Annotated in this window: 37 protein-coding genes and 1 pseudogene; 27 read left to right on the forward strand and 11 right to left on the reverse strand. The window is 71.0% G+C overall.

Features of this window, described 5'->3' with window-relative positions:
* From HF519_RS11650 to HF519_RS11675, 6 genes are all read left to right on the forward strand, one after another.
* The coding region (locus tag HF519_RS11650; protein WP_246243237.1) for an MBL fold metallo-hydrolase at positions 1 to 393 on the forward strand (393 nt) is incomplete at its 5' end.
* Positions 394 to 400: 7 nt separating this feature from the next.
* The gene (pqqC, locus tag HF519_RS11655) at positions 401 to 1,087 is read left to right on the forward strand and encodes a pyrroloquinoline-quinone synthase PqqC (protein WP_169412930.1); all 687 of its coding nucleotides are present in this window, start codon (positions 401 to 403) and stop codon (positions 1,085 to 1,087) included.
* Positions 1,088 to 1,161: 74 nt separating this feature from the next.
* On the forward strand, positions 1,162 to 1,443 hold the full coding sequence (pqqD, locus tag HF519_RS11660) for a pyrroloquinoline quinone biosynthesis peptide chaperone PqqD (protein WP_169412931.1): 282 nt from the start codon (positions 1,162 to 1,164) through the stop codon (positions 1,441 to 1,443).
* The gene (gene pqqE, locus HF519_RS11665) at positions 1,436 to 2,527 is read left to right on the forward strand and encodes a pyrroloquinoline quinone biosynthesis protein PqqE (protein ID WP_169412932.1); all 1,092 of its coding nucleotides are present in this window, start codon (positions 1,436 to 1,438) and stop codon (positions 2,525 to 2,527) included. The genes pqqD and pqqE overlap by 8 nt, the downstream gene beginning before the upstream one ends.
* Before the next feature lie 160 nt (positions 2,528 to 2,687).
* Complete coding sequence (locus HF519_RS11670) at positions 2,688 to 2,999, forward strand: hypothetical protein (protein ID WP_169412933.1); 312 nt, start codon at positions 2,688 to 2,690, stop codon at positions 2,997 to 2,999.
* A 193-nt stretch (positions 3,000 to 3,192) separates the two neighbouring features.
* Positions 3,193 to 4,251, forward strand: coding sequence for a sodium:calcium antiporter (locus tag HF519_RS11675; protein WP_169412934.1), 1,059 nt, complete (start codon positions 3,193 to 3,195; stop codon positions 4,249 to 4,251).
* A 238-nt stretch (positions 4,252 to 4,489) separates the two neighbouring features.
* On the opposite strand, the gene HF519_RS11680 is transcribed toward HF519_RS11675, so the two are convergent.
* The 4 genes from HF519_RS11680 to HF519_RS11695 form a co-directional block, all read right to left on the reverse strand.
* Complete coding sequence (locus HF519_RS11680; RefSeq protein WP_169412935.1) at positions 4,490 to 5,053, reverse strand: YybH family protein; 564 nt, start codon at positions 5,051 to 5,053, stop codon at positions 4,490 to 4,492.
* Between the two features lie 118 nt (positions 5,054 to 5,171).
* Entirely contained in the window at positions 5,172 to 6,164 is a 993-nt protein-coding gene (locus tag HF519_RS11685) for an LLM class flavin-dependent oxidoreductase (protein WP_169412936.1), read from the reverse strand.
* Positions 6,165 to 6,438: 274 nt separating this feature from the next.
* On the reverse strand, positions 6,439 to 7,080 hold the full coding sequence (locus tag HF519_RS11690; RefSeq protein ID WP_211169903.1) for a response regulator transcription factor: 642 nt from the start codon (positions 7,078 to 7,080) through the stop codon (positions 6,439 to 6,441).
* Between the two features lie 28 nt (positions 7,081 to 7,108).
* Positions 7,109 to 9,091, reverse strand: coding sequence for a PAS domain-containing hybrid sensor histidine kinase/response regulator (locus tag HF519_RS11695; protein ID WP_169412938.1), 1,983 nt, complete (start codon positions 9,089 to 9,091; stop codon positions 7,109 to 7,111).
* Between the two features lie 221 nt (positions 9,092 to 9,312).
* Here HF519_RS11695 and HF519_RS11700 point away from each other — a divergent pair, with 221 nt between their 5' ends.
* Both HF519_RS11700 and HF519_RS11705 read left to right on the forward strand, forming a co-directional pair.
* Complete coding sequence (locus HF519_RS11700) at positions 9,313 to 10,296, forward strand: DUF1028 domain-containing protein (RefSeq protein WP_169412939.1); 984 nt, start codon at positions 9,313 to 9,315, stop codon at positions 10,294 to 10,296.
* A 118-nt stretch (positions 10,297 to 10,414) separates the two neighbouring features.
* Positions 10,415 to 11,233 carry an alpha/beta fold hydrolase gene (locus HF519_RS11705; protein ID WP_169412940.1) on the forward strand — a complete coding sequence of 273 codons (819 nt, stop codon included), beginning with the start codon at positions 10,415 to 10,417 and terminating at the stop codon, positions 11,231 to 11,233.
* 402 nt (positions 11,234 to 11,635) lie between these two features.
* On the opposite strand, the gene HF519_RS11710 is transcribed toward HF519_RS11705, so the two are convergent.
* On the reverse strand, positions 11,636 to 12,028 hold the full coding sequence (locus tag HF519_RS11710; protein ID WP_169412941.1) for a hypothetical protein: 393 nt from the start codon (positions 12,026 to 12,028) through the stop codon (positions 11,636 to 11,638).
* A gap of 88 nt (positions 12,029 to 12,116) precedes the next feature.
* Positions 12,117 to 13,682, reverse strand: a complete 1,566-nt coding sequence (locus HF519_RS32830; protein WP_169412942.1) for a PucR family transcriptional regulator — start codon at positions 13,680 to 13,682, stop codon at positions 12,117 to 12,119.
* A 226-nt stretch (positions 13,683 to 13,908) separates the two neighbouring features.
* Here HF519_RS32830 and HF519_RS11720 point away from each other — a divergent pair, with 226 nt between their 5' ends.
* The 13 genes and pseudogenes from HF519_RS11720 (at position 13,909) to HF519_RS11775 (ending at position 27,760) form a co-directional block, all read left to right on the forward strand.
* Positions 13,909 to 14,901: an LLM class flavin-dependent oxidoreductase gene (locus tag HF519_RS11720; RefSeq protein ID WP_169412943.1), complete on the forward strand. Its 993-nt coding sequence runs from the start codon at positions 13,909 to 13,911 to the stop codon at positions 14,899 to 14,901.
* Positions 14,901 to 15,989 (forward strand): S-methyl thiohydantoin desulfurase family protein, encoded by a 1,089-nt coding sequence (locus tag HF519_RS11725; protein WP_169412964.1) that lies wholly within the window; start codon positions 14,901 to 14,903, stop codon positions 15,987 to 15,989. Before HF519_RS11720 ends, HF519_RS11725 begins: the two co-directional genes overlap by 1 nt.
* Positions 15,982 to 17,544: a hydantoinase/oxoprolinase N-terminal domain-containing protein gene (locus tag HF519_RS11730; RefSeq protein WP_169412944.1), complete on the forward strand. Its 1,563-nt coding sequence runs from the start codon at positions 15,982 to 15,984 to the stop codon at positions 17,542 to 17,544. The genes HF519_RS11725 and HF519_RS11730 overlap by 8 nt, the downstream gene beginning before the upstream one ends.
* 168 nt (positions 17,545 to 17,712) lie before the next feature.
* Positions 17,713 to 18,585 carry an FAD binding domain-containing protein gene (locus HF519_RS11735; protein ID WP_169412945.1) on the forward strand — a complete coding sequence of 291 codons (873 nt, stop codon included), beginning with the start codon at positions 17,713 to 17,715 and terminating at the stop codon, positions 18,583 to 18,585.
* Positions 18,586 to 18,590: 5 nt separating this feature from the next.
* Positions 18,591 to 19,058, forward strand: coding sequence for a (2Fe-2S)-binding protein (locus HF519_RS11740; RefSeq protein ID WP_169412946.1), 468 nt, complete (start codon positions 18,591 to 18,593; stop codon positions 19,056 to 19,058).
* Positions 19,055 to 21,337, forward strand: a complete 2,283-nt coding sequence (locus HF519_RS11745; protein WP_169412947.1) for a xanthine dehydrogenase family protein molybdopterin-binding subunit — start codon at positions 19,055 to 19,057, stop codon at positions 21,335 to 21,337. Before HF519_RS11740 ends, HF519_RS11745 begins: the two co-directional genes overlap by 4 nt.
* Positions 21,338 to 21,496: 159 nt before the next feature.
* A complete protein-coding gene (locus tag HF519_RS11750; protein WP_169412948.1) occupies positions 21,497 to 23,890 on the forward strand; it encodes a xanthine dehydrogenase family protein molybdopterin-binding subunit in 2,394 nt (797 codons plus the stop codon).
* Positions 23,887 to 24,762, forward strand: a complete 876-nt coding sequence (locus tag HF519_RS11755; protein WP_169412949.1) for an FAD binding domain-containing protein — start codon at positions 23,887 to 23,889, stop codon at positions 24,760 to 24,762. Before HF519_RS11750 ends, HF519_RS11755 begins: the two co-directional genes overlap by 4 nt.
* Positions 24,759 to 25,235, forward strand: coding sequence for a (2Fe-2S)-binding protein (locus tag HF519_RS11760; RefSeq protein WP_169412950.1), 477 nt, complete (start codon positions 24,759 to 24,761; stop codon positions 25,233 to 25,235). The genes HF519_RS11755 and HF519_RS11760 overlap by 4 nt, the downstream gene beginning before the upstream one ends.
* Before the next feature lie 480 nt (positions 25,236 to 25,715).
* Positions 25,716 to 26,141, forward strand: coding sequence for a hypothetical protein (locus HF519_RS11765; RefSeq protein ID WP_169412951.1), 426 nt, complete (start codon positions 25,716 to 25,718; stop codon positions 26,139 to 26,141).
* Between the two features lie 56 nt (positions 26,142 to 26,197).
* Complete coding sequence (locus HF519_RS31260; protein ID WP_246243243.1) at positions 26,198 to 26,344, forward strand: MEDS domain-containing protein; 147 nt, start codon at positions 26,198 to 26,200, stop codon at positions 26,342 to 26,344.
* A 27-nt stretch (positions 26,345 to 26,371) separates the two neighbouring features.
* A pseudogene (locus HF519_RS11770) lies at positions 26,372 to 27,028 on the forward strand (MEDS domain-containing protein); the annotation flags it as partial.
* A 6-nt stretch (positions 27,029 to 27,034) separates the two neighbouring features.
* Complete coding sequence (locus HF519_RS11775; RefSeq protein WP_169412952.1) at positions 27,035 to 27,760, forward strand: sensor histidine kinase; 726 nt, start codon at positions 27,035 to 27,037, stop codon at positions 27,758 to 27,760.
* Between the two features lie 58 nt (positions 27,761 to 27,818).
* On the opposite strand, the gene HF519_RS11780 is transcribed toward HF519_RS11775, so the two are convergent.
* From HF519_RS11780 to HF519_RS11790, 3 genes are all read right to left on the reverse strand, one after another.
* Entirely contained in the window at positions 27,819 to 28,178 is a 360-nt protein-coding gene (locus HF519_RS11780; RefSeq protein ID WP_169412953.1) for a VOC family protein, read from the reverse strand.
* A gap of 220 nt (positions 28,179 to 28,398) precedes the next feature.
* The gene (locus HF519_RS11785; RefSeq protein ID WP_169412954.1) at positions 28,399 to 30,369 is read right to left on the reverse strand and encodes a M13 family metallopeptidase; all 1,971 of its coding nucleotides are present in this window, start codon (positions 30,367 to 30,369) and stop codon (positions 28,399 to 28,401) included.
* A gap of 115 nt (positions 30,370 to 30,484) precedes the next feature.
* Positions 30,485 to 33,529, reverse strand: a complete 3,045-nt coding sequence (locus tag HF519_RS11790; protein ID WP_312860056.1) for a DEAD/DEAH box helicase — start codon at positions 33,527 to 33,529, stop codon at positions 30,485 to 30,487.
* Positions 33,530 to 33,831: 302 nt separating this feature from the next.
* On the opposite strand from HF519_RS11790, the gene HF519_RS11795 reads away from it, so the two are divergent.
* The 4 genes from HF519_RS11795 to HF519_RS11810 all read left to right on the forward strand — a co-directional run bounded on the left by HF519_RS11795 (position 33,832) and on the right by HF519_RS11810 (position 44,767).
* Complete coding sequence (locus HF519_RS11795) at positions 33,832 to 38,295, forward strand: PDDEXK-like endonuclease domain-containing protein (protein ID WP_169412956.1); 4,464 nt, start codon at positions 33,832 to 33,834, stop codon at positions 38,293 to 38,295.
* Between the two features lie 246 nt (positions 38,296 to 38,541).
* Positions 38,542 to 40,272, forward strand: a complete 1,731-nt coding sequence (locus HF519_RS11800; protein ID WP_169412957.1) for an ATP-binding protein — start codon at positions 38,542 to 38,544, stop codon at positions 40,270 to 40,272.
* The gene (locus tag HF519_RS11805) at positions 40,272 to 41,465 is read left to right on the forward strand and encodes an exonuclease SbcCD subunit D (RefSeq protein ID WP_169412958.1); all 1,194 of its coding nucleotides are present in this window, start codon (positions 40,272 to 40,274) and stop codon (positions 41,463 to 41,465) included. Before HF519_RS11800 ends, HF519_RS11805 begins: the two co-directional genes overlap by 1 nt.
* Positions 41,465 to 44,767 (forward strand): AAA family ATPase, encoded by a 3,303-nt coding sequence (locus HF519_RS11810; protein ID WP_169412959.1) that lies wholly within the window; start codon positions 41,465 to 41,467, stop codon positions 44,765 to 44,767. The genes HF519_RS11805 and HF519_RS11810 overlap by 1 nt, the downstream gene beginning before the upstream one ends.
* A 39-nt stretch (positions 44,768 to 44,806) precedes the next feature.
* Here HF519_RS11810 and HF519_RS11815 read toward each other — a convergent pair whose 3' ends face one another.
* Entirely contained in the window at positions 44,807 to 45,580 is a 774-nt protein-coding gene (locus tag HF519_RS11815) for a VOC family protein (protein ID WP_169412960.1), read from the reverse strand.
* Positions 45,581 to 45,830: 250 nt separating this feature from the next.
* Here HF519_RS11815 and HF519_RS11820 point away from each other — a divergent pair, with 250 nt between their 5' ends.
* Together HF519_RS11820 and HF519_RS11825 are read left to right on the forward strand one after the other, a co-directional pair.
* Positions 45,831 to 46,790, forward strand: a complete 960-nt coding sequence (locus HF519_RS11820; RefSeq protein ID WP_169412961.1) for a hypothetical protein — start codon at positions 45,831 to 45,833, stop codon at positions 46,788 to 46,790.
* A 355-nt stretch (positions 46,791 to 47,145) separates the two neighbouring features.
* Positions 47,146 to 47,328 (forward strand): hypothetical protein, encoded by a 183-nt coding sequence (locus HF519_RS11825; RefSeq protein ID WP_169412962.1) that lies wholly within the window; start codon positions 47,146 to 47,148, stop codon positions 47,326 to 47,328.
* 31 nt (positions 47,329 to 47,359) lie between these two features.
* Here HF519_RS11825 and HF519_RS11830 read toward each other — a convergent pair whose 3' ends face one another.
* Positions 47,360 to 48,052, reverse strand: a complete 693-nt coding sequence (locus HF519_RS11830) for an alpha/beta fold hydrolase (RefSeq protein WP_169412963.1) — start codon at positions 48,050 to 48,052, stop codon at positions 47,360 to 47,362.
* Positions 48,053 to 48,207 lie beyond the last annotated feature (155 nt).

The following is a 48,207-nucleotide window of genomic DNA, read 5'->3' on the forward strand; positions in this document are numbered from 1 at the left end:
GGGACGGAGCGGGGACGGGTGGTGGGCTATCGCCTGACCGACGGTCACAGCGGCCGGTCGGCGGTGTACCTGCCGGGCGTGCAGGAGCTCACCCCGGCCGTGCGCGAGCAGCTGGACGATTGCGCCTGCCTGCTCGTCGACGGGACCTGCTGGCACGACGACGAGTTGATCCGGCTCGGCCTGGCCGGCAAAACGGCCCGCGAGATGGGGCACCTACCGATCGACGGTCCGAACGGTAGCCGCGAACAATTGTCATCACTTCCCATCGAGCGCAAGATCTACATTCATATCAACAACACCAACCCGATCCTCCTGGAGGACGCGCCGGAGCGGCTCCTCGTCGAGAAGCATGGAATGGAAGTGGCCATGGACGGACTAGAGGTACAGGTCTAGAGCCGCGATGACGTCAACGACGACCGACAGTTTCGTCGAAGCGCTGCGTTCTCAGTCGCAGCGCTACCACGACCAGCACCCTTTTCACCTCAGAATGAACGACGGTCGGCTGAGCCGTCGCCAGATTCAAGGGTGGGTGGCCAACCGCTTCTACTACCAGGAGAACATTCCCCGCAAGGATGCCGCGATCCTCGCCAACTGTCCCGATCTCGAGGTGCGACGACGGTGGATCCGCCGCATCGTCGACCACGACGGCACGGTGAGCGGGGAGGGCGGCATCGAAGCCTGGCTGCGCTTGGGCGAGGCGGTGGGACTGACCCGCGAGGAGGTGTGCGACGGGCGTCATGTCGTCCCCGGGGTGCGGTTCGCCGTCGACGCCTACGTCACGTTCGCCCGCACCCGGCCGTGGGTGGAGGCGGTGGCGTCGTCGTTGACCGAACTCTTCGCGCCGGATCTGATGTCCGAGCGCCTCGCCGCGTTCGAGCAGTGCTACCCCTGGATCGACCGGGACGGCCTCACGTACTTCCGGGCTCGCCTGCAGCAGGCTCCCCGCGACTCCGAACACGCGCTGGAGGTGGTGACCGAGCACTGCCGGTCGGACGAGCAACAGGAGCGCGCCGTGGCGGCGCTGTCGTTCAAGTGCGATGTGCTCTGGAGCATGATGGACGCCATCGACCGGGCGTATCCGGAGTGATCGCGATGCGGTCGACGGGATCGGTGGGTCGTCGGCGAGAGGCCGCGGAGAAGCGTGAGGCAACCGAGGCAGCCATGAGTACGTCGGTGCCGTCGTCGAGCCGTCCCCGGCTCGCCCGCCACGTCCGATTGGCGTTCGATCGGGCGCGAGAGCAGCACGTGCTGCTGCGACCGGAGTCCGTGTTGGTCCTGAACGGGACGGGCGCGGACATCCTCCGGTTGTGCGACGGGCAGCGGACGGTGGCCGAGATCGAGCAGGAACTGCGCGGGCGGTACAACCGAGTGGTCGACGACGAGGTGCAGCATTTCCTCGCCCGCCTCGCCGCGAAGCGGTGCGTGGTGATCAGCGATGGATAGTCCCTTCGGGTTGTTGGCCGAACTGACCTACAGCTGCCCTCTGTCCTGTCCGTACTGCTCCAACCCGCTGAACCTCGCCGGCTACCGCGACGAACTGACCACGGCGGAGTGGCAACGGGTGCTGACCGACGCCCAGGAGCTGGGCGTCCTGCAATGTCACTTGTCGGGCGGTGAGCCACTCCTGCGCCGCGACCTGGTGCAGATCGTGAACAGCGCCAATGAGCTGGGCCTGTACACGAACCTCGTCACGAGTGCACTCGGCCTCTCACGGCGTCGCGCGGAGCAGCTCAGAGCGGCCGGCCTCGATCATGTGCAGATCAGCATCCAGGCCGACGAGCCCGTCGACTCGGACCGGATCGCCGGCACGCCGTCCTTCGAGCGCAAGATCGAGGCAGCTCGGGTGGTGAAGGAGCTGGGCTGGCCGCTCACGGTGAATGTCGTCCTCCATCGGCAGAACATCGACAAGGTCGCCGAAATCCTCGGCCTGGCCGAGGAACTGGAGGCCGACCGTCTCGAGTTGGCCAATACCCAGTACTACGGCTGGGCGTGGCGCAACCGCGACGCGCTCCTGCCCAGCACGGCACAGCTCGAGCGGGCGGAGACGGTCGTGCGCGCGGCGCGGTTGCGCCTGGAGGGCCGGATGGACGTCATCTACGTCCTCCCCGACTACTACAGCCGCTATCCCAAGCCCTGCATGGGTGGGTGGGGGAAGCGGCAGCTCACCGTGGCGCCCAACGGCGATGTACTGCCCTGCCCGGCTGCGCAGGCGTTGCCGCTGCCGCGGGCGAGCGTGCGCGAGAACTCGTTGGCGTGGATCTGGGCGGACTCGCCGTTGTTCCGGCGTTTCCGCGGGACGGACTGGATGCCGGATCCGTGCCGAAGCTGTGACCGCCGCGAGATCGACTTCGGCGGGTGCCGCTGCCAGGCGTTCCAGCTCACCGGCGACGCCGCCCGCACCGATCCGGTCTGCCATCTGTCGCCTGACCACGGGATCGTGACCGAGGCGGTGCAGGCCGCCAACGAGGGGGAGAGGCCAGATGACGGAGCACTCGTACCCCGTCCGCATCGAGGCCGCGCAGTGTGAGGACCGGCCGGCACCGTGCGGTCCGGAGAACGGACCCGGGAGACAACCACCACCAGGACGATCTCGGCGCTCAGCGTCTGATTCCGTTGGGTGGGGGCCCTCGACCCGGCTGAGCCGTGCCCAGACGCGACCTTGTCATCCCCGCGTCGACCAAGCTGAGTTGGCGTATCGCATCGGTCGCGATGCAGCCGTACTTCACCTCGAACTCATCTACGCCGACGTCCCGGATCCTGTCGTCCATGACCTGTTGCCCTGGATCGAGGACGTGCTGAGCCAGGTACGGAGATCTGCCTTGACCCTCGAAGAACTCCGGGAGCTGACCGAGTGCTGGAGGCAGCGCCGCGAGGTCTACTTTCCCGACATGGACTGGGCTGATGTGCACATCGTGGAGCCGTTCGACCGTCCTCGCCCGTCATTGTGGTGGCGCATTCGCCACGGCAGCGAGCCCGTGCCACCCGACGGCGGTGGTTGACGTTCTCGCTGTCATCTTCACCGGCATCGGGTTCGACGACATCGTTCTTTGCGAGGATCAGGGAATGCGGACGCGGTGCGGCCGTGCCCCCTGTTTCGAGCGGGGCGCCCACGACTAGATCTTGCCCGGGAGGAACGGGTGGCCGTTTCGCGGCCTCGTTCTGTTGGAAGGGGACAAGGAGGAGCTCTGCGAAATGGCCTCGATTCTGATCTTCGTGGCGGGAGCGGCACTGCTCATCTACAGTGCCGAGAAACTGATCGTCTACCTGGTCGGCGCGGCCCGGGGGCTGGCGGTATCGCTTCTCCTGCTGGCTGTGGTGTTCACCGGGATCGAGTTCGACGACCTCGTGTTCGGGATGGCCCTCAACCTCGAGGGGCTCGGCGACGTCGCGATCGGCACGGTGATGGGCACCGTCATTGCGATGACCGGGCTCGTGCTCGCGCTGGCTGCAATCATCAGCCCGGCCACGGTGCACGTCCCCCGTGACTATCTGGCCATCTTCGCGCTGTCGCCGTTGGTTCTGGTGGGGGCCGTGCTGTTGTCGCCACTCACCCGCCTGTACGGCACGGTACTGCTCGGCCTGTTCGTGCTGTTCGTCGCCTACATCGCCGTGCGGGAGGCGCGCGGGGGCGCCCCGTTCTTCCGCAACGCCGAGATCTACGAGACGGTCGGAGACGCCGTCGACAAGGAGAAGGCCCGGATCCGGAAAGCCCGTGGAACGGTCACCGACGAGATCTCGTTCACCGAGAAGATGGCCGTGACCTCGGCCCGCCCGCGTTCCGGATGGGTAATCCTGGGGCTAGCGGTCCTCGCGCTCGCCGGACTCATCATCGGGGCCGCGGTCATGAGCGAGGGAACCGGCCGCATCATCGAGGAGTTCGGGATCGAAGGGACCCTTTTCGGGGCGACGCTTGCCACCCTGGTCCTGTCGATCGAAGACATCGTGCTGACTTCGGAGCCGTTTCGGAAAGGCGCGCCGCAGATTGGTGTCGGAAACGTCATCGGCAGCGTCGTGTTCTCCGTGACCGGAAAGCTCGGGATCATCCTGCTGGCCGGCGGCGCCATCCTCGTCGACGATAAGGTGCTCACCTGGCACGTGCCGGCCCTGTTCGTGCTCACCGCCTTCTCTGCATTCGCGCTCTATACCGGCCGACTGAAGCGGTGGCACGGGATCGTGTTGCTCGTCGCCTACGTTGCCTACTTCGTCGTCAGCTTCACCGCCTTCGGGGGTGTCGAGGTCGATGCGGACTGACATGCCGGGGACAGCCGGGCTCGATGAGATCCGGCTGCTCGAGCGGGTGCGGGCGAGGGTGAGGACCCCACCGCGCGCGGCGGTCCCGGCGACGGTGGGCCTGCTGGCGAGCCTGGCCGTCGGAGAGACGACGCCGGTCGCGTCAGCACGTGCCGCGGCCGACCTGCTCGGTCCACGAGGGCGGGTTCGCGGGAGCGAGCCCGCCCTCGTGGGAGACAAGCACCGAACAGGGCCGGCTTCAGCCCCGGGCACCCTCGCTGGTGACCCGCAGCGGCGTGATCCCCGGTCCTCCGCCGAGCCCGCGCTCGTTCCGCGTGCCGCCGAGCCCAGGTCGCGGCTCGTCCGCGGCCGGCATGGGCGAGCAGTGGAAGTGCCACATCTTCCAGACCGGGTTCCCGTTGCCGTCGTCGCGCTGGTAGATCTCCGTGGCTCGCAGTCCGAACGGGTCGTACTCGAGTTCGCTCTTGGACTCCCAGGTGGCTGACCCGGTGCCCGACTCGCCGACGATGCGCATCGGGAAGATTCCCTCGCACGCGATCCATGCCATGTCACCGGAGATGGTCAACCGCATGATCTCGATGTCGGGGTAGGCGACGATGTCGAGCTCGTTCTGGTAGTGCTTCCAGAGCTCAACCTTCTCCTCGATCCCGAAGTACGGGTGGCCGTTGAGGTTGAACATGAGGTAGGAATCGCCGGCCGGGTACACCGTCTCCATCAGCGGGATGACCAGCTGGTGGTTCGCCTCCCACCAGTCCTTGTGGAGCTTGAGGATGGCCTCGCGGTCCTCGCTGAGACTTGGCATCGATCGTCCCTTCCCTGTGTGCCGAGGCCGGGGTCGGCGCCCGGCGTTCCGGTCGTGGCTGTTTCCATCGCTTCGCGGGGCGCGCTCACTGAGCGCGCCACCGCGGACGGCGTTGTGGTCACCGCGGCCCGACGCGCGGGATCACCTGCGAACCGGCGAACCGGACGAGTTCCTCACCGCGCTCGAACGGGGCCGGGAAGAGGATCACCGAGTCCGATCCGGCCGCGAGCAGGGCCTCGATCTTGGCGGCGCACCCGGGTCCGTCTCCGGCGACCGCGAGGTCCTCGACCCACTGATCCGGCATCTCTGCCGCCACCCGCTCGACACCGTCGCGAGCGAGCTCGGCGAGCTCGTCGGCGATGCCGTACACGCTGATCAGTTCGGTCCCTTGCATGATCGTCAGGTAGAAGGCCAGAGATGAGCGCAGCGCGGTGCGCGCGGCGGCGGCGTCCTCGTTCCCGCTGAACAGCGCAAAGGTGACGATGCGTCGCCGCTCCGTCACACCGGCCGCGGCTGCCCCCTCGTCGAGCAGCGCCCGCGCCCAGGCGATGTAGTCCGTGCCGCCGGTCACCGACGCGACCAGGCCGTCGGCGATCTGTCCCGTCTGCCTGATCGACTTCGGTCCTACGGCACCGATGTAGATCGGCGGCACGGCCTTCGGCAGGTGGGCGAGCCGGATGTTGTCCATCCGGTGAGCTCCGTCCATGGTCACGGTCTCACCGCCCATCAGTCGGCGGATGGACTCCACGGTCTCTCGGACCGTGCGCAGCGGTGCCTTCGGCATGATCCCCATCTGGTCCAGCCAGGCCGGAAGGCCGAGCCCGATGCCGGGCCAGAACCTGTCCGGGTAGGTCTGGGCGAGCGTGGCGAAATCGAGGGCCTGGATCGAGGCGTGCCGGGTGACCGCGGACTGGATTCCGAGCCCCACCGGGATCGTCGAGGTTGCGGCCAGCGCAGCGCCCGCGCAGACCACGCCGCTCGTGTACCAGAGGTCCTCGGTCAGCCACAGCTCACCGAACCCGTTCCGTTCCGCCAGAGCGGCCAGCGGGGCGATGTCGGACGGGGGGATGTGACTTCCGATGAGGAGTCCCACCGGGCTGGTCGGGCTCATGTCACTCCGTAGTCGATCGATGGGTGGCGGGGGGGGCGACGGGTTGGTCAGGGCGCTGCGGCGCCGGGGTGGCGCGGGTGACGTCCCACCCTCATCGCGCGGCTGCCTCGCCCGGCCCTCCGGCGAACCGCGATGCCCATCTGCCGGGGCCCGGGGAGCGCGTCAACCACGGCACCGAGCTTCGCTGCGGACGTCCGGGTTGCCCATCCGTCTCGCCACCGGGCGAGGGATGAACCTCGCTCAACCGATCGTCGCGCCCGGATGGGGCGAGCGGTTACTTCAGCAGCCCGCGCCGCATCGCGCTGGCGACGGCGGCCGTGCGGTCGGAGACCTCGAGCCGCTCGTAGATCCGCTGCAGGTGACTCTTGATCGTCGCGACGCTGAGGCTGAGCTCGGCAGCCATCTCGGAGGCCGATCTCCCCTCGGCGGCCAGGCGGAGGACCTCGACCTCGCGCGGGCTCAGCAGCGGACGCTCGGCCAGCCCGCGGCGGGCCTGGATCTCCCGCGTCAGGCCGGTCTGGAACGCGGTCGGGATGACGCTCTCGCCCCGGGCCACGGCCCGGACGGCCGCGAAGATTTCGTGCGACGTCGACGCCTTCAGAAGGAATGCGCGAGCACCGCGACTGAACGCGTCATAGACCGTCGCGCTGTCGCCGAAGGCCGAGAGCACCACGACGCGCGTCGGAAGCCCTTCGGCTTCGACCGCCTCGAGCACCGCCATGCCGTCGAGGTCGGGCAACCGCAGGTCGAGGACCGCCACCTGCGGGCGGAGCTTGCGGATCGCTTCGAGTGCCTCGTGTCCTCCGGACACACTCGCCACGAGCTCGAATCCGGAGTGGTTGTGCAGCTCGCGGCCGAGGCCGTCACGGTAGACCGGATGATCGTCGGCCACCAGCACGGTCAGCCGCCCATCCACGCGAGGAGCATCGGGTCGTCCGAGGGACTCAGTCATCCGCCGGTTCCCGTCCTGTTCCCGGATGGGCCGGGTGCACGAGCGCGTGTACCCGGCGAAGGAGGTCGACCACATCGACCGGCTTGGTGATGTAGTCGGCGACCCCCAGCGCGGTCAGCCGCTCGATCTGGGCACCGGTAGCGTCGGCCGAGAGCACTGCGATAGGAACATCGCTGGTCCGTGGGTCCTCGCGCAGCGAGTCGAGCACGGTCTCGCCTGCCATGTCGGGCAGGTGCAGGTCGAGCAGGATCAGGGCGGGCCGCTCCCGCGCCGCGTCGCCCAGACCGGCCGCGCCGGTCCTGGCGACGCGGAACTCGATGTTGTCGCAGAGGGCGAACGCGCGGCGCGCGAGTTCCACGTTCGCGTCGTCGTTCTCGATGTAGAGGATTCGCGTCGGTGCGAAGGACGGCACGGTGAACACCGGCGCCTCGCGGGTGCCGAACACCGTGGTGTGCGCATCGGGCGGTGGATCCGCGGCGGGTAGGTCGATGTAGAAGGTGCTGCCGGACCCGCCGGCGCCGCTCATGACGCCGATCGATCCGCCCATCGCCTCCACGAGGCCCTTCGACAGGGCCAGGCCGAGCCCGGTGCCCTCGGTGTCTGATCGCGCAGCCGCCAGGCGTTCGAACGGGAGGAAGAGCTGGTCGAGGTCCGCCGGCTCGAGCCCGGGGCCGGTGTCGGCGACCAGGCACCGCAACCGGCCGGGTTCAGCCTGCTCGAACGACACGCGGACCGACCCGTTCTCCCGGTTGTACTTGATCCCGTTGCTCACCACGTTGAGCAGGACCTGCTTGAGCCGCTGGTAGTCGGCGACGACGAACTCGTACAGCCCGCCGTGCAGGTCGACCGACAGCTCGACGCCGCACCGGGCCGCGAGCGGCCGGAGCAGCTCTATCGCCTCCATCACCGGATCGACGGCGTGCACCGGCTCCAGTGAGAGGAGCAGGTGACCGGCCTGGATCCGGGACTGCTCGAGCACGTCGTTGATCAGTGCGAGCAGGTGGTTGCCGGCGCGGATGATCCGGTCCACCGAGGAATGGGCGTCGTCGCTGAGGGGCTGGAGCTGGAGCAGCTGGCCGAATCCGAGTATCGAGTTCAGCGGGGTGCGCAGCTCGTGACTCATCCGCGACAGCAGCTCGCTCTTCGCCCGGCTCGCTCGCTCGGCCTCGTCGCGGGCCTCGCGGGCGGCGGCCTCGGCCCGTTTGAGGTCGGAGATCTCGGTCGAGATCCCGGCGACGGCGAAGAGGCGCCCGGACTCGTCGAACAGCGGGAACTTCACCGACCGGTACGCGCCGTGCGGACCGGCGGCCGGTTCCTCGAACTCCTGTGCACGGCGGGTGTCGCGCACCAGCTTGTCGTTCACGCTGAACACGCGCGCGATCTCGTCGGGGAAGACGTAGAAGTCGGTCTCGCCGACCACCTCGTCGGTCCGGACGCCGAAGTGGGACCCGAAGTACTTGTTGATGTAGACGAACCGCCCCTGGTCGTCCTTGACGTAGATGAGGGCCGGGGAGTTCTCCACGATGTCCTGCAGGTACCGCATCCTGTTCCGCAGCGCTCCGCGGGCCAGGGCTGCGTGGTCCGCGTGGTCGTCGAGGGCGATCACGACCTGGTGCGGCGCACCGACCTCCCCGGGGACGACGGAAGCCCGGAGGCCGACCCACACGTGCCGGCCGTCCGGTCTGATACAGCGCGCCGCCGGCACCGAGAGCGGCTCCCAGCCCGCCGCCACCTGGGCCAGCACACCGGACCGTCCGGGGGGGAGCTCGACAACCTGGTCGAACGGCCTGCCGATGAGCTGCTCGGCCGTCGTGTCGAGCAGGTCGCAGAACGCACGGTTGGCATCCACGATGCGGCCGCGTCGCACGGTGTCCATCTCCACGACCGCGAGCGGGGACGGCGCGGACCAGAAGGCCGCGGACCGCCGTGGCCCCATCGGGTCGGCACGCGCCTGCGGCTTCACCCGCTCCGTCAAGGTTCACCTCGCCTGCTCTCCGCTTGTCGGGAGCATACGGCCGGCGGCGTGGGCGGCCGTGGCGTGCGGTGTCGGCGGACACAGCGACGGCCGGCCGGCCGGCTCAGCCGAAGGGTGGGTCCGGGTTCATCCTCCGAAGCTCCACCCGGACGATGGCCGGGCGTCCGCGCGAGCGCGAACCTGTGCACGGCCTGCGCTGCGGACAAGGAGACCTGCCTGAGGTGACGTACTCCATCATCGCGCGACATCCGGTGACCGGCGAGTTCGGAGTCGCCTGCCAGTCGCACTTCTTCGGGGTCGGATCCGCCGTGAACTGGGCCGAGGCCGGCGCCGGGGCGATCGTGACCCAGTCGTTCGTGAACCGCGACTACGGGGCGCTCGGGATCGAGCGGTTCCGCGCGGGCGAGAGCGCCCCCGCCGTCCTGGCCGACCTCCTCGCCGAGGACCCGCATCCCGAGCTGCGCCAGGTCGCGATGGTCGACCACAACGGTCGGTTCGCAGTGCACACCGGGGCGCGATGCGTGCCCGTCCGGGGGAGCCGGCAGGGCGGGTCGTTCAGCGTGCAGGGCAACATGCTCGCCGGAGAGGACGTCCTCGACGCCATGGCCGCTGCGGCGGAGACCGGGCTGGAGGCGGGGCAGCGGCTCGCGACCGTGCTCGTCCAGGCGCTCCGGGCAGCGGAACGGGCCGGCGGCGACGCCAGGGGCAGCCAGGCCGCAGGGATCATGGTCGTAGGTCCGCACCGCACCGCATCACCACGACAGGAGGTGCTCGTCGACCTCCGCGTCGAGGACTCCACCGATCCCGTCGGGGAGCTCGAAAGGCTCGTCGAGCGCCACAGCCTGTTCGAGGACATCGTCTCCGTGCTCTTCGCCGAGGGCCTGATGCTCGGGCCCTTCCGGGAGCCCGGGCCCGGGGCCACCGATGCCGCTCTCGATCGGCTGGCCCGCGCGGCGGCCGAGCTGGGTGAGGAGAACCCGGAGGCTGCGCTGTGGCGTGCCGTGCTCCTGCTGCGCGCAGGGCGGAACGGCGAGGCCACGGACGCGCTCGCGCGGCTCTACGCAACGCGACCGGACCTGCGTGCCTTCCTCGCGCGGCTCCGGGAGGCGGGTTTCCTCGATGCGGCGGCCGCTCGAGGAACCGCCGAGCAGGAGGTCGGGCTCAGCGCACCGGATATCGACCAGTCCCCACGGGAGTTGCCGTGAAACCACCGTTCGCCTCTCGCCGGGAACCCGTTCCGGTGTACCGGGTACGACGCGCTCGTCCGGTCTGCGCGCGGCGCGGCGGGGCGGCCCGGCGCAGGTCCCTGCCCGGAGCCCGTCGATGAGCCCCGCAACGCGCGGATCCGTCGGCGGACCGGTCGGGCCGGTCTCCTACCTGAGCTGGCCCGGCCCCGACTCCGCCACGCCGATCCTGTTCCTGCACCCGGTCAACACCGCCGCGGCCGTCTGGAGCGGCGTCGCCCGCGAACTCGCGGGCCGATGGCCGGCCGTCGCCGTCGACTACCGCGCGCACGGGGAGTCCGCCGCGGGTGGGCCCTACCTGCCGGCGGACTACGCGGCGGATGCACTCGCGGTGCTCGATGCCCTGGGCATCCGGCGAGCGCACGTCGTGTGCGGTTCGATCGGTGGGGCGGTGGCGGTCGAGCTCGCGGCGGCCGGCGACCGGGTCGCCAGCATCACCGCGCTGGGGGCGTCGCTGCGGCTGGCCTGGCCTGAAGCCACCCTCACCGCGGTCGAGGACGACCTGCGCCGGAAGGGGGTCCGGGAGTGGTTCACCGAGCACGGCGCGGATGTCCTCGGACCCGCGAGCCGGCCGCAGGCCGCGGCCGAGCTCGCCGAGCTGGCCAGCCGGGGCCGGGACGTCGACGTCGTCGTCGACGTTCTGCGTGGGACTTTCGGGCTCGCCGACTCCCGGCCCGCCGCCGAAGCGGTGAGCGCGTCGCCCCCGCCGGCGCAGGTGGTGCTCGGCGCGCACGACCCGACCTGCCCGATGGAGATGGCCCGCGAGCTGGCGGGATTCCTGCGGTGCGAGATCCGCGTCCTCCCGGACATCGGTCACCTGCCGATGCTCGAGGACCCGAAGGGCGCAGCAGCTGTGGTGAGTGAGTTCCTCGCCGGGCTTGCGGAGGCGGGCCGGTAGCCTCGGTCCGGTGTCCTTCGGTCCCGTGGAGGGACGATCGGCCGCTGCGCGCGACGCCGCCCGGGGGAGGGGTTCCAGCAGTGGTTCCCGGTCTCACCCGCCCAGGGGCGCCGGCGGGCGGCGAGATGCGCAGCCCACGGCCGGCTTCCCCGACCTCGGGGCCCATCGCCGCGGCGGTGTGCTCGAGCGTCGCGCGGTAGGCCAGGGTGCCCACCGCGGTGACCCACCCGAATGGAGCGGGTTGCCGCTGCGGACCAGGCCCGCCCATTGCAGAAGGTGGCGACAACGCGAGCGGGCCTACGGGGGTCACTTCAGCCGCCGACGCCTACGTGACCAGGCCCGTCAACGTCGTCGCTCGATCGAGGCGACCAAGGGAGATCGCCCGCGTCTTCGTGGGCGTGGTCATTCTGTTCGGGGCCTGAGCCCGAGCATCGCGTCGATCTCGGCGCGATGGTGGGCCAGCGGCGTCGTCGGGAAGCCGAACTCATCCTTGTGCAGGGTCGCCGATCCGCACCAGCCGCAGCGACCCGCCGCGTCCAGCACGGCCCGGCCCTCGAGCTCGCTGCGCCGGTCCCCGGACGGGCCGGCCACGGTCTTCGATCCACCCGGCCGCACCGCGGGTTTCGGGTTGCGGCCGGACATCTGCCGGTACAGCCACCAGCCGCCGAGGGGAATCGCGACGATCACCGCGGCGGCGAGTACCCACTGCACGAGCCCGACCACGAAGCCCACGGCGATTCCGGCCAGCACGAGCACCCCGATGATCTGCGCCACCCGCAGTACAGCCTTCGACATGGTCGGCGTCCTTTCACGTCACCGGATCCGGTGGCTGTGACCGACGTTACCCCGGTGGCGCGGATGACGGGTCACGCCGATGGCGGTCTCATCTCGCGGCGCCCCGAGCTGTCGGACGCCGCCTGCGGTTGCGTTCGGGTCCGTTCGGATTTCCTGCCCGCTGGGGGCCCCCGGGCCCGTGCGGCATGGACGAGGCGTAGCAGGCCAGGTAGACGGCGAGGAACTGGTTGGGATCGTCGAGGTCGACGTCGAGCACCTCGAGAACCCGCCTGATCCGGTTCGCGACCGTGTTGCGATGCAGGTAGAGCTGCTGCGAGGTCCGGCTGATCGACCGGTTGTTCTCGAGGTAGACCCGCAGCGTCGTCATGTACTCCTCCTGCTTGACGTTCCCTACAGTGGTTAGCGGGGCGAGCAGGTCGTCGATGTTGTGCCGGACGGAGCTGGACGAATACCACTCGACGAGCAGCCGGCTCAGCCCCGGCGCGTCGAACAGGACGGGCTCATTGACCGCGCCGCGCAGCCGGGCGCTCTGCAACGCCGAGTCGGCCTCCGCCCGCGAGGCGCGCAGCCCCTGCAGGCCCTCGTGCGAGCCGCCGACGCCGCAGAGGACCTCGACGCCGGGGAACGACTCGACGGCGCTGTCGAGCACGGCCTGCACGGCAGCCCGCAGCCGCCGCATCTCGGCGGGTCCGTCGGGGTGGTTGAGGCTGCGCAGCAGCAGGACCCCGCCGGCTCGCGGCGCCATCGTCCAGCGGCCCTCGTGGCGGGCCGCGGACTGCGCGGCCACGCGGCCCAGGGTCTGCGTGTGGTGGTAGGCGGTGATCGGGTCGTCCTGCGTGAGCGCCAGGAGGTTGGAGAACTCGAGGTTCACCACCTGGTTCCACCCCTCGACGCGGACGCCGATATCGGCCGCCCTGCGCACCAGGGGCCCGCTCTCCTCGGTGGTGGAGTCGAGCAGCTGGTTCAGCAGTTCCCCCGCCGACAGCAGCGACAGCTGCTCGACGCGTTTGGTCTCGATCGAGCGCTTCGTCATCGCCGCAGAGATCCGCCACATCGCGAGCTGCGCGAGCGCGTCCTCCGGGGCGACGGTCGGCTCCCGCTGCAGCCACGGGCCGTCCGGATCGGTCAGGACGGCGGGGATGCCCGCGAGCAGCGGATCCCGGCTGCCCAGCGCCAGGCCGAAGATCCGCGCGGCGCCGCTGCGCCGCAGGATGTCCTCGTCGGTGACGTCCTCGGACTCGAGCCCGTCGACGTCGTGACACACGCCCATCGCCCGTTCCAGCAGCGTCGGGAGCTGCTCGTCGAACATCCTGATGATGGTGGTGAGCAACTGGGTGACGTCGGCCCGGCGGGTGAGGCGAACCAACGCCAGGTCCTCGCGCCGCGCGAGCGCGAGAGCGCTGAGCGAGGGCCGTGGCGCCTCGGACTGCAGGACCAGGCCTGCCACGTCGTCCAGGCGCCGTAGCGCCACGTCCAGCTTGTAGCCCTCCGCATCCCGGGAGGCGGCTCGACCCAGCACGACCAGGGCCTGCGGGGGGCAGTCTCCGAGCTCCTTGAGGTCTTCGGCCAGGCAGACCACCCGGACTTCCCGGTCGGGCGAGCCGGCCAGCAGCTCGACGAGCCCGGGCGCGCGACGCTCCAGCTCAGCGAGCACGGAGGCTACGGTCAAGCGAATCATGGCCCAACTCTCACACTGTGCAGCTCAAACAATCAATGACGTGATGCTGTGCACAGCGCCCATGGTTGGAACGCGCCGTCGCCGCTAGGTTCTCGCACAACACACCGGCAACCACGTCGGATAACGGGTTGGTGGCACCGGCTCGGGCCTCAGGTGTGTCGCCAGGATGGCGACGGCGGATCTTGGAAGGAACGGCTCTGTAGTGAACGAAGCCCGGCTCGGCATTCTCCTCCTCAGCACCACCGCTCCGGAGCAACTCTCCGAACTGGCCGGACGCTGCGAGGGGTTCGGCTTCGACGAGGTCTGGCTCGCCGAGGACTACTTCTTCTACGGTGGTCTCAGCAGCGCTGCGCTGGTGCTCGCGGCCACCGAGCGGATCCGGGTCGGCCTCGGCATCCTCTCCTGCGTCGCGCGGCATCCGGCGGTCACGGCGATGGAGATCTCCTCGCTGGAACGGTCCTTCCCCGGCCGGTTGATGTCGGGCGTGGGCCACGGCGTTCCCGCGTGGGTCCGGCAGATGGGGCTGACGCCGAAATCGCCGATGCGGGCGCTGGAGGAGGCCGTCACGGGGATCCGGAACGTTCTCACGAACACCGAGCCCTACACGGCCGAGGGCGAGTACTTCACCTTCCAGGACATCACGCTGTTCCACCCGCCCTCGACCGACGTCCCGCTCTACCTCGGGGTGATCGGAAAGAAGGGCTGCGAGCTGGCCGGTCGGATCGCCGACGGGAACATCCTGTCCGTGCTGGCGCCCACCGAGTACGTCACATGGGCGCGGGAGCTCGGGCAGCAGGGCATGAAGCAGGCGGGCCGTGACGGCTCGTTCAGCGTGCCCACCTATGTGCTCACCGCCGTCGACGAGGACCGCGACGTCGCGAGGGCCGCCGTCCGGGAGTCTCTGGCCTTCTACCTCGACGCGCTCGGCCCCACGCCGCTCACCGGTGCCATCGGCATCAACGACGCCGTGGCCGAACTGTCCGCGGGCGGGTACGAGGCCCTCGTCGAGGGCATGCCGGAGGACTGGATCGACCGCCTCGCCATCTCCGGCACCCCCGAGGAGGTGGCGAGGCGGATCGAGCAGTACTGGGCGGCAGGGGCGGACAGCGTCATCCTCTCTCCGCAGCCCGCCGACGAGGTCGGAAGACAACTCGAGCTGATCGCCGCCGAGGTGCTCCCGCGGCTGACGCGGTGATGACCTCGCGCGGCGGCGCCATGTGCATCGACCTGGACAACCTGCCCGCGCTCTCGCTGGGCGCCACGGTGTTCGCGGGGGGAGGCGGCGGAGACCCACGGATCGGCGAACTCATGGCGCTGAAGGCGATCCGTGAGCTCGGCCCCGTCGAGGTCAAGCCCCTCGACGCCTTCGACGACGACGACCTGATCATGCCGTGCGGCATGATCGGGGCCCCGACCGTCATGGTGGAGAAGATCCCCAACGGCGGCGAGGGCCGCGTCATCCGCGAGGCCTACGAGCGCCATTTCGGCCGGCCGGTCGCCGCCGTGATGCCGTTCGAGATGGGCGGCATCAACGGGGTCCTGCCCGTGACGTGGGCTGCCTACGCAGGCCTTCCGCTGGTGGACGCCGACTTCATGGGACGGGCCTTCCCGGAGCTGCAGATGCTCACGCCCCACCTCTACGGGATGGCGGGGTCCCCCTCGGTGATCACCGACGAGCGGATGCAGACCGTCGTGTTCGACACCATGGACAACATCTGGCTCGAGAAGCTGGTGCGCAACTGTGTCGCGTCGCTCGGCGGGTCGGCCTGCGGCGGGCTCTACCCCATGACCGCCGGCGCGGCCCAGCGACCCGCGATCATCGGGACGCTGAGCAGGGCCGTCCGAATGGGAGAGGCCATCCGGCGCGGCGGTGAGGATCCGATCGCCGCGATCTCCGAGGTCGCACCCGTCACGCGCCTGGGGCAGGGCAAGGTCGTCGACATCGAAAGGCGCACCAGCGGTGGCTTCGTCCGCGGCTCCGCCCTGATCGAGGGCCTGGGCGCCGACAAGGGACGGCTGTTCCGGCTGGAGTTCCAGAACGAGAACCTCGTGGTGCTCGAGGACGGGGAGGCGCTCGCCACCGTCCCGGACATCATCACGCTGCTCGACACCCACACCGGGCACGGACTCGTCACAGAGGGGATCAGGTACGGGCAGCGGATCGAGATCGTCGCGTTTCCCGCACCGGAGGTGTGGACCAGCAAGGAAGGTCTGGCGGCAGTCGGGCCCCGGGCGTTCGGCTACGACTTCGACTTCGTCTCGGTGGTGGATCGGCATGCGTGAGTCCAGTCGGCTGCGGGTCGGCATCGACGTCGGTGGCACCAATACCGATGCCGTCATCATCGATGACCAGGACAAGCTGCTGGCGAAGGTCAAGCACCCCACGACCTCCGACGTGACCACCGGGATCCTGAGCGCGCTCCGGCTCGTCCTCGAACAGCTCCACGGTGCTGCCGCGAACGTCAGCCACGTCATGCTGGGGACGACCCACGCCACCAACGCGATCCTCGAGCGACGCAACCTCAACCGCGTCGCCGCCCTGCGGCTCGGCGGCCCGGCGACACACGCCATCCCGCCGCTGACGGGCTGGCCGGAGGACCTCAAGGCCGCGGTCTCCTGCGGGGAGACCGTCGTCGACGGCGGTGTCGAGATGACCGGCGAGCCGATCGTGCCGCTCGACGAGGACGCAGTGCGCCGCTTCCTCGACAGCGTGTCCGAGCAGGCGGAGGGCGTGGCGATCTCCGGGGTCTTCTCGCCGGTGCTCTCCGACCAGGAGTACCGGGTCGCGGAGCTGGTCCGGGAGGTGCTCGGCGACATCCCCGTCTCGCTCAGCCACGAGATCGGCTCGCTGGGACTGCTCGAACGGGAGAACGCCTGCGTCCTCAACGCGGCACTGGTCGCGGTCGCGGAGCGGGTGACGACCGGGCTGAGCAACGCGATGACGACCAACGGGATCACCGCCGAGGCCTACATCGCGCAGAACGACGGCACCCTGATGAGCCTGGACTACGTCCGTCGCTACCCGATCCTCACCATCGGCAGCGGACCGACCAACAGCATGCGCGGGGCCAGCTACCTGACCGGCGCCATGGACGCGCTGGTCGTCGACGTCGGTGGCACCTCGACCGACATCGGGATCCTCACCTCGGGGTTCCCGCGGGAGTCGTCCACCGCGGTGGAGATCGGCGGGGTCCGGACGAACTTCCGGATGCCCGACCTGGTGTCGCTGGCGATCGGTGGCGGGACGATCGTCGGAGCGGCCGGGGACGCCGTGTCGCTGGGCCCCGGCAGCGTCGGTTACCGGCTGTCCACCGAGGCGCTGGTGTTCGGCGGTGCGGTTCCGACGGTCACCGACGCGATCGTGGCCTCCGGCCGCGCCCGCATCGGCGACGCCGCCCTGACGGCCGGGAGCCGGGAGATGCTGCTCCGAGCCATCGCCGCCTGCGATGCCCGTATCGAGGACGGCGTCGACCGGGTCAAGACCTCCGGTCGCGAGCTTCCCCTGATCGCGGTCGGAGGCGGCAGCGGACTGATCCCTGAGGTGCTGGCCGGCGTGGCGGGCGTCCACCGTCCGGAGAACTACGACGTGGCCAACGCGATCGGTGCGGCCATCGCATCGGTGTCCGGTGAGCTCGACCGGGTGTTCGCCTACGGGAAGGACGGCCGGGACGAGGCCATCGCCGAAGCGGTGCAGCTGGCTCGGGACGAGGCGATCCGGGCCGGCGCCGACCCCGCTCACGTGGAGGTGGTCGAGATCGAGGAGGTCCCACTGGCGTACCTCACCGAACCGGTCGCCCGCGTCAGGGTGAAGGCGGCCGGGCCGCTGAAGACGCACTGACGTCGGCATGCGTCCGTCATCTTTCGGGGCCGAGATCAGCGTGCTACGCCGATCGGCCTGTGATGCCGGGTGCACCGGAAACCGTGTGAACGTGTGTGGCTTGCACATGGCCTCGATGCCACACCGTTCCTAGATTGTCCGTATTCGACCTTCTCGGAAGGAGGTGTCATGGAGCTCCGCGCAGCCGACTCCCTGGACGACGCCCTGGAGGTGCTGTCCCACCGGGGGGACCAGTGCCAGGTTCTCGCCGGCGGCACCGACGTGATGATCCAACTCGCCCGCGGCGAGATCGCCCCCGCCGTCCTGCTCCATGTGGAGAAGCTCGATGAGCTGCGGGGGGTCGAGGCGAACGGAGACACCCGCCTCGGGCCCCTGGTGACTCATCGCGACCTGGCCAAGGGCCTGCTCGGGGAGCGGTTCCGTTCGATCGCCGAGTCGGCCGCCACCGTGGGCGGTCTGCAGACCCAGGTGGTCGGTACGGTCGGCGGGAACATCTGCAACGCGTCGCCGGCCGCGGACACGCTGCCCGCCCTGCTCGTGCACGATGCCCAGGTCACGCTCCGCAGCAGTGCGGCCAGCCGGACCGTCCCCCTGCAGGATTTCGTCGTCGGCAGGCGGGCCACCACCCGCGGGCCGGACGAGCTGCTCACCGCGATCACGCTCGTCACGCCGGGCGAGCGCACCGGTGACGTCTACCTCAAGGTCGGCAGGCGCAGCGCCATGGAGGTGGCGATCGTCGGGCTGGCGATGCGCCTGGCGTTCGACCCCGACGGCACGGTGAACGACGCCAGGATCGCGCTGGCCTCGGTCGGGCCCTGCCCCATGCGCTCGGCCGACGCCGAGGCGGCGCTGGTCGGTGGCGGGCTGGAACCGGACTCGATCGACGCGGCCGCCGACGCGGTGCTGCGCGACATCACGCCGATGGACGACGTGCGCGGGAGCGCGGCCTACCGGCGCCGGGTGATTCCCGGGCTGCTTCGCAAGGCGGCCGACCTCTGCTCGCAGCGAGCGGGGACAGGCTCCCCGGACGGTGAAGGGTGAATGCGATGGAAATGACGTTCACGGTCAACGGCACGCAGGCGAAGGTCGAGATCGACCCCGCGGAGACGCTGCTCGGCGTGCTGCGCGAGCGGCTCCGGTTGACCGGCACCAAGGAGGGCTGCAACGAGGGCGAATGCGGTGCGTGCACCGTCCTGGTCGATGGGCTGCCCGTGGACTCCTGCATCTACTCCGCCGCGGCCACCGGCGGGCGCCGGGTCGAGACGGTCGAGGGGCTCACCCTCGACGAACTCGGCCGCGACCTGCAGGCCGCCTTCGTCGCCGCCGGGGGCGTGCAGTGCGGGTTCTGCACCCCGGGCTTCATCGCCACCCTCGTGTCCGTGCTCCGCGAGAACGAGGCACCCTCCGAGGACGATCTCCGGACCGCGCTGGCAGGCAACATCTGCCGCTGCACCGGATACAGCCAGATCCTCGACGCGGTCGCCGCGACGGTCTCCAGGAGGAACGGACGATGACGGTCATCGGTGAGCGGATCCCCCGCTCCGACGGGCAGTCGAAGGTCAGTGGCGAGGCGATCTACGGGGTCGACTACGCCGAACCCGGCATGATCTGGGGCGCGCTGCTGCGCTCCCCGGTCAGCTCCGGACGGATCACCCGGCTCGACACCACCGCGGCCATGGCCATGCCCGGCGTCCACGCCGTGCTCACCGCCGCGGACGCGCCCGATGCGTATGCCGGCTGGGTGCTGCGCGACCAGCGGCTGTTCGCCGTCGACCGCGTGCACTTCGAGGGCCAGCCGATCGCCGCGGTGGCCGCCGACACCCTCGCACAGGCTCGTGCCGCCGCCGCGGCCATCGACCTCGAGATCGAGCCGCTGCCCGCGGTGGTCGACCTCGACCATGCCTTGAGCCCGGACGCACCGCTGGTGCACCCGGATTGGGAGAGCTTCGTCCCGACCGCGGGCCCGGACTTCCCCCGTGGGGGCAACCTCGCCGCCGAGTCCATCTCGGATCCGCCCGGGGTCGACGAGGCATTCGCCCGGGCCCACCGGGTGATCTCCGACGAGTTCGTCGCCCAGCGCCAGTACCAGGCCTACATCGAGCCGAAGAGCGCCGTCGGGATCTTCCGCGACGGGCGCTACACCATTCACACCGCACACCAATTCCCTTACAACGTGCGCGACCGGGTGTCACAGTTCCTCAATGTCCGGCCCTCGGCGGTGCGGGTGGTCGGGCACACCATCGGGGGCGGGTTCGGGGCCAAGCTCGACGCCAGCCTCGAGCCGTACGCCGCGCTGCTGTCCCGGGCGGTGCGCGGGCTGGCGGTGAAGCTCGTCAACACCCGCACCGAGGATCTGATCACCTGTCCCAGCCGGGAGGGCGCGATCACGCGGCTGCGCTCCGCGGTGGACGCGGAGGGGAACATCATCGCCCGCGAGCTGGAGGTGATCGCCGACAACGGCGCCTACAGCGGCGAGATGCCCTGGCTCGCCAGCATCGCGCTGCACTGCGCGCGCGGCGTCTACCGGGCCGGCCCCACGCGGGTCGTCGCCCGGCTGGTGTACACCAACACGACCCCGACCGGCGCGTTCCGCGGCGTCAACGGCACGTACCTCTACCACGCCGTCGAGCGGCACATGGACCACATCGCCGCCGAGCTGGGCGTCGACCGGTTGGAGTACCGGCTGCGCCACCTGTTCACCGACGGTGAGGAGCTGCTCAACGGCCAGGTGCTGGACGACGCGGGCATCCTGCGCCAGGGGTTCGAGGCCATCGAGGCCGCCGCGCCGTGGGCCGAGCTGCAGGCGGAGAAGCGTCCCTACCGGGGCATCGGGATCGGCGCGGCGTGGTGGCTGACGAACCCGTCCGCCGGCACCGCGGTCGTCAAGATGCACGAGGACGGCACCGTCGCGGTGGTCACCGCGGCCACCGACAACGGGTCAGGCGCGGTGTCGATGGGCGTCACCCAGGTCGTCGCCGAGCGTCTGGGCATCCCACCGGCCGATGTGCACATCGCCCTGCCGGACACCGACGTCGCGGGGTTCGACGGGGGGTCACAGGGCAGCCGGACCACGCGCATCGTCGGCAAGGCGTCCCAGATCGCCGCCGACGAGGTCGTCGAGAAGCTCAAGAACGTGGCCGCCGGGCTGCTCGAGGCGGCCGCGGAGGACCTCGAGGTCGCCGAGGGGACCGTCCGGGTCAAGGGCGTACCGGGCAAGAGCATGACGCTCGCCGAGGTGGCCGTCACGGCGATGAACACGGTCGGCCCCATCCAGGGCACCGGCTCGTTCGTCACCCCGTTCCCCGACTTCAACCCGGGGTGCGCCACCGGACTGATGCTCCCCTCCTTCCCGACGCCGACCTACCACGTGCATCTCGCCGAGGTGGAGGTCGACCCGGTGACGGGTAACGTGCGGGTGCTGCGCTACCTGGTTGCCCAGGAGGTCGGACGGGTGATCAGCCCCGACGGCACCTACGGCCAGGTGATGGGCGCGGTCACGCAGGGCATCGGGTACGCCCTGCACGAGAGCCTGCGGATCGGTGAGGACGGCCGCTACCGCGAGCGGACGCTGGAGAGCTACCGGCTGCCGCTGGCGGGCGACGTCCCCCGCGTCGAGTTCTTCCCCCTCGAGCACCCCGACCCGGACGGCCCGTTCGGCGCCAAGGGTGTGGGGGAGGGCCCCGTCCTGCTGCCCGCGGCGGTGATCGCCAACGCCGTCAGTGACGCGATCGGCAAGCCGTTCAACCAGATCCCGATCACCCCCGAGGAGGTTCTCGCGGCAATCCAGAGCTGAGATCCCAGTTCGACCGGGTAGAGCGGCGGCGACGCACACGGCCGCGCGCGCTACCTGCTGAACCGGCCACGGTCCCTCCGCAGCGGCGCTCGGAGGGTCGCCAGGCCGGCCGTGTGCCTCCGCAGTACTGGTGACTCGAGGAGCGACAGGAGTTCGTGCATGACCATCGCTGAACCCGTTCACAATCAGAGGAAATACGTCGGGACCTCCGTCCGGCGTACCGAGGACCCCCGACTGCTGGCCGGTCGAGGGCAGTACATCGATGACCTCACGGTGCCCAAGATGATCGAAGGGGCGATCCTGCGCAGCCCGCTTGCGCACGCCCGGATCACCAACATCGACGTCAGCCGGGCACTGGAGCTTCCCGGGGTGTTCGACGTCATCACCGGAAAGGACCTCGCTGCTGTCGCAGGCCAGCAGCCGGTGATCTGGTTGCCGATCCCCGACCAGCGCCTCGCCAAGACCCACGCGCTCGCCGTCGACCGGGTCCGCTGGGTCGGGCAGGCCGTGGCCGCCGTGGTCGCGGTGGACCGCTACGTCGCCGAGGACGCGCTCGAGCTCATCGAGGTCGACTACGAGCCGCTGCCCGTCGTGGCGGATCTCGAGGCGGCGCTCGCCCCGGACGCGCCCAAGCTGTACGACGACTGGCCCGACAACGTGAGCGGTTCGCACAGCTACAAGACAGGCGACGCGGACGCGGCGTTCGCCTCGGCCGACCTTGTGGTCAGCGGCAGCTTCACGCACGGCCGTGCGATGGGCTGCCCGCTGGAGCCGCGCGGCTGCATCGTGAGCTGGGACTCCTTCTCCGACACGCTCGACCTCTGGCTGTCCACCCAGGCACCCAACCTCGCCCGCGACCTGCTGGCCGAGGTCTTCGAGGTGCCGGTGAGCAAGATCCGCGTCCGGACGCCCAACCTCGGTGGCGGTTTCGGCAACAAGTTCGACTTCTACGGCGAGGAGATCATCGCCGCCGTCCTGTCCCGGCGCACCGGCCGCCCGGTGAAGATCGTCGAGGACCGAGCGGACAGCTTCGTCGCCACCGGGCACTCGCGCGACCAGCGCCTCGACTTCGAGATGGCGCTGAACAACGACGGCACCATCGTCGGCCTGCGCGGCATCTCCTACGGGGTCCTCGGCGGCGCTCTCAGCACCGTCGGCGCCGGGCCGTGCTGGGCCTCGGTGCTGACCTGCATGGGGCCGTACAAGATCCCCAACCTCGACGTCACGGTCAAGGTCGTCATGACCAACCGAGCGCCGTACGGCTCCTACCGGGGCTGGGGGGCGCCCAAGGGCAACATCGTGCACGAGCGGCTGATCGAGATGGCGGCCCGCGAGCTGGGGATGGACCGTGCCGAGATCCGGCGCAAGAACTTCCCCGCGCCGGAGGAGTTCCCGTACTTCAGCGGGGCCGCCTTCACGTTCGACAGCGGCCGGTACGCGGACTGCCTCGACCTGGCGATGAGCAAGGTCGAGGAACTGGGCTGGCGGGAGCGCCAGGCGAAGGCCCGGGCCGAGGGGCGCTCCCTCGGGATCGGTTACTCCTTCCACATCGAGCCGAGCGGCTACGGCCCCAGCCGGATCATGAACCTGGTCGGCCTGCAGCACTCCGGCTTCGACGAGGCCACCGTCCGGATGGACTCGGTCGGCAAGGTGACCGTCTACTCGGGCCAGATCAACATGGGGCAGGGCACCCACACCACCTACGCCCAGATCGCCGCGGACAACCTCGGCGTCCCGATGGAGGACGTGGTCGTGGTCACCGGGGACACCGACTCGTGCCCTTACACCGGGTACGGCACGGGCGGCAGCCGGGGAGCTCCGCTCGGCGGTGCGTCGATCCTCCGGGCCAGCCAGCGGCTGCGCGGAAAGATCCTCAGGGTGGCCGCCCAGCTCCTCGAGGCCTCACCGGACGACCTGGAGATCAACGACGGTCAGATCAGCGTGCGCGGCACCAGCAGTAAGTCGGTGTCCACCCGGGACGTCGGGGACGCGGCCTACCGGCGGCTGCTGGACAAGCTGCCCGAGGAGGAGATGCCCACGCTGGAGGAGGTCGACGTCTTCGACCCGCCGAACATGGCCACCTCCTACGGCTGCACGGCCCTGCTGGTCGAGGTCGACCGCGAGACCGGAATGGTGTCGCTGCTCGACTGCCTGCAGGCCCACGACTGCGGCACGGTGCTCAACCCGATGCTGGTCGACGGCCAGCTCGCCGGCGGGCTGGCCCAGGCGCTGGGCGGCGCGCTGCTCGAGGAGCTCGTCTACGACGACGAAGCCCAGCTGAAGACGGCGAGCTTCATGGACTACCTGCTGCCCACGGCGATGGACATCCCGCCGTTCCAGTTCTTCCACCAGGAGACGCCCGCACCGGACATCCCGGGCGGCGTCAAGGGCGTCGGGGAGGCGGGCACGATCGCCGGGGTGTCGCTGGTGGCCAGCGCCATCGACGACGCGCTCAGCGACCTCGGGGTGACGGTGACCCGGTTCCCGGTCACTCCGCCCCGGCTCCTCGATCAGATCCGTGAAGCCCAGTCGCGCAAGGAGGGGTCGGCGTGAAGCCCGCAGCCGTCAAGTACGCCCGTGCAGGCGATGTCCAGGAAGCGGTCGCGCTGCTCAGCGAGCACGGTACGGACGCCAAGGTGCTCGCGGGCGGGCAGAGCCTCGTGCCGCTGATGAACTTCCGGCTGGCCAGCCCGTCGATCCTGATCGACATCAACCGGGTCAACGAGCTGGCGTACGTCCGCGAGGACAACGGCAGCCTGCTCATCGGGGCGATGACCCGGCAGCGTGACGTGGAGACCAGTCCGGTGGTCGCGGCCGCGGTGCCGCTGCTGCCGCAGGCGCTCCACCACGTCGGGCACGTCACCAACCGCAACCGCGGAACGGTCGGCGGCAGCGTGGCCCACGCCGACCCGGCCAGCGAGCTCCCGGCCCTCGTCACCGGCCTGGCCGGCGAGTTGACGGTGGAGGGGCCGAAGGGGCAGCGCACCATCGCGGCCGAGGACTTCTTCGTCGGAACGTTCACCACGGCGATGGAGTACGACGAGGTGCTCACCGCGGTCCGGCTCCCGCGGCTGCCCGCCGGGACCGGTGTCGCGGTCGAGGAGCTGGCCCGCCGGCACGGGGACTTCGCCATCGTGGCCGTGATGGCCGCCGTCCATCTCGCTCCCGACGGCTCGGTCGACCTGGTCCGACTGGCCGCGAGCGGAGTGGATTCCGTTCCGCTCCGGCTGCATTCCGCGGAGGCGGTCCTCGCGGGCGCGCAGCCGACGGCGGACGCGATCGCCGCCGCCGCGGCCACGGTCGCAGCGAGTGTCAACCCGACCGGTGACGTCCACGCTCCCGCGTCATATCGGCGGGACATGGCCCAGCTGTTGGTCAAGAGGGCAGTGGGAGCGGCCATCGAGCGAATTGGAGTGAGCGCATGAGTGACAGTCAGACTGTCTCGGTGACCATCAACGGCCACGTCTACACCGCTGACTGCGATCCGCGGCTCACGCTGGCGGACTTCATCCGTCACAAGTGCGGGCTCACCGGCACCCACCTCGGCTGCGAGCACGGCGTGTGCGGCGCGTGCACCATCATGGTGGACGGCCGCACCGCGCGGGCGTGCCTGATGCTGGCAGTCCAGGTCGACGGCAGCACGATCACCACCGTCGAGGGGCTGGCCAGCGGCAACGAGCTGAACCCGCTCCAAGAGGCCTTCTGGGACAACCACGGCCTGCAGTGCGGTTTCTGCACCTCCGGCATGTTGATGTGTGCCACAGAGCTCCTGGAGGAGAACCCCGACCCATCGGCCGAGGAGGTGCGGGAGGGCATCTCGGGCAACCTCTGCCGATGCACGGGTTACGACTCCATCGTGAAGTCGGTGCTCGCCGCGGCCGAGAAGATGCGCAGCTGACACGGAGGCCCCGGGTCCACGGACCCGGGGCCCCGCCGGCGGAGAGGAACGCTTCGACCTTGTCCGACCACTGATTCACGACGAGTTCGTGGCTCGGAAGCGACCGTGCGAACGTCACGTCGAGCGTGTTCTCCCCGAACGGAGTGGTGCGGTCAGCAAGGACATCGTCGCCGAACTCGTCACGGTGTGGGTGACGTGTGCTCTCCGCCACGATCGGCCGAGTGGCGCTGTACCGCGTCGGCCCTCGGCGCGACGATTCACCGCGCAGCACCACGCCGGGGGGAACAGGAGAGCCCGATCGTTGATCTGAGGAACCACGGTGCCCGTCGTCTGATCGGGACCACGATGATGGTCCTGAGCATCATCGCCGCGTCCGCCTGCGGATCACCGCAGGAAGACCAGGCTGCAGCTCCATCGCAGACCGGCCCGCCACCGGCGGCGACACCCGCGCCGGCCGGGGCCACCGACGTCAACCGACTCGTGATCCAGGCCGAGGACATCCCGCTTCCCGGCTTCTCGCAGCATGGTTCCCAGCCGATCGACGAGAGCGGTGTCAAGGGCGTCGCGGTGGTCTTCGGCGACGAGGCGGGCAGCCGCCAGCTGGGCGAGACGATCGTGCTTCTGCCGGACGCCGATGCGGCTCGAAGGGCCATGCAGGGCGCCGTGTCGTCGACGCAGGATCAGCGCTCGGGTGTCACGACGTCGGCCGTGCCGATCGGCGACTCCGGCGTGCTGATCACCGGGTACGAGCTGGGTGGGACGGCGTCCACGATGTTGCTCTTCAGCCAGGGCGTGGCCTCGGTGGCGATGGACTTTCGCAGCGCTGCGACCGATCCGGTACCGGTGGACGTCGTGACCGCGGTGGGTGCCAGACAGGCCGATCTCCTCAGGCGGGGCCTCGGCTGACCGGCCGTCGAGTTTCGCCTCCATCGCTTCTCACCCGTTCGCGTACTCTGCCGGGAGTGCGCGCATCGGGAACCGTGGAGGACACCACGGGCTACGGCCTCCACGACCACCTGTGTGTGGCCTACGACGACCAGGTCGAGTTCCGCGCCCAGGCCCGGCGGTTCTTTTCCGACGGCTTGGCGTTGGGCCAGCGGGTGCGCTAGGTCGCCAGCGGCGATCTCGCGGCGCTCCGCGATGAGGTGAGCGGACTCGACGGTGCCCGGCCCGGGGCGGTGGATGTCGAGTCGTTGCTGTCCACCTACCGCACCGACGCGGTGGTGCAGCCCCACGACCAGGTGCGGGCGTACGCGGAGGCCACCACCGACGCGCTGGCCAGCGGTTTCACCGGTTTGCGGGTGGCGGCCGAGGTGACGCAGCTCGTTCGCAGCCCCGAACAGCGCGACGCGTTCGCCCGGTACGAGCACCTCATCGACCGCTACATGACGAGCGAGCCGTTCTCCGCGATGTGCGCCTACGACCGCTCGGAACTGGGCAGCGCGGCGGTCGCGGAGACCGCCTGCATGCATCCCAACGCGACCGAGGGCGCGGCGCCCTTCCGGCTGCACGCCGCCACGGACGCTGCGGCGGCGCTCGGCGGCGAGGTCGACCTGCTCGGCCTCGACCTGTTCGTACGTGCGGCCGGCCGGGTCGATCTCGTACCGGACGGCGGCGAGGTCGTGCTCGATGCGTCGGAGCTGACCTTCATCGACCACCGCGGTCTGCTCGCGCTCGCGAACCTCGCTCGCCGGCTCGGGGTGACGGTCGTGCTGCGGACGTCGCTGCGCACCGCCCACCGCCTGGTGGATCTTCTCGGCATCCAGGGTGTGCGCGTGGAACGGCCGGCATGAGGTCAGGTGCGGCGGCGGACTGCGGACCTGCTGGCCGATCACACCGCACGGGGCGCTGCGCAGATCCGGGTGGTCGGCGACGTCCCGCACCCGGGGTCCGGGGTCTCGTGGGAGGAATGGGCCCGCTACGAGGCGGCGGTCCACCACGCCTTCGACGACTTCCCGATCTGGGGGATGTGCCCCTACGACACCCGCACCGCCCCGCCCGAGGTGCTGGCGGACGTGCAGCGGACCCACCCGCGCATCGTCACCGCCGACGGCGAGCACCTGATCAACCCGGACTTCGAGGACCCCGTCGGTTTCCTGGGGACCAGGCCGACCATGCCGTTCCCCGTCGAGCCCGGTCCGCCGGTGCTCGACCTCGCCGACCCGACGCCGTCGGGTGCCCGCCGGGCCGTCCGGGATGTCGCCGCTGCGAGCCTGCTGACACCCGACCAGGTCGATGACCTGGTCATCGCCGCCAGCGAGGCGGTGAACAACGCCATGCGCCACGGCGCGCCGCCGATCCGGTTGCGGGTCTGGAACTGCGGGCGGCGGGTCGTGGCCGCGGTCACGGATGCAGGCGGCGGGCCGAAGGATCCCTACGCCGGGCTGTTGCCGGCGAAGGAGAGTGCGACCGCTGGGCTGAGGCTGTGGATGACGCACCAGATCTGCAACGAGGTGACGGTCCACCGGGAGGACGAGGGGTTCACCATCCGGATGGTGGTCGGGAAGCCGGGCATCAGCGCCTGACCTGCTGGGACTTCCGCCGTCGCATCCTCGCCGCGTTCGTGCGGGGCCGCACCACGCGTCAGATCTGCTGCGTCAGGTTGAGGGCGTTGCCGTCCGGGTCCTGCACATGAGCGACCCGCTGACCCCACGGCATGTCGTTGGGCGGCCCGAGGACGCGGCCCCCGAGCGCTTCGACCTGCCCGAGGAGCCTGTCGACGTCGTCGACGTCCGCGCTGAGCAGCATGCGTTGCACCGCCGCGGTGTCCATCTGGGAGTCGGCTACGAGACCGAGATCGGACTCGCCGACGCGCAGGCCGATGTAGAAGGCCGGACCGTCGTCCGGAAACCGGGCGGTCTCCGCCGCGCCGAGCAGCGAGCTGTAGAAGCGGAACAGGCGCTCCAGGTCGGGCGTGATGATGATCGGCTGGATGGTCGGCAACTGTTCCTCCTCGGTCCCGGGCTCTCGCCTCCTCGGTAGACCGTCGGCGGCCGACGAAATCATCGGTCGACGGGGCCCGGCCGGTCAGAGGGACGCAGGTGGGCGTGGCGACCCGGATGCCGGACGAACACTCGTCGTCCACCCGGCGGCGCCTGCCGGGAGGAGGCGCGGCGGAGCCTGGGCCGACGGTCCCCGACCCGCCGGCCCCGCTCCCGTGCGATCACCAGATGCGGACGCGCTGTTCCGGCGGCGTGAACAGGGCGTCGGACTCCTGCACACCGAACGCCTCGTGGAAGGCGTCGAGGTTGGTGACGACGGCGTTGCAGCGCAGGTCCGGGGGAGAGTGCGGGTCGACGGCCAGCCGGCGCACGGCCTCGGCGTCCCGGGTCACGGCCCGCCACACCTGGGCCCAGCCGAACAGCACCCGCTGCAGGCCGGTCAGCCCGTCGAGCACGGGCGGCTCGCCGGCGCCCAGCGCGATCTCGTAGGCCTTGATCGCGATGGTCAGGCCGCCGAGGTCGCCGATGTTCTCCCCGACGGTGAGCGCGCCGTTGACCTTGTGGTCGGGCAGTCCGGCCGGGGACAGGGCGTCGTACTGGTTGATCAGTGCCTCGGCGCGGCGCTCGAACTCGGCGCGGTCCTCGGGCTCCCACCAGTCGGTCATGTTGCCGTCGCCGTCGTACTTGGAGCCCTGGTCGTCGAACCCGTGGCCGATCTCGTGGCCGATGACGGCGCCGATACCGCCGTAGTTCGCGGCGTCGTCCGCCTCGGGGTCGAAGAACGGCGGCTGCAGGATCGCGGCGGGGAAGACGATCTCGTTCATGCGCGGGTGGTAGTAGGCGTTGACCGTCTGCGGGGTCATCAGCCACTCGTTGCGGTCCACCGGCTTGCCGATCTTGGCGAGTTCGAAGTCCGTGGACCAGGCGCCCGCGCGGCGCACGTTGCCGAGCAGGTCGTCGGCGGAGATCTCGAGGGCCGAGTAGTCCTTCCACTCGTCGGGGTAGCCGATCTTCGGGGTGAACTTCGCCAGCTTCGCCAGGGCGCGCTCGCGGGTGGCCGGACCCATCCAGTCCAGCTCGCTGATGCTCTGCCGGTACGCCTCGACCAGGTTCGCGACGAGGGTGATCATGCGCTCCTTCGACGACGCGGGGAAGTGCCGCTCGACGTAGAGCCGGCCGACCGCCTCGCCCAGCGCGCCCTCGACGAGCGAGACGCCGCGCTTCCACCGCTCGCGCAACTGCGGGGTGCCGGACAGGGTGCGGCCGTAGAAGTCGAAGTCCTCCTCGACGACGGCGTCGCCCAGGTAGTCGGCGAAGGCGGAGGCGGTGCGGATGGCCAGCCAGGCCTGCCACTGCTCCAGCGGGCGCTGCGCCCACAGCTTCGCGGCGGCGACGACGAACGTCGGCTGCCGCACGATGACCTCGTCGAACGCCCCGGTCGGCGCGCCGAGCGCCGCGAGCCATGCGTCCCAGTCGAAGTCGGGGGCGTTCTCCCGCAACGCCGGGAGGGTCATCAGCGTGTACGTCTTCTCCGCGTCGCGGTTGGTCACGCGGTCCCACGACGCCGCGGCCAGTGCCGTCTCCAGCTCCATCACCGTGTCGGCGAGCCGGGCCGGCTCGGGCAGGCCGACCAGCTCGGCGAGCCGGGCCAGGTGCTCGACGTACTTCGCCCGGATCTCGGCGTAGGTGTCCTCGCGGTAGTACGACTCGTCGGGCAGGCCGAGACCGGACTGCGACAGGTGCACCAGGTAGCGCTCGGAGTCCTTGGCGTCGGTGCTCACGTAGGTGCCGAACAGCGAGGTGCGCCCCTCGCGCTGGCGCCGCCCCAGCACCGCCGCGAGGGCGGCCCGGTCGGTTGCGGCGGTGACCTCGTCGAGCAGCGGGCGGAGCGGTTCGGTGCCGGCGGCTTCGATGCGCTCGACGTCCATGAACGAGCGGAACAGGTCGCCGATCTTCCGGGCGTCGCTGCCGGGCTCGCCCATGGCCTGCTCGATGATCGCGTGGACGTCGGACTCAGCGCGGTCGCGCAGGGCGCGGAACGCGCCGTCCTGCGAGCGGTCCTCGGGGATCTCGTGGGTGCGCAGCCACCGGCCGTTGACGTGTCCGAACAGGTCGTCCTGAGGACGGGTGTCGGGGTCGACCCACTCCAGGTCGAGTCCGGTGCGCGACGGTCGCGTCGGGGTGGTGGTCATACCCCATCCTGCCTCGCGTCCGATGCAGCGGGCCACGTGGCGTCCGGGCGGTCGCTCGCGTCTGCCGAGAGATCTCGAGATCGCGGGGGACATGGCGCGGATTGCATGCCGATGACTACGACGCGATGACCGCGCCCGACTGCAGGACATCGGCCGGCATCGGCCGCGCCAGCCGCCAGGTGATCGCTATCGGGCGCTCGCCGCGGTGCTCGACCAGAGTCGCCTTTCCGAGGCAGAGGTACGGGGCGGATCCGAGATCGTCCTTGACCACCGCCCGAACGAACAGCATCACGGTGCTTCCACCGCTGATGTACCGACGCCCGGTCTCGGAGGTCAGCGACGTCGAGTTCTGCGACTCCCAATGGAACAACTCCGCGGAGACCGGGTAATCGCGGTACCTGGTGGTCGGGGAGAAGTCGCGTTCCTCCTTGTGCATGGTGACCGTGAGTGCGTCGACGCCGGTTTCCGGGCACCAGGTGACCCCGGCGGCTCTGCCATGGGGCTTCCGATCCCAATGCGCCCACCTGAGCCCTGCGAGAATCTCCTCGCGCCGGTAGGAGGCATGGGTGAACAGGGGAACGCCCGCGACGTCGACCGGGCGCGGGACGTGCCGGGCGCGGTCGAGGGCCACCGCGAGCAGTTCCTCGATCTCCGCGCAGACGGCGGGGTGGGCGCGCAGGTGCGCGAACCCGTCGGCGTACGAGGTGAACGCGCCGCGGTTGGGCCAGAGTGTGAAGAACAGCATTCGCGCCAGAACTTGATCGCGCTCGGACAGGTCTTCGTAGTCCGGCCCGCCTGGTTCGAGGAGGCGTGAATATGCCTGGGCTCGCACCGGATCGCCAACGCACGAGAGGACGCCAACGCGTCGGAGCAGGGCTTCCTCATCAGGTCCTGGAGGAGCCGAGGGGAAGCCGGCGGCGCGGCGCAGTGCCGTCCAGCTCGCACCTGGCCGCCCGTACACGTCGGCGAGTTCGCGGTCGGCCTCGCTGAGATACTCGGCGAGCCCGAGATCGCCGTGCGACCGGACATCGGCCACGAGGTCGGCCCGTCGGGGTGAGAGCGCACCCTTGACGTTCGCCAGCACCGTCTCGCGCGCGACTTCGTCGAGGAGCAGCTGGGACCCGGCAGGCAGGAACGGGAAGCCGTTCTCGATCTCGCGGATGAGCCGGCCCCGCGGCGCTCCGGTGAGGGCGCGGTATCGCAGGTCGAATCGGTACTCGCGGCGGTGCTGGCCGATGAAGTCGAGAACCGTGAGGACGGCTTTGCCGGGAGCACGGCGCAGACCACGGCCGAGTTGCTGCAGGAAGACGGTTGCGCTCGACGTCGGCCTCAGGAGCAGCAGGGTGTCGACGTCAGGAAGATCGACGCCCTCGTTGAACAGGTCGACCGTGAACAGGCAGCGAACCTCGCCGGTGCGCAGCGCCGTCGCTGCCGCGGAGCGCTCGTGCTGTGGCGTGGCTCCGGATAGCGCCCGCGACGGGATCCCGGCCTCGGTGAAGACCCGGGCCATGTACTCCGCGTGCGCGACCGAAACGCAGAAGCCGAGGGCGCGCATCCGGCCGACGTCGGTGACGCGGTCGGTCAGCGCGCGGATCACCATCGCCGCCCGGATGTCATTGCCGGTGTAGAGGTTGGACAAGCCGGCGACGTCGTAGGCGCCACGCTTCCACTCCAGACCGCGGAGGTCGGTCCCGTCGGCGACGCCGAAATAGTGGAACGGCGCGAGCAGGTCCTGTTCGAGGGCGTCACCGAGGCGAAGTTCGAACGCGGTGCGGCCGTCGAAGAACTCCCGGACGTCCACGCCATCGGCCCGCTCAGGGGTCGCGGTGAGCCCGAGGAGTTCACGGGGCCGCAGGTGGGCAAGCAACCGGCGATACGTCGCCGCTTCGGCGTGGTGGAACTCATCGACCACGACGACGTCGAACTGCGGTATGTCGGGCATCTGCGCGAGCGACTGGACCGAGGCGAAGACGTGCTGCCACCGCTGGGGCCGCTGGCCACCGACGTACAGCTCACCGAACGCGCCGTCGGCGAGGACCTCCCGGTAGGTCCGCAGCGACTGCTCGAGGATCTCCCGGCGATGCGCGACGAACAGCAGCGAACCGCCGAGTCGCTCGTAGTCCAGGGCGGCGACGACGGTCTTCCCGGTTCCCGTTGCGGCGACGACGAGATTGCGGTGCCGGTCATGCACCGTACGTGCGGCCTCGAGCGCCTCCAGGATCTGCTCCTGGTGGGGCCGTGGCCGGACTTCGAGACCGGACAGAGTGATGGTCCCGTTCGAGGAGCCGCTCTCGGCGGCGAGCGCCGCGTCGAGCCGCCCCGCGTCGCGATCCGGGTCGTAGAGCTGGAACCCGGGCTCATTCCAGTAGGTGTCGAAAGTGGCCTCGAACTTGCGAACCAGGGACGGTGTGGCGACCGACGAGATCCGGACGTTCCATTCGAGACCGTCCACCAAGGCCGACTTCGACAGGTTCGAGCTGCCCACATATCCGGTGTCGAATCCACTGCTGCGACGGAACAGCCACGCCTTGGCGTGCAACCTCGTGGATTGCGCGTCGTACCGGACGCGTACCTCTGCTCCGAACCGGCGTACCAGCTCGTCCAGAGCGCGTCGCTCCGTCGCGCCGCGATAGGTCGTGGTGATCACTCGCAGTGGGATGCCCCGTTCCCGGAGTGCGTCGAGCTCATCGGCGAGTACCCGGATGCCGTGCCACCGGATGAAGGCGCACAGCAGGTCCACCCGGTCCGCGCTGGCGAGTTCGGCGCGGAGTTCGGCGCCGAGGTTGGGCTCACCCCGGGTGTTGGTCAGGAGGGCGACATCCGACAGCGGCGTCGTGGGCCGGACAAGGCGATGGACGCCGGGTTGCTCACGCACCGCAATGGCGAGCAGTTGCTGGAGCGCTTCGACCGTGTCCGCGTCGTCGCCGTCGTGATGCAACTCCGAGAGGAGGACGTTGACGGCGTCGAGTCGTTCGTCGTGGGGGAGTCGACCGACGGCGCGTCGAACCGCGTTCGCGACGTGTCGGGCGAGGATGTCCGGTGCATCGGCCGGATCGACGTTCTCGAAGTAGGGCTTCGCGTCAGGAACCGCGTGCAGCGCGCGCTGCAGTGAACGGGTGTTGAGGGATTCGTAGACACCCGCAGCGAGTCCGTCGTTCACCCGCGCAGCCTCGCACAGGGAGATCGAGCTGCTACACCCAGTGGAGTGAGCCCCAGCGGGAGTGCTCGTGGAGAAACCTTGTGCCGCGGGCATGACGCCACGTGCCGCGCCACCGAGCGTCCTCTCGCAGCCGGCCGTCAGCGTGCTCCCGGTGGCGGAGTGCCGCCCCCCGGGCTCTGTCGGTGGGGCTCGTTACGGTGATCGGCGTCCGGTGGACGCTGGGTGATCTCGTCCCCACCATCGACACGAGCAGTGAGCTGTCCGGGGTGCCTCGGGATCAGCGGCGAGCAAGGAGAAGGACGATGACCCCGGAGCACGACCCCGCGATCCGCGACCGGGTCATCCGGCTGATGGGCGTGCTCCGGCAGCTCGCCCTGGCCAAGCACCGACCGCTCCGGCACACCTCGGGGTATGCCCGCGCTCTCTGGCTCGGCGCTGCGCAGGAGCACTGCACGGTCCAGTTCCCGTCCGGGCCGGGGCAAGAGGTGCTGCGGGTCTCCCGCGTGCAACTCGAGCCCGAGCCGGAGAGGCCGCGTGGTCTGGGTAACTGGGTGCAACCGCCGCCGAAGAACGACCCGCTGCGGGAGCCCGTGCTGAAGGAGCGCGGACCCCGGCCGGGGGTGGGCGAGGTCGACCTGGCGGATGCTCCGGAGGTCCGCGACGCCTTCGGCTCCTGGATGCGCGACTGGCGTCCCTGGGCGGAACGGGAACGGCTGCGCCGTCCGCGGCAGGAGATCTTCGAGACGCTCTTCGATCTGCATCGCCTCACCGCCGACCGACCCGAGTCGATCGAACTGGTCCTGTGCTCAGGCCTGTTGCGTACGCCGGGGGTGGATGACGCCGACCTCCGCATCCACCTGATCACGCAGCCGCTGCACGTCGAACAGGACCTCGAGACCGGTGACATGGTCTGCACGCTCGCCGACGACTCCGTCGTGCGCCTGGAGGACGACGAACTGCTGTCGGATCTGCCGTCGTTCGACCTGTCGGGAAGTGCCAACCTGCGCGAGCGTCTCATCGAGCAGGTGGTCAGCCCCATCGACCCGGCGTTGCCGGAGTTCCTCAAGGAGTGGGCGACGAGGACGCTGCGTATCGCCCATACGATCAGCGACACCTGGAACGACGAGCCGGGGCCCGACCCGCGGCTCACGATGACTCCGGCCATCGTCGCCCGACCACGCGGTGCCTACGCCATCCGCGCCTACTACGACGCGATGTCGCGGGCGCTCGCCGACCAGAAGCAGCCGGTGCCGCTCGGGCTGGCCCAACTGGTCGAGGCCATCGAACCCCATGACCGTGTCTCCTGGCTGGAGCGTTCGGAGGCGCTGCCCCCCGCCGACCTCGCCGAGCAGCCGCTGTTCCCGTTGCCGGCCAACGAGGAGCAGGCCCAGATCATCCGGCGCCTCGGGCGGGACAGCGGCGTCGTCGTCGAGGGACCGCCAGGAACCGGCAAGACACACACCATCGCCAACCTCGTGAGCGCGCTGCTCGCCCAAGGCCAGCGCGTCCTGGTGACCAGTGAGAAGGCCCAGGCGCTGCGGGTGCTGCGCGACAAGCTCCCGCCGGCGATGCAAGAACTGTGCGTGTCCCTGACCGACGCATCGGCGAAGGGCAACTCCGACCTGGCGAAGAGCGTCGCCACCCTCGCCGGTCGTAAGACGGACTTCCACCCGGAGCGGGCCGACCGCGAGATCGTCGATCTCGAACGGCGACGGGCCGACATACAGCACACCCACGCCCGCCTGATGGAGAAGATCCGGGCGGTGCGGGAGGAGGAGACCTACCAGCATCCGGAGATCGCACCCGGCTACCAGGGCACGCTCGCGCAGATCGCCCAGCAGCTCAACGCCACCGCAGAGCACGACGGCTGGCTGGGCCACGGAGTTAGCGGCGAGCTACCGCTGACCACCGGCGAGCTCGACGAACTGCTGCACCTCCTACGGTCCGACAGCGACCAGCGACGCGCCAGGCGCGGTCAGCAGCTACCCGAGGCGGAGCAACTGCTGTCCAGCGTCCGGTTCGCGGCGCTGGCCGAGGCGATCGAGCTCGGTGAGGTCCTCCGGTCCGGCGACGACGGGAGCCTGGTCGCGGCCCTGGAGCGGCTGGCACCCGAATCCCTCGCCCACCTCGGGCCGGTGTGCGAGCAGGTGGCCGAGGCCGTGGCCGAGATGCGGGCGCTGCCGACACATGCCGCCTGGACCGCCGGCTCGGCGGACCGCCTGCTGGCCGGTAGCCACGCGCACGTCTGGCAACGGGCTGTCGAGCAGCTCGCGCTGGTGGTGGACAGCGCGCTGGAGCACGACCGGGCGGCGGAGTTCGCGCGGGTGCACGTCGACGCGGCGGTCGATCCGGCAGTCGCCGCACCGGTCTTCGAGCGGCTGGCGGCGCACCTCGCCGCCGGGGGCTCGATGCGGCGGCTGCTCAAGAGCGCGGCACAGAAGGAGGCCGAGCGTTTCAACGGGTCCGTGCTCGTGGAAGGCGCGGCCGTCGCCACCGCGGCGGCTGCCGCCGCGGCGGCCCACCACCTGCGCGTGCTGGAGGGCGCGCGGCGTCTCGATGCCGCGTTCGGCCCGCTGGAGATGGGGCTGGCCGTCGACGCGGACCGCCCGGTCCTGGTGGAGAGGATGCTCGAGCTGCGCCGCAGCTGCGGCGCGGTCGAGCGTGTCCTGGACGCGGTGCACGCCCTCCGGGGGCTGCTCATGTCGTTGCCGGCGACCGAACGTCCCGCGATCAACGGCGTCGCCGCCGCCGACCGCGTCGCCGCGGTCGCGATCGCGGCCTCTCACGCGCGCAACTCGGCGCTGGCCCGGGTGGAACTCGACGATGTCGCGCGGCAGCTGCTGTCCGCAACGCCCCCGGCGGCACGTGCGCCGGAGATGGATGAGCTGATCGAGGCACACCGCACCGCTGACCCGGGGCGCTACGACGAGGCGCTGGCGTCCCTCGAGGTGGCCCGCCGCGAGCAGGCTGACCAAAGCCGGTGCGACGAGCTGTACGAGCGCACCCGCCAGGCGTCGCCGTCGCTGGCCGGGGCTGTCCTCCGTGACCCCGCCGATGCGGTGTGGGCGCCGCGGCTGCGGCGCTGGCCCCAGGCATGGGCGCACGCCTGCGCCACCAGCTGGATCGACGCGCAGACCGAGCCCGGACTCGAGCACCGACTCGAGGCGGACCTCGAGATCGCGGTCAGGGACGCGAGCCGGCTGACCGCGAGCCTGGCCGCGGCGAAGGCCTGGCGATCGTGCCTGAGCAGGATGAGCGCGGAGCAGGTTCAGGCGCTGCAGTCCTACCGCAACGCCATGGCGAACGTCGGTAAGGGGACGGGGAAGTTCGCCGAGCGCTTCCGTGAGTCGGCGCGCGAAGCCATGACCGTCGCGCAGGCGGCGGTTCCGGCCTGGGTCATGCCGATCCAGCAGGTGCTCGCGTCGGTGGCGCCGACCCCGAACGTCTTCGACGTGGTGATCGTCGACGAAGCCAGTCAGGCAGAGCTGACGAGCATCTTCCTGCTGTGGCTGGCGCCGCGCGTGATCGTGGTCGGTGATGACAAGCAGTGCACGCCGTCGGAGGTCTCCAGCGGAGCGCTGCAGCCGGTACTGGATCGGATCGACGCCGAACTGCACGACGTTCCGGCCTATCTACGGACGGCGTTCACCCCGCGGGACAGCATCTTCTCGCTGCTGCGCAGCCGGTTCGGCCAGGTCGTCCGGCTCCGCGAGCACTTCCGGTGCATGCCGGAGATCATCACGTGGTCCTCCAACGAGTTCTACCGCGACGCTCCGCTGGTGCCGCTTCGTCAGTTCGGTGCCGACCGGCTGCCGCCACTGCGGACGTCCTATGTGGAGGGTGGATTCACCGAGGGCGTCAGCACGTCGCTCGTGAACCCCACCGAGGCCGACGCGATCGCCGCATCGGTCGCCAAGTGCCTGGACGATCCCGCCTATGACGGTAAGACCTTCGGCGTCGTGGTCCTGCAGGGCCAGGCCCAGGTCGACGCCATCCGAGTCGCGCTGATGAGGCGTGTCGGTCCGCACCAGTGGGAGGAGCGCAGGGTCCGGGTCGGGACCCCGCCGGACTTCCAAGGTGACGAGCGACATGTCGTCTGGCTGTCCCTGGTCGTGGCGCCCAATTCAGCGCTGCGCGTGTTGAGCGGACGGACCTTCGAGCAGCGGTTCAACGTCGGAGCGTCGCGCGCGCAGGACCAGCTGTGGCTGTTCCACTCGGTGACCGCTGACCTGCTCCGGCCCACCGACCTGCGACGCTCGTTGCTGGACTACATGACGTCGGCCGGATCTTCGCTCGGCCCGGTCCACACCGATGTCTTGCGGGACCGTCCCCACGACGCGTTCGACTCGCTGTTCGAGCAGCGCGTCTACCTCGACCTGTTGGCCCGCGGTTATCACGTCACGCCGCAGGTGGAGACCAACGGCCGGCGAATCGACCTGGTCGTCACCGGTGCCGCGGGCAAGCTCGCCGTCGAGTGCGACGGCGAGGCCTTCCACACCACGCCCGAGCAGCGAACGGCCGATCTGCATCGCGAGCAGGAGCTCAAGCGGTGTGGTTGGACGTTCGAACGCATCCGCGAGTCCGTGTACTACCGGAACAAGGAAGCGGCCCTCGCGCCGGTCTGGGAGAAGTTGGATCAGCTGGGTATCGGGCCGCTGGGCGATGTCTCCGGCGGTACGTGGGTTCCCCGGCCGGCGGTGGTCGAGGAACTCGACGCCCCCGCATGCGAGCTGCCCGTTGAGGTGCCGACGGCCGAAGCCGGATAGTTCGTCCTGTGCCGCGCATGGCGGGCGCGCTCACCGGGCACGGCGCCGCCGGGAGTGGCCTGATCGCCGTCGGTCTGGTCGGGGCAGCGACCGCCGCGTGTTGTCGAGCAGGCCGTCGATCGACAGCGCGCCGGGAACGGCGGTGCGGTGCCGACCGCGAGCAGCCTGAGGTTGTACGGCCCGTGCCCGGCTGTCGGAGGCCCAAGCTATCGTCGGCTGCTCGCCCGCCCGACGCCGAGGAGGACTGTGGCCGAGCAACCCGCACCCCCCGTCGGCCGCGTGGTCGGCACCGAGGACTCCACCCCGCTGCAGTTCAGCGTGGCCCTCGCCGAGGACGCCTACCTGCAGCTCGACGACGTGGTGGTCACCGTGCGCGCCGTGCCCGGCCTCGGGCCCGTCATGACGAGTGGCGTCGTGACCCAGGTCCGGGCTCGGCACGAGGGCGCGAGCTTCGGCTCCGACGTCTTCCTCATCGCCGACGGGGTGCTGCCCGCGCAGGTGCAGGAGATCGCCGAGGTCACCACCACCCGGGTCGAGCCGGAATGCTACGTGCCGCCGCGTCCCGGCGAGCCGGTCCGGCGCGCCACCGGTGACGAGCGGGCGCAGGCGCTGTACTTCGACCAGATGGACACGAAGGTCGCGGTGGGGCTCGGCCGCGACGGCGACCCCATCTACGTCAACCTCGACTTCCTCGACGGCACCCGCGGCGGGCACGTCTCGATCAGTGGCATCTCCGGCGTCGCGACCAAGACCAGCTTCGCGCTGTTCCTGCTCTACTCGATCTTCACCGGCGGGGCGCTCGGGCGCCGCGCGCTCAATGCGAAAGCGCTGGTGTTCAGCGTCAAGGGCGAGGACCTGCTGTTCCTCGACCATGCCAACACCCGGCTGGACGACGAGCTTCGCGCCGACTACGCCCGGCTCGACCTCGCCGCCGCGCCCTTCGCGTCCGTCGGGTTCTTCGCCCCGCCCATACCCGAGGACCTGTCCGGCCGCCCCAACGTGTCGGGCCGGACCAGCGGGATCGCCGCGTTCTGGTGGACGCTGTACGAGTTCTGCGCCGCCGAGCTGCTGCCCTACGTCTTCGCCGACGCCGAGGACGAGCGCAACCAGTACACGATGGTGATCCACCAGGTCGCCGCCCGGCTGCGGCGCGAGGCCGTCGAGACCGGCGACGGCGGAGCGGTCGTCATCGAGGGCCAGGTGCTACGCACCTACGACGACCTCGTCGAGTTCATCTCCGACCAGCTCACCGACGAGGACACCCGCCGCGACTGGGCCGGCCCCGTCACCGGTGTCGGCACGATCAACGCGTTCCTGCGCCGGCTGCGGTCGAGCCTCAAGCCGCTGCGCGCAATCGTCCGCGGCGACCTGGCGAACAACCCTGCCCGGCGGGTGACCACCGAGAACCAGCAGGTCACCGTCGTCGACCTGCACAACCTGCCCGAGCGCGCGCAGCGGTTCGTCGTCGGCGTCGTACTGGCCTCGGAGACCGCCCGCAAGGAGGCCGCCGGCCCGGGTGGGCTGCTGTTCACGATGATCGACGAGCTCAACAAGTACGCGCCGCGGGAGGGCAGCAGCCCGATCAAGGAGGTGCTGCTCGACATCGCCGAGCGCGGGCGCTCGCTCGGGATCATCCTGGTGGGTGCCCAGCAGACGGCGAGCGAGGTGGAGCGGCGGATCGTCTCCAACTCCTCGATCAAGATCGTCGGGCGTCTCGACCCCGCCGAGGCGGGCCGGCCCGAGTACGGGTTCCTCCCACCGTCGCAGCGGGCGCGGGCGACGCTCGCCAAGCCCGGCACCATGTTCGTGTCCCAGCCCGAGATCCCGGTGCCGCTCGCCGTCGAGTTCCCGTTCCCGGCGTGGGCGACACGCCAGTCGGAGTGCGGCGCCCCGCCCCCGACCGGCACCAACGGGGCCACGCGCCCGCGCGACCCGTTCAGCCGGATCCCCGTCGTCGAGGATGAGCCACCGTTCTGATGAGGTTCCTGCACACCGCCGACTGGCACGTCGGCAAGACGTTGAAGGGGCACAGCCGCCTCGACGAGCAGCGCGAGGTGCTCCGCGAGATCGTCCGAATCGCCCGTGAGCAGGAGGTCGACGCCGTCCTCGTCGCCGGCGACCTCTACGACACCGCCGCGCCGAGCGCCCCGGCCCAGCAACTCGTCGTCCAGGCCCTGATGGCGCTGGCCGGCACCGGGGCCCAGGTGATCGTCATCGCGGGCAACCACGACCACGCCGCCACGCTCGACGCCTACCGCCCCTTCGCCGGCGCCGCGGGCGTGACCCTCGTCGGTTCGGTCCGCAGCGCCGAGCAGGGTGGCGTCGTGGACTTCACCTCCCGCAGCGGGGAGAACGCGACGCTCGCGGTACTGCCGTTCCTGTCGCAGCGCTACGCGGTGCGCGCCGCCGAACTCGTCGCGAACAGCCCGGCGGAGAACACCGGCGCCTACGACCAGCTTCTCCGCGACATCCTCGGCTCGCTCACCGGCGGGTTCCGCACCGACGCCGTCAACCTCGTGATGGCGCACCTGACCGTGCTCAACGGGACGTTCGGTGGCGGGGAGCGCACCGCACAGTCGATCTTCGAGTACGCCGTGCCCGCGGCGATCTTCCCGGCCGACGCGCACTACGTCGCCCTGGGCCACCTGCACCGGCGGCAGAAGATGGCCGCCCCGAGCCCCGTGCACTACTCGGGCGCGCCGCTGGCGGTCGATTTCGGCGAGCAGGAGAACACCCCGGTGGTCTGCCTGGTCGAGGCCACCCCGACGACGCCGGCGCGGGTCACCGACATCCCGATCAAGGCGGGACGGCGGCTGCGGACCCTGCGCGGCACCGTCGACGAACTGTCGGGGCTGGCCGGCACCGTGGGCGACGACTTCCTGCGGGTGTGGGTGCGCGAACCCGCCCGCGCGGGGCTGCGCGAGGAGGTGACCGACCTGCTGCCCAACGCCTTGGAGGTCCGGATCGACCCGGACTTCGCCACGCCGGTCACCGGCTCCCGCCCGTCGAGCGGTCCGGGAGTGGAGCGCAGCCCGTCGGAGCTGTTCCGCGAGTACTGCGCCACCCGCGCCGTCGCCGACCCGCGGCTCGACGCGCTGTTCGCCCGGTTGCACGACCGGGTCACCGAAGGCTCGTCCGCGGGCCCGAGCAGCGAAGCCGGGGGTGCGTGATGCGTCCGGTCCTGCTGGAGATGCACGGCTTCGCCGCGTTCCGCGAGCGAACCACGGTGGACTTCACCGGTGCGGAGTACTTCGCGCTGGTCGGTCCCACCGGCTCGGGCAAGTCGACCGTGATCGACGCGATGACGTTCGCGCTCTACGGATCCGTGCCGCGTTGGGACGACCGCCGCATGGTCGCCCTCGCGATGGCCCCGAGCGTGAACCGCGGGACGGTGCGGCTCCTCTTCGACGCCGGGGACGCCCGCTACGTCGTGGCTCGCGAGCTGCGCCGGTCGGCCAAGGGCGGGGTCACGGTCCGCAACGCCCGGCTCGAACGACTCGCCGACCCGGCCGGGTTCGGCGCGGCCGGCGAGGACACCGAGGTGCTCGCCGCCGACTCCGCCGTGACGAAGGAGGTCGAGCGGCTGCTGGGGCTGCCGTTCGACCAGTTCTGCCAGTGCGTGGTGCTGCCGCAGGGTGACTTCGCGGAGTTCCTGCACGCCAAGCCCGCCGCCCGGCAGCAGATGCTCACCCGGCTGCTCGGTCTGGACGTCTACGAGACGATCGCGAAGGAGGCCAACCGCGAGGCCGCCGGGGCCGGCGAGCGTGCCGAGGTCATAGCGGGCCAGCTCGCCGCGTACGCCGACGCGGGAGACGAGGCGGTCGCGGCGGCGGGGGAGCGGGTCACGGCGTTGGAGTCGCTGTCGCAGCGGGTGGCCGTGCGGCTTCCCGAGCTCGTTGCGGCCGCGGGGGCGGTCGAGGCCGCCGAGGCGGTCGTCGTGCAACTACGTGACGAGCGTGGCCGGCTCGCGGCCCTCGCCGTCCCCGATGGAGTATCCGAAGTGGACACGCGGCGACGATCGGCGGTCGAGCAGGCCGATGCGGCGCAGCGCCGGTTCGCGGCCGCCGAGGCCGCGGACACCGCCGCGCGGGAGGCCCGCGCCGCCGCCCCGGAGCGCGCTCCGCTCGAGCAGGCCCGCCGCGATCACCGCGATCTCGCCACCGCGCTCGCCGCGCGGCCGGGTGCGCAGCAGACGCACGTCGCGGCGCACGCGGCCTACGAGACGGCCGGTGCGGCGGCGGCACAGGCGGCCGCGGCCGTCGAGGCGGCGCGGGCGCACCGGGACACGTCCGCGGCCGCCCTCGCCGCGGCTCGCGACACCGTGCAGCGCCTCGCCGACGAACGGGACCGGCTCAGCGGACTGCGCCTTCCCGACGGACTCGACCGGCTCGACGACCGGCGCCGGGCCGCGCACGACGACCTCGTCACCGCGCAGAAGTCCCTCGACGAGGCCGAGGCCGCCGAGGCCGCTGCGCGCGAGCAGCTCGCCGCGGCACCGGAGCGTGGGCCGCTCGAGCGGGCCCTCGCCGACCACGCGGCGCTCGCCGCCGCGCTCGCCGCGGAGCCGGCGGCGGCGCATCGGCACGTCGACGCCGTCCACGCCCGCGAGACAGCGGCCGAGCAGGTGGCACAGGCCCGGCACCGGCTGGCGCACGCCCGGGAGCGCCGGGAGCAGGCCGCGCTCGCCGACCGGGCCGCAGCGCTGCGGCCCTCGCTCGTGGCGGGGGAGCCCTGCCCGGTGTGCGAACAGGTCGTCGCCACGCTGCCCAGGGTGCCGGTCGCCGACGATTTGAGCACCACCGCCGACGCCGTGGCCGCTGCCGAGGACGCACTCGAGGCGGCCCGGGCCGCGGAGTCGGCGGCCGCGACGGCCGAGCAGCGCGCCGCCGCGGAACACGAGCGGGCAACGGACGAGATCACGCGGCTCCGCGCGGCCCTCGCCGGCGCACCGGCGACCGCGCAGGCCACCGCCGACGCCCTCGCCGCGCTGGACCGGCTCTCCCGGTCCGCGGAGCAGGCCGATGCCGCCGTGCGCCGCGCCCGCCGGGAGCGGGAGGACGCGGCCCGGGCGGTCGAGTCGCTGCGGGGCGAGGTCACCCGCGCCGCGGCGGCACTGCGCGCGGCCCGAGACCCGCTGGTCCCGCTCGGCGCCCCTCCCGTCACCGACGATGTGCTCGGCGGCTGGACCGCGCTCGCCGGGTGGGCCGAGCAACAGACCGCGTTCCGGGACGCGGCGCTGGCGGACGCCCGCGACACCGCGGTGGCCGCCGAGCAGGCCGCGCGGGCCGCGGCGCAGGGTTTCGAGGAGGCCGAGCGGGCCGCCACCGCGCGCCGCCGGGACGAGACCGAGGCGGCGCGCGCCGAGCAGGCGACACGCAGTGATCTCGGCGCGCTCGAGGACCGGATCCGCCGGCTGAGCGCAGCGCTGGAGACGGCGCCGTCGGATGCAGAGGCGGCGGCGGCGCTGGAGCAGCTCGATGCGTTGGACGCCGCGGCCCGTGCCGCCGATGCCGAGCTGCGGGCCGCTCGCACCGCACGATCCGCCACCGACAAGGCCCTGGCGCAGGTGAACCGCGACGTCGGCGCGGCATGGGACGCGCTACGCGCAGCCCGCGACCCGCTCGTCGTGCTCGGCGCGCCGGTCGTCACCGGCGATGACCTGCTCGCGGCCTGGACTGCACTGACCCGCTGGGCCGCGGGGGCGGTCGCCGACCGGGACGAGCAGCTGCCCGCAGCCGGGTCCGCCGTCACCGCTGCCCGGGAGCGGCGCTGCGGCCTCGAACGGGAGCTGGCCGAGGATCTGGCCGGTCACGAGGTCACGGCGCGCGCTCCGCTCGTCGAGACCGCGTCGGCCGCCGTCGCCGAGGCGCTCACCCGGGCGCGCGCGGCACACGAGCGGATCGCCGAGCGTCGTGACGAGGCCGCGCGGCTGCGGGCCGACCGGGCGGAGGCGGAGTCGGCGCAGCAGGTCGCGAAGATGCTCGGGAACCTGCTGCGCTCCGACGGGTTCCCCCGCTGGCTGGTCGCGTCGGCGCTGGACGTCCTGGTCGCGGACGCCTCGGCGAGCCTCGCGGAGCTGTCCGGCGGGCAGTTCGAGCTGACCCACGCCGAGGGCGAGTTCCTCGTCGTCGACCATGCGGACGCCGATGCGCACCGGCCGGTCAAGACGCTGTCGGGCGGAGAGACGTTCCAGGCGAGCCTCGCGCTCGCGCTGGCGCTGTCGGCGCAGATGTCGACCCTGGCCGCGGAGGGCGCCGCTCGGCTCGACTCGATCTTCCTGGACGAGGGCTTCGGCACCCTCGACGAGGCCAATCTCGAGGTCGTCGCGAGCACCCTGGAGAACCTCGCGAGCCAGGGCGACCGGATGGTCGGAGTGATCACGCACGTGCCGGCGCTGGCCGAGCGCGTCCCGGTCCGGTATGCCGTGACACGGGATCAGCGCACGGCGTCGGTGGTCCGGGAAGGGCGGTGACGGCCCGGGGCCGGCACATCCGCCGGTCCCGGGAGGTTGTCACTGGTCCGAGTTCTGCCCGTGGACCGAGAAGACGGCGCCGAACGGGTCGGTGAGAATCGCCATGCGTCCGAACGGCGTGTCCGTCGCAGGCATGAGGACAAAGCCTCCGCCACGTTCGGCGGTCGCGACCGAGGCGTCGACGTCGGCGACGCCGAAGTAGGGCGCCCAGTGGCTCGGGGTGCCCTCCGCAGCGCCCATCATCCCGCCCATGCCGCCGGCGATCTCGCCGTTGACGCAGAAGGTGTCGTAGTCCTCGGGCGCGCCCTCGACGGGCTGGTAGGTGTAGCCGAACACCGCGGAGTAGAAGCGTTTGGCCGCAGCGGGATCGTGCAGCCGGGCGTCCTCCCAGACGAGGGAGCCGGGCTCGTTGTAGACCTCGATGCCGACCTGCCCCATGGCCTGCCACACGCCGAACGCCGCGCCGGTGGGGTCGAGGGCGACGAGCATGCGGCCGTTGCCGGCGATGTCCATCGGACCGGCGAGCACGGTGCCGCCGTTGTCCGTGATCAGCTTCGCGGTGGCGTCGACGTCGTCGCTGGCCATGTACAACGTCCAGGCCGAGGGCTGCCCCTCCTGCATGATCGGGCCGATCCCGGCGGCGGCCTTCCCGTCGGTCTGGGCGATGTTGAAATGGCCGAAGTCCTCGCCGCTGTCGAAGAACGACCAGCCGATGACGGGACCGTAGAACTCCGTCGCGGCCTTGACGTCGGGAACGGCGATGTCGACCCAGCACGGTGTGCCGGCGGGCCACGGTGTCTCCCGGGTGGGCATGTTCACGCACCTCCATCAGAGTGGGACGGGCCACAGCCAAGCACGCCTCACCGACACTTCGCGTCATCCGATCAGCTGTCCCGGGGCGACCAGCGATCCCGGGTGGCGGGGGCGGCTATCGTCGGCGGCCTGTCCCGTTCCCGGTGCCGAGGAGGACCGTGGCCGCGCATCCTGCTCCCCTCGTCGGGGAGACCCGACGTCCCGCATCGATGCCGGGGCCGGTGTGAGCGCGCCCCCGTCGCGACCGGGCATGCGGTTCGCCGTCGATCCGTGGGACCCGTCGTACGGGTCGAGCCTGGACGCCGAGAACCTGGGGGAGTCGACCGCTCGCGTGGTCGCCGACGTCGAACTGCCGGCCGACCGGTGGCGCCCGGTCGATCCGGAGCCGGGCGTGACGCCACCGTCGGCGACGCTGTTCGTCGACGGGGTCCGGCGGATCGACGCCCAGGTGTGGGTCGACGAGCCCGATGCGGCGGCCGCCTCCCCGGGGTTGTGTGCCTCCTACGCCGCCGGGGTCGTGTGCTGCTGCGACGACGGCGCGCACCTGGCCGCGGTCGACGTCCGCCGCGGACTGTTCACCACCGCCGCCCACGCCGTCGACGTCGCGACCACGGCCGGGATCTACCGGGCGAGCCTCGCCGAGGCGCGGCCGGACATCGCGCCGGCGCAGGCGTTGAGCCTCGCGCTCCAGTCCCGGCTCGCCGATGTCGAGATCACCACGGCGGTCGCAGCGCGTTCCGGGCTGTCCACACCGGACGACCTGCTCGTCGTCGACGGCCCGCTGCGCGGGCGCCAGCACCTGCCCCGGGCGCTCGGCTACATCAAGTCCCACCGCAGCGAGTACCTTCCGGCACGGCTGAGCGGGCTGGTGGCGACCCTCGGCGCCGGACAACGCACCCCGGTGTTCCTGCTCGGCAGCTCATGGGACCGCTACACCTGGTACCTACGGCTGCCGTGCGCGCCGGGGGCGCCGTGGGCGGGCATCGTGCGGCTGGAGTGCAGCGCCACCCTGACCGGCGAGGCGGCGATCGCCATGGCGTGGTTGAGCCAGGCGACGCTGTGCCGGTACGCGTCCGAGGGTTACAAGGACGCGCGGGCGCCGCAGAACCTGTATCCGATCGCCGGTCTGGAGCGGCAGCTGCGCCGGCGGCTGGGTGATGCGGGGCTGCTGTACCGGGCATTGCGCGCGGCGGCACGACCTCCGGCGTGACCACGCAGCGGCGACCGTCCCCTCCCGGCTCCCGCTGCACGCTTCGGCTCGCGGCGTCGCAATTCGAATCGCCGGCTCAACTCGAGGCCGGAACCTTCCCGGTGACAACGGGCGCGACCCTGCGCCATCGAAGGCGATGAGACGAAGCCAACTGCATCTCCGACTCGTGCGGCGAGGACGGGCGGTACGGCGGACGGCGCGCACCGGCCACTCGTGTTCAGCCGCCGAACGCGCCGCGGCCGATCCGGCTACCCGCTCGGCGGCGCTGCCCACGAGCTCCGAGGTCGCGTGGGTTCAACGGGACTACGGCGCTTCCGCCGCCGACGACATCGGACGGCGCGAGTGCGGAATCGAGGTGGCGGACGAGGACCTCCACTCGCTTCTCGTCGAACTGGCGACCGACATGATCGAGCACGGGGAGCGCCACCGGGCCGATCTCTCGTCCCTGCAGGAGGGGCTTCTCGAAACGGTGGACGCCAGGGTCCTCGACCTGCTCGACGCGCCGCAGAGACGGCCCACCCCGCCTGGACGACGGTGACATCGATCGGGGTGCGGGCCCTGGTGACGGGCTACCGCCCGGTCCAGTAGGCGTCCAGCCGGTCGGCCAGCTCCTCCGGATGGCCGAGCATGGGGTTGTGGTCGCCGGGCATCTCGTCGGGCGTGATGCCGAGCCGCTCCCGCACGACCCGGCGCATGAACTCCGCGGGGAAGAAGCGGTCGTCGCGGCTGAGCAGGAACGCCGTCGGCACGTCCGGCCACGCCTCGAGCGGCCAGGGCTTCTCCATCGGGGTGCCGGCCTGGTCCTTCTGCCGGGCCATCGCCTCGGCCGCGAGGTCCGGCGGGGTGTCGTGGAAGAACAGGGCGACCACGTCGTCGTCGGCCCTGCCGTCGCGCTCGTCCTGCTCGCGCCTGGCCTGCTCGAAGCCGGTGTCGGCCCACCAGTCGCCCGGTGGCTCGCCCGGTGCCGGGATCATCGCCTGCAGCATCACCAGCAGATCCACCGGCACCCGGGCGCACACGAGGGGAGCGGTGAACCCGCCGAGCGAGTGGGCCACCAGGACGAGGTGGGTGCGATCGCCGATGGCGTCCACGACCGCATCGGCGTACTCGGACAGCCCGGCCGACTCGTCCTCGCCCGGCAGGTCCACCGCCACCACGTCGTGGCCCCGCCGGCGCAACTCGGCGTCCAGCAGGTGCCAGTACCAGGAGTCGGACGCGGCGCCGTGGATCAGGACGTAGGTGGCCGTCGTCGGTCGGTCCATGAAGGTGAGACCTCCGCCGACGGGGAGAGTCATCGGTCCCCGGGGGACAGGAGGGGCCATCTCACCAGCAGGGCTCCCAGGTCTTGCCGGGGGCGCGTAGCAACGCGGCCCGGTGTATCCCGGGTAAGGGTTCGCGGCAGGGGCAGGGGCAGGGG

It is taken from the genome of Pseudonocardia bannensis, assembly GCF_012911875.1.
GTDB lineage: Bacteria > Actinomycetota > Actinomycetes > Mycobacteriales > Pseudonocardiaceae > Pseudonocardia > Pseudonocardia bannensis.

Bases quoted from the DNA above. Each gene is read 5' to 3' on its own strand.
- HF519_RS11740 (WP_169412946.1), top strand. From the start codon at position 18,591: ATGGAAATGACGTTCACGGTCAACGGCACGCAGGCGAAGGTCGAGATC.
- HF519_RS11805 (WP_169412958.1), top strand. From the start codon at position 40,272: ATGAGGTTCCTGCACACCGCCGACTGGCACGTCGGCAAGACGTTGAAG.
- HF519_RS11820 (WP_169412961.1), top strand. From the start codon at position 45,831: ATGCGGTTCGCCGTCGATCCGTGGGACCCGTCGTACGGGTCGAGCCTG.
- HF519_RS11725 (WP_169412964.1), top strand. From the start codon at position 14,901: ATGACCTCGCGCGGCGGCGCCATGTGCATCGACCTGGACAACCTGCCC.
- HF519_RS11815 (WP_169412960.1), bottom strand. From the start codon at position 45,580: ATGCCCACCCGGGAGACACCGTGGCCCGCCGGCACACCGTGCTGGGTC.
- HF519_RS11830 (WP_169412963.1), bottom strand. From the start codon at position 48,052: ATGGACCGACCGACGACGGCCACCTACGTCCTGATCCACGGCGCCGCG.
- pqqE (WP_169412932.1), top strand. From the start codon at position 1,436: ATGGATAGTCCCTTCGGGTTGTTGGCCGAACTGACCTACAGCTGCCCT.
- pqqD (WP_169412931.1), top strand. From the start codon at position 1,162: ATGAGTACGTCGGTGCCGTCGTCGAGCCGTCCCCGGCTCGCCCGCCAC.
- HF519_RS11785 (WP_169412954.1), bottom strand. From the start codon at position 30,369: ATGACCACCACCCCGACGCGACCGTCGCGCACCGGACTCGACCTGGAG.
- HF519_RS11710 (WP_169412941.1), bottom strand. From the start codon at position 12,028: ATGTCGAAGGCTGTACTGCGGGTGGCGCAGATCATCGGGGTGCTCGTG.
- pqqC (WP_169412930.1), top strand. From the start codon at position 401: ATGACGTCAACGACGACCGACAGTTTCGTCGAAGCGCTGCGTTCTCAG.
- HF519_RS11750 (WP_169412948.1), top strand. From the start codon at position 21,497: ATGACCATCGCTGAACCCGTTCACAATCAGAGGAAATACGTCGGGACC.
- HF519_RS11730 (WP_169412944.1), top strand. From the start codon at position 15,982: ATGCGTGAGTCCAGTCGGCTGCGGGTCGGCATCGACGTCGGTGGCACC.
- HF519_RS11735 (WP_169412945.1), top strand. From the start codon at position 17,713: ATGGAGCTCCGCGCAGCCGACTCCCTGGACGACGCCCTGGAGGTGCTG.
- HF519_RS11795 (WP_169412956.1), top strand. From the start codon at position 33,832: ATGACCCCGGAGCACGACCCCGCGATCCGCGACCGGGTCATCCGGCTG.
- HF519_RS11680 (WP_169412935.1), bottom strand. From the start codon at position 5,053: ATGCCAAGTCTCAGCGAGGACCGCGAGGCCATCCTCAAGCTCCACAAG.
- HF519_RS11675 (WP_169412934.1), top strand. From the start codon at position 3,193: ATGGCCTCGATTCTGATCTTCGTGGCGGGAGCGGCACTGCTCATCTAC.
- HF519_RS11685 (WP_169412936.1), bottom strand. From the start codon at position 6,164: ATGAGCCCGACCAGCCCGGTGGGACTCCTCATCGGAAGTCACATCCCC.
- HF519_RS11705 (WP_169412940.1), top strand. From the start codon at position 10,415: ATGAGCCCCGCAACGCGCGGATCCGTCGGCGGACCGGTCGGGCCGGTC.
- HF519_RS11760 (WP_169412950.1), top strand. From the start codon at position 24,759: ATGAGTGACAGTCAGACTGTCTCGGTGACCATCAACGGCCACGTCTAC.
- HF519_RS11810 (WP_169412959.1), top strand. From the start codon at position 41,465: ATGCGTCCGGTCCTGCTGGAGATGCACGGCTTCGCCGCGTTCCGCGAG.
- HF519_RS11745 (WP_169412947.1), top strand. From the start codon at position 19,055: ATGACGGTCATCGGTGAGCGGATCCCCCGCTCCGACGGGCAGTCGAAG.